General features: G+C 70.0%; 41 protein-coding genes (1 of these 41 running past the window's edge). 27 read left to right on the top strand and 14 right to left on the bottom strand.

Features of this window, described 5'->3' with window-relative positions:
• Window positions 1-166 precede the first annotated feature (166 nt).
• On the bottom strand, window positions 167-928 hold the full coding sequence (locus tag QRN44_RS05170; protein WP_285038455.1) for a winged helix DNA-binding protein: 762 nt from the start codon (window positions 926-928) through the stop codon (window positions 167-169).
• Between the two features lie 53 nt (window positions 929-981).
• Here QRN44_RS05170 and QRN44_RS05165 point away from each other — a divergent pair, with 53 nt between their 5' ends.
• Entirely contained in the window at window positions 982-1,638 is a 657-nt protein-coding gene (locus QRN44_RS05165; protein WP_285038454.1) for a MarR family winged helix-turn-helix transcriptional regulator, read from the top strand.
• 252 nt (window positions 1,639-1,890) lie between these two features.
• Here the strand turns inward: QRN44_RS05165 and QRN44_RS05160 are convergent, their stop codons facing one another.
• Both QRN44_RS05160 and QRN44_RS05155 read right to left on the bottom strand, forming a co-directional pair.
• Window positions 1,891-2,661 carry an SDR family NAD(P)-dependent oxidoreductase gene (locus tag QRN44_RS05160; protein ID WP_121291498.1) on the bottom strand — a complete coding sequence of 257 codons (771 nt, stop codon included), beginning with the start codon at window positions 2,659-2,661 and terminating at the stop codon, window positions 1,891-1,893.
• Window positions 2,658-3,560 carry a fumarylacetoacetate hydrolase family protein gene (locus QRN44_RS05155; RefSeq protein WP_175117095.1) on the bottom strand — a complete coding sequence of 301 codons (903 nt, stop codon included), beginning with the start codon at window positions 3,558-3,560 and terminating at the stop codon, window positions 2,658-2,660. Before QRN44_RS05155 ends, QRN44_RS05160 begins: the two co-directional genes overlap by 4 nt.
• Window positions 3,561-3,740: 180 nt before the next feature.
• Between QRN44_RS05155 and QRN44_RS05150 the strand changes: the two genes are divergently transcribed.
• Genes QRN44_RS05150 through QRN44_RS05135 form a run of 4 tightly spaced genes read left to right on the top strand, consistent with a single transcriptional unit; the run spans window position 3,741 to window position 7,298 of the window.
• A complete protein-coding gene (locus tag QRN44_RS05150) occupies window positions 3,741-5,030 on the top strand; it encodes an L-fuconate dehydratase (protein ID WP_175117096.1) in 1,290 nt (429 codons plus the stop codon).
• Complete coding sequence (locus QRN44_RS05145) at window positions 5,023-5,976, top strand: aldo/keto reductase (protein WP_175117098.1); 954 nt, start codon at window positions 5,023-5,025, stop codon at window positions 5,974-5,976. The genes QRN44_RS05150 and QRN44_RS05145 overlap by 8 nt, the downstream gene beginning before the upstream one ends.
• Window positions 5,976-6,833 (top strand): amidohydrolase family protein, encoded by an 858-nt coding sequence (locus tag QRN44_RS05140; RefSeq protein WP_121291505.1) that lies wholly within the window; start codon window positions 5,976-5,978, stop codon window positions 6,831-6,833. The genes QRN44_RS05145 and QRN44_RS05140 overlap by 1 nt, the downstream gene beginning before the upstream one ends.
• 48 nt (window positions 6,834-6,881) lie before the next feature.
• Entirely contained in the window at window positions 6,882-7,298 is a 417-nt protein-coding gene (locus tag QRN44_RS05135; protein WP_175117101.1) for an RbsD/FucU family protein, read from the top strand.
• Between the two features lie 14 nt (window positions 7,299-7,312).
• Here QRN44_RS05135 and QRN44_RS05130 read toward each other — a convergent pair whose 3' ends face one another.
• The gene (locus QRN44_RS05130; protein WP_121291507.1) at window positions 7,313-8,314 is read right to left on the bottom strand and encodes a LacI family DNA-binding transcriptional regulator; all 1,002 of its coding nucleotides are present in this window, start codon (window positions 8,312-8,314) and stop codon (window positions 7,313-7,315) included.
• Window positions 8,315-8,573: 259 nt separating this feature from the next.
• Between QRN44_RS05130 and QRN44_RS05125 the strand changes: the two genes are divergently transcribed.
• The 4 genes from QRN44_RS05125 to QRN44_RS05110 all read left to right on the top strand — a co-directional run bounded on the left by QRN44_RS05125 (window position 8,574) and on the right by QRN44_RS05110 (window position 13,558).
• Complete coding sequence (locus QRN44_RS05125; RefSeq protein ID WP_199687121.1) at window positions 8,574-9,833, top strand: ABC transporter substrate-binding protein; 1,260 nt, start codon at window positions 8,574-8,576, stop codon at window positions 9,831-9,833.
• Between the two features lie 75 nt (window positions 9,834-9,908).
• Complete coding sequence (locus tag QRN44_RS05120) at window positions 9,909-10,865, top strand: carbohydrate ABC transporter permease (protein ID WP_285038453.1); 957 nt, start codon at window positions 9,909-9,911, stop codon at window positions 10,863-10,865.
• A complete protein-coding gene (locus QRN44_RS05115; protein WP_285038452.1) occupies window positions 10,862-11,767 on the top strand; it encodes a carbohydrate ABC transporter permease in 906 nt (301 codons plus the stop codon). Before QRN44_RS05120 ends, QRN44_RS05115 begins: the two co-directional genes overlap by 4 nt.
• A 3-nt stretch (window positions 11,768-11,770) precedes the next feature.
• Window positions 11,771-13,558, top strand: coding sequence for a DUF5605 domain-containing protein (locus QRN44_RS05110; protein WP_285038451.1), 1,788 nt, complete (start codon window positions 11,771-11,773; stop codon window positions 13,556-13,558).
• 10 nt (window positions 13,559-13,568) lie between these two features.
• Here the strand turns inward: QRN44_RS05110 and QRN44_RS05105 are convergent, their stop codons facing one another.
• From QRN44_RS05105 to QRN44_RS05090, 4 genes are all read right to left on the bottom strand, one after another.
• Complete coding sequence (locus tag QRN44_RS05105; protein ID WP_285038450.1) at window positions 13,569-13,979, bottom strand: hypothetical protein; 411 nt, start codon at window positions 13,977-13,979, stop codon at window positions 13,569-13,571.
• On the bottom strand, window positions 13,976-15,073 hold the full coding sequence (locus tag QRN44_RS05100) for a serine hydrolase domain-containing protein (protein WP_285038449.1): 1,098 nt from the start codon (window positions 15,071-15,073) through the stop codon (window positions 13,976-13,978). Before QRN44_RS05100 ends, QRN44_RS05105 begins: the two co-directional genes overlap by 4 nt.
• Before the next feature lie 25 nt (window positions 15,074-15,098).
• Window positions 15,099-15,680 (bottom strand): helix-turn-helix domain-containing protein, encoded by a 582-nt coding sequence (locus QRN44_RS05095; RefSeq protein WP_285038448.1) that lies wholly within the window; start codon window positions 15,678-15,680, stop codon window positions 15,099-15,101.
• 74 nt (window positions 15,681-15,754) lie between these two features.
• The gene (locus QRN44_RS05090; protein WP_285038447.1) at window positions 15,755-17,221 is read right to left on the bottom strand and encodes an MFS transporter; all 1,467 of its coding nucleotides are present in this window, start codon (window positions 17,219-17,221) and stop codon (window positions 15,755-15,757) included.
• Window positions 17,222-17,381: 160 nt separating this feature from the next.
• Between QRN44_RS05090 and QRN44_RS05085 the strand changes: the two genes are divergently transcribed.
• The 13 genes from QRN44_RS05085 (at window position 17,382) to QRN44_RS05025 (ending at window position 32,888) form a co-directional block, all read left to right on the top strand.
• A complete protein-coding gene (locus QRN44_RS05085) occupies window positions 17,382-19,964 on the top strand; it encodes an ATP-dependent Clp protease ATP-binding subunit (RefSeq protein WP_121291514.1) in 2,583 nt (860 codons plus the stop codon).
• A 342-nt stretch (window positions 19,965-20,306) separates the two neighbouring features.
• Window positions 20,307-22,169: a molecular chaperone DnaK gene (gene dnaK, locus QRN44_RS05080; RefSeq protein ID WP_064297153.1), complete on the top strand. Its 1,863-nt coding sequence runs from the start codon at window positions 20,307-20,309 to the stop codon at window positions 22,167-22,169.
• Between the two features lie 2 nt (window positions 22,170-22,171).
• A complete protein-coding gene (locus QRN44_RS05075) occupies window positions 22,172-22,846 on the top strand; it encodes a nucleotide exchange factor GrpE (protein WP_064297154.1) in 675 nt (224 codons plus the stop codon).
• 2 nt (window positions 22,847-22,848) lie between these two features.
• Window positions 22,849-23,844, top strand: coding sequence for a DnaJ C-terminal domain-containing protein (locus QRN44_RS05070; protein ID WP_071262201.1), 996 nt, complete (start codon window positions 22,849-22,851; stop codon window positions 23,842-23,844).
• A gap of 30 nt (window positions 23,845-23,874) precedes the next feature.
• Window positions 23,875-24,291, top strand: coding sequence for a heat shock protein transcriptional repressor HspR (locus QRN44_RS05065; RefSeq protein WP_064297156.1), 417 nt, complete (start codon window positions 23,875-23,877; stop codon window positions 24,289-24,291).
• 81 nt (window positions 24,292-24,372) lie between these two features.
• Window positions 24,373-25,014, top strand: a complete 642-nt coding sequence (locus QRN44_RS05060; protein ID WP_064297157.1) for a hypothetical protein — start codon at window positions 24,373-24,375, stop codon at window positions 25,012-25,014.
• A 39-nt stretch (window positions 25,015-25,053) separates the two neighbouring features.
• Window positions 25,054-26,253, top strand: a complete 1,200-nt coding sequence (locus tag QRN44_RS05055) for a class I SAM-dependent methyltransferase (RefSeq protein WP_285038446.1) — start codon at window positions 25,054-25,056, stop codon at window positions 26,251-26,253.
• A 193-nt stretch (window positions 26,254-26,446) separates the two neighbouring features.
• Window positions 26,447-27,364, top strand: a complete 918-nt coding sequence (locus QRN44_RS05050; protein ID WP_285038445.1) for a DUF817 domain-containing protein — start codon at window positions 26,447-26,449, stop codon at window positions 27,362-27,364.
• Between the two features lie 168 nt (window positions 27,365-27,532).
• Window positions 27,533-29,254: a sensor histidine kinase gene (locus QRN44_RS05045; protein ID WP_285038444.1), complete on the top strand. Its 1,722-nt coding sequence runs from the start codon at window positions 27,533-27,535 to the stop codon at window positions 29,252-29,254.
• A 52-nt stretch (window positions 29,255-29,306) separates the two neighbouring features.
• Entirely contained in the window at window positions 29,307-29,591 is a 285-nt protein-coding gene (gene clpS / locus QRN44_RS05040) for an ATP-dependent Clp protease adapter ClpS (RefSeq protein WP_056009029.1), read from the top strand.
• Window positions 29,588-30,157, top strand: a complete 570-nt coding sequence (locus QRN44_RS05035) for a DUF2017 family protein (protein WP_285038443.1) — start codon at window positions 29,588-29,590, stop codon at window positions 30,155-30,157. Before clpS ends, QRN44_RS05035 begins: the two co-directional genes overlap by 4 nt.
• A 52-nt stretch (window positions 30,158-30,209) precedes the next feature.
• A complete protein-coding gene (locus QRN44_RS05030) occupies window positions 30,210-31,415 on the top strand; it encodes a glycosyltransferase (RefSeq protein WP_285038442.1) in 1,206 nt (401 codons plus the stop codon).
• A 9-nt stretch (window positions 31,416-31,424) separates the two neighbouring features.
• Complete coding sequence (locus QRN44_RS05025) at window positions 31,425-32,888, top strand: MGDG synthase family glycosyltransferase (protein WP_175117126.1); 1,464 nt, start codon at window positions 31,425-31,427, stop codon at window positions 32,886-32,888.
• Between the two features lie 10 nt (window positions 32,889-32,898).
• Here the strand turns inward: QRN44_RS05025 and QRN44_RS05020 are convergent, their stop codons facing one another.
• Window positions 32,899-35,157 carry a beta-glucosidase family protein gene (locus QRN44_RS05020; RefSeq protein WP_285038441.1) on the bottom strand — a complete coding sequence of 753 codons (2,259 nt, stop codon included), beginning with the start codon at window positions 35,155-35,157 and terminating at the stop codon, window positions 32,899-32,901.
• A 106-nt stretch (window positions 35,158-35,263) separates the two neighbouring features.
• Between QRN44_RS05020 and QRN44_RS05015 the strand changes: the two genes are divergently transcribed.
• Both QRN44_RS05015 and QRN44_RS05010 read left to right on the top strand, forming a co-directional pair.
• Window positions 35,264-35,932, top strand: coding sequence for an ABC transporter ATP-binding protein (locus QRN44_RS05015; protein WP_285038440.1), 669 nt, complete (start codon window positions 35,264-35,266; stop codon window positions 35,930-35,932).
• The gene (locus QRN44_RS05010) at window positions 35,929-37,671 is read left to right on the top strand and encodes a hypothetical protein (protein ID WP_285038439.1); all 1,743 of its coding nucleotides are present in this window, start codon (window positions 35,929-35,931) and stop codon (window positions 37,669-37,671) included. Before QRN44_RS05015 ends, QRN44_RS05010 begins: the two co-directional genes overlap by 4 nt.
• A 110-nt stretch (window positions 37,672-37,781) precedes the next feature.
• Here QRN44_RS05010 and QRN44_RS05005 read toward each other — a convergent pair whose 3' ends face one another.
• Entirely contained in the window at window positions 37,782-38,783 is a 1,002-nt protein-coding gene (locus QRN44_RS05005; RefSeq protein WP_197977379.1) for an ABC transporter substrate-binding protein, read from the bottom strand.
• Window positions 38,784-39,074: 291 nt separating this feature from the next.
• Between QRN44_RS05005 and QRN44_RS05000 the strand changes: the two genes are divergently transcribed.
• Both QRN44_RS05000 and QRN44_RS04995 read left to right on the top strand, forming a co-directional pair.
• Window positions 39,075-39,638 carry a hypothetical protein gene (locus QRN44_RS05000; protein ID WP_285038438.1) on the top strand — a complete coding sequence of 188 codons (564 nt, stop codon included), beginning with the start codon at window positions 39,075-39,077 and terminating at the stop codon, window positions 39,636-39,638.
• Window positions 39,629-40,492: a hypothetical protein gene (locus QRN44_RS04995; protein ID WP_285038437.1), complete on the top strand. Its 864-nt coding sequence runs from the start codon at window positions 39,629-39,631 to the stop codon at window positions 40,490-40,492. Before QRN44_RS05000 ends, QRN44_RS04995 begins: the two co-directional genes overlap by 10 nt.
• A gap of 148 nt (window positions 40,493-40,640) precedes the next feature.
• Here the strand turns inward: QRN44_RS04995 and QRN44_RS04990 are convergent, their stop codons facing one another.
• Genes QRN44_RS04990 through QRN44_RS04975 form a run of 4 tightly spaced genes read right to left on the bottom strand, consistent with a single transcriptional unit; the run spans window position 40,641 to window position 44,511 of the window.
• Window positions 40,641-41,444, bottom strand: a complete 804-nt coding sequence (locus tag QRN44_RS04990; protein ID WP_121291525.1) for an ABC transporter ATP-binding protein — start codon at window positions 41,442-41,444, stop codon at window positions 40,641-40,643.
• Window position 41,445: 1 nt separating this feature from the next.
• Entirely contained in the window at window positions 41,446-42,489 is a 1,044-nt protein-coding gene (locus tag QRN44_RS04985; RefSeq protein WP_285038436.1) for a FecCD family ABC transporter permease, read from the bottom strand.
• Window positions 42,486-43,556: an iron chelate uptake ABC transporter family permease subunit gene (locus QRN44_RS04980; protein WP_285038435.1), complete on the bottom strand. Its 1,071-nt coding sequence runs from the start codon at window positions 43,554-43,556 to the stop codon at window positions 42,486-42,488. The genes QRN44_RS04985 and QRN44_RS04980 overlap by 4 nt, the downstream gene beginning before the upstream one ends.
• A gap of 4 nt (window positions 43,557-43,560) precedes the next feature.
• Window positions 43,561-44,511: a siderophore-interacting protein gene (locus QRN44_RS04975; protein WP_285038434.1), complete on the bottom strand. Its 951-nt coding sequence runs from the start codon at window positions 44,509-44,511 to the stop codon at window positions 43,561-43,563.
• Between the two features lie 122 nt (window positions 44,512-44,633).
• Here QRN44_RS04975 and QRN44_RS04970 point away from each other — a divergent pair, with 122 nt between their 5' ends.
• Window positions 44,634-45,593: the 5' end (the start) of an ATP-dependent Clp protease ATP-binding subunit gene (locus QRN44_RS04970; RefSeq protein ID WP_121291528.1), read on the top strand. Its footprint extends 1,203 nt past the window's final position; 960 of the gene's 2,163 nt are visible here — the first part of the coding sequence; its start codon is at window positions 44,634-44,636; its stop codon lies beyond the right edge, outside the window.

The following is a 45,593-nucleotide window of genomic DNA, read 5'->3' as shown; positions in this document are numbered from 1 at the left end:
AGGAGATGTCCGGTGTGTCGGGGTGGTGTGGGTGGCGACACGCGACGGAGTCCTGAGAACGGGACGGTTGGTCGAACGGAGAGAGCCCCGGGTGGCGATTGCTGCCCGGGGCTCTGTGCATGGTGGTCGGCTGGGGTCCGCATGGGCGGAAGACGCTGGCGACCGGTCAGCGCTCGCTGCGCGCGCCGCGACCGAAGCGACCACGCGGGCCGTGCTCGTGCGCCGTGTGCTCGTCCCGGCCGAAGGCTCGGGCGATGCTCTCGAGGCTGGCGAGCGTCGTCGCGAGGTCCTCGGGCGAGACGGCGTCGGCGACGGTCTGGCGGACCGCGTCGACCTTGGTGCGAAGCGCGTCGTGCGCCTCGCGACCGGTGTCGGTCAGGGTGATGCCGTCCGCGTCGACGATGACCCAGCCGCGTGCGGCGAAGTCCATGACGATGTCCGCGGTCGAGCGACGAGGACCGCGGTGGTGGCCGTGGTCAGGACCGAACGGTGCGCCGCCGGGTCGGTGATCACGACCGAAGCCTCGACCGGACTCGCGGCCGCGCCCGAAGGCCCGATCGTGAGCGTGGTGGCCGTGCTCGTGGCCGCCCGGACGCTCGGCGGGCACGGTGTCCGCGGTCGTCTCGGCGGCGCGCTCGGGGTGACCGAAGCCGCTTCCGGGGCCGAACCCGCCGCGGCGGCCGAACCGTTCGGGGCCGCGCGGTCCGCGGCGGTGTGGCGGGAGCGCGGCGTCGATCTCCTCGACGCTCGAGGCGCCGGAGGCGATGAGCTCGAGGGTGCGCCAGCTGCGGCGGCCGAGGCCGTCCTCAGCGAGCACCTCGTGCATCGAGTGCTTGACCGCGTGGTCGACAGTGCGGAGCCAGAAGCCGAGCGGGCGGTCGGCGGACGGGCTGGTGGACTGCTCTGGGGAAGTCGTGTGGGTGTTCATGGGTGGTCTCCTTATTTGCATGCTCTGTTACATGTAAATGTATAATGACATGTATGTCCGATGATCGTCAAGCGCAGCCCAGCGAACCCACAGCAACCGACCCGGTGGAGATGATCGAGCGGGCCCTCGTCCAGATCCGACGGGACCAGTCAGGCCGTCGCTTCGGCGGACGCGGTGGGCGCGGAGGGCCCGGTCATCACCACCACGATGAGCACGGGGACGGTCATCGGCACGCCGCCGACGGCGGCGCTGAGGACGAACGCGGACGTGGGCGCGGTCCGGGCTTCGGGCCCGGCTTCGGCGGGCCCTGGGGTCCTGGCGGTGGTGCCCGTCACCCGCGCGAGCAGGCGATCGCCCAGGCGGCTCGGTTCCGGATGCTGGACGCGCTCGCTCGTGACGATGCGGCCGGTGGCATGGGGATCAGTGCGCTCGCGGAGTCGATCGGCGTCGACCAGCCGCGGGCGAGTCGGCTCGTGGCCGAAGCGACGAAGCGCGGCGAGGTCGCTCGCGCGGTCGACCCGAACGACGGTCGACGCAGTGTGGTGCAGCTGAGCGCCGCCGGCCGTGCGGTCCTGCAGGAGGCGCGCCGGGGTCGACGCGACGCGGTCACGACCGCGCTCTCTGGGTTCACGCCCGAGGAGGCGGCGCAGTTCGCCGCCTTCCTCGAGCGCTTCGTCGCCGCGTGGCCGCGCCCCGACACCGACCGGTAGTTCGCCCGCCTGATCCTCGACTCCGGGTTCGCAATTCAGGAGCGTCCCGGTGAGTCGAGCTGGATCATCCCCTCGGTGGCCGGACGCGCCGGCGTGCGCCTGAGTTCTGCGCAATCGGACCCGTCCGGTCCATGCGGTTCGCAATTCAGGAGGAGTCAGGCGTGTCGACCTTGGGGACGGCGGTCTCGGGGCAGAACCGCCGGGGCGCTCCTGAGTTGTGAACCGCGAGGCGGCATCGGGACCCCGCCCTCGCTACTCGGGGCGGAGACGGAGCTCCTGCATCCCGCCGTCGACGGCGATCGAGGTGCCGGTCGTCGAGCCTGATCGCGGGCTCGCCAGGTAGGCGACGGCACCGGCGACCTCGGTCGCGGCGACGAGTCGGCCATGCGGCTGGCGTGCCTCGAGTGCGGCACGCTCGGCGGCCGGGTCTGGCGCGCTGTCGAGCAGTCGGCCCACCCACGGGGTGTCGGCCGTGCCCGGGTTCACACAGTTGACCCGGACGCCTTCGCGCAGGTGGTCGGCGGCCATCGCGCGCGTCAATGACAGCACGGCCCCCTTCGTCGCCGTGTAGAGCGCGCGCTGGGGGAGTCCCGCCGTCGCGGCGATCGACGCGGTGTTCACGATCGCCGCCGACGGCGACTCGCGCAGGTGTGGGAGGGCCGCGCGCGTCACGCGAGCCATGCCGACGACGTTAATGTCGAAGACGCGGTGCCACTCGTCGTCGTCGTTCGACTCGACGGTGCCCTGCGCACCGATGCCGGCGTTGTTCACGACGATGTCGAGGCGGCCGAACCGTGCGACGACGGCGTCGATCGCGGCACGGACGGAGGCGTCGTCGGCGACGTTCGCGCGCACCGACAGGCGGGTGGCGGAGTCTTCCTCGGTCGACGGGTTCAGGTCGAGGATCGCGACGCTCGCACCGTCGGCGGCGAGGCGTTCGACGATGGCGGCGCCGATCCCCGAAGCGCCGCCGGTAACGATCGCGACGAGTCCGTCGAACTCGCCGGTCTCTCCGGCGCTCATGCGCGGGCTCCGAGTGCCTCGGCCGGCTTGGCCGACGGCGCGATTCCAGGGACCGGGTCGACGAACCGCTGTCGCTGGCGGCCGAGGCCCTCGATCTCGACCTCGCAGACATCGCCCGGTGCGAGGTAGGGGAACCGGCCGGAGAGCGCGACGCCCTCGGGTGTGCCGGTCAGGACGAGGTCGCCGGCTTCGAGCTGCAGGTATTGGCTCAGGTGCCAGATGACCGTGGCGACGTCGAAGATGAGGTCGGCCGTGCTCGAGTCCTGACGCGGTTCGCCGTTGACCCAGCTGCGGAGTCGCAGGGCACCGGCGTCGACCTCGTCCGGCGTCACGAGCCACGGGCCGGTCGGGTTGAAGCCCGGAGCGCACTTGCCCTTCGACCACTGCCCGCCGCTCGCCGCCATCTGGAAGTCGCGCTCCGACACGTCGTTCGCGGTGACGAAGCCGGCGATGCGGCCGAGAGCGTCCTCGGGGCTGTCGAGGTAGGAGGTGCGCTCGCCGATGACGACGCCCAGCTCGACCTCCCAGTCGGTCTTCGTGCTGCCTCGCGGGATGCGGACGTCGTCGTTCGGGCCGACGACCGTGTTGGGCGTCTTCAGGAACATGATCGGGATCTCGGGCGGAGCGGATCCGGACTCCGCCGCATGCGCCGCGTAGTTCATCCCGATGCAGACGACCGCGCTCGGCCGGGCGATCGGCGCGCCGATCCGGAGCTCGTCGGCGCCGTCGAGGACGGGGAGCGCACCCGACTCGAGGGCGGCGCGAACCTGATCGATGCCGCCGCCGGTGAGGAACGCTCCGTCGATGTCGGGGGTGATCGATCGGAGGTCGTAGGCGGTGTCGCCCATGAACACGACGGGGGTCTCCCCGTCCACGGGGCCGAGTCTGGCGAAGCGCATGCTGGTCCTTCCGGTTCCGCCGGTGCCCGCGTGCGGACCCGGCTCCGTAGCCGATAACGTCTGAACTCTACCGCCCGATCAGGCCGTCGCAACAGGTGATTTCGTCCACGCTGAGCGCATTGACAGCACAGACATCGGATGTCTAAGCTCAGTGGCACCAGCCCGAAGGAGCATGCCGACGTGAGTACCATCATCGGATTCGAGACGCACGACGTCCGGTTCCCGACCTCCACCACCCTCGACGGCTCGGACGCCATGAACCCCGACCCCGACTACTCCGCCGCCTACCTGCGGCTGGTGACGGACGCGGACGACGGCCACGAGGGCCACGGCTTCGTCTTCACCATCGGACGCGGCAACGACGTCGAGGTCGCAGCCATCCACGCCCTCCGAGAGCACCTCCTCGGTCGCGAGGTCGAGCCCGTGCTCGACGCCCTCGGAGCCTTCTGGCGTGAACTCGTCTACGACTCCCAGCTCCGGTGGCTCGGTCCCGAGAAGGGCGTCATGCACATGGCGATCGGCGCCGTCGTCAACGCGCTCTGGGACCTCAAGGCCAAACGTGCCGGCCTGCCGCTCTGGCGGCTGCTCGCCACGATGACGCCGGAGGAGCTCGTCGAGCTCGTCGACTTCCGCTACCTGAGCGACGTCCTCACCCCGGACGACGCCCTCGCGATCCTCCGTCGCGCCGAACCGGGACGGGAGGCCAGGATCGAGGCCCTGCTCGCAGCCGGGTACCCCGCCTACACGACCACGCCCGGGTGGCTCGGCTACTCCGACGAGAAGCTCGACCGTCTGTGTCGCGAGGCGGTCGCGGACGGGTTCGCGCAGGTCAAACTCAAGGTCGGCGGGCACGTGGAAGACGACGTCCGTCGCCTCGCCATCGCCCGGAACGCGGTGGGACCCGACATCCGGATCGCCGTCGACGCCAACCAGCGGTGGGACGTCGCGGAGGCGATCGACTGGATGTCCCGACTCGCCCCCTACGACATCGCCTGGATCGAGGAGCCGACGAGCCCCGACGACATCCTCGGCCACGCGGCGATCGCGCGCGGCGTCGCCCCGATCCCGGTCGCGACCGGCGAGCACATGGCCAACCGCATCATGTTCAAGCAGTTCCTGCAGGCCGACGCCCTCCAGGTGCTCCAGATCGACTCCACGCGGGTCGCCGGCGTGAACGAGAACATCACGATCCTGCTCCTGGCCGCGAAGTTCGGTGTCCCGGTCTGCCCGCACGCCGGTGGCGTCGGGCTGTGCGAAGCGGTGCAGCACCTCTCGATGTTCGACTTCATCGCCGTGTCGGGGAGCGAGGATGGACGCATGATCGAATTCGTCGACCACCTGCACGAGCACTTCGTCGAGCCCGTCGAGATCGTCGCCGGGCGGTACCGCGCGCCGCTCGCCCCCGGCGGCGGTTCGGAGATGCTCGCGACGTCGATCGCCGAGTTCACCTTCCGGGGCGCCGGTGCCTGACCTGCTCGTCCCGCGGCTCGCGTACGGCGCCGCCAATCTCGGCAACCTCTACCGCGAGCTCAGCGATGAGGAGGCCTGGGCGATCCTCGATGCGGCCTGGGAACACGGCGTCCGCTTCTACGACACGGCTCCGCACTACGGCCTCGGTCTCTCCGAGCGTCGGCTCGGCGCCTTCCTGCGGACGAAGCCCCGCGACGAGTACGTCCTGTCCACCAAGGTCGGCCGTCTCCTCGTGCCGAACCCCGCGGGGGAGGGGGCGCTCGACACGGACAACGACTTCGTCGTCCCGGCGACCGTGCGGCGCGAGTGGGATGCGAGCGAGGCCGGCGTGCGGCGCTCGCTCGACGAGTCCCTCGAGCGACTCGGACTCGACCACGTCGACGTGCTCTACCTCCACGACCCCGAACGCAACGATCCGGAGTCCGGGATCTCCGAGGGGATACCGGCGCTCGCCGCACTCCGCGACGAAGGACTCGTCGGGGCGGTCGGGATCGGATCGATGGACGTCGCCGCTCTGCTCGCCGCGGTGCGCACGGGCCTGACCGACCTCATCATGATCGCCGGACGGTACACGCTCGCCGAGCAACCGGCGGCCGACGAGCTGCTGCCCGCCTGTCTGGAACACGGCGTCGGGGTGGTAGCCGCCTCGGTGTTCAACTCGGGCCTGCTGGCCCGCGCCGTGCCGGACGCGGATGGCCGCTACGAGTACGGTGCCGTCCCGCCGGAGGTCTTCGACCGCGCCGTCGACATCGCCGAGATCTGCCGTCGGTTCGGCGTCGAACTGCCTGCAGCCGCACTCCAGTTCCCGCTCCGCCACCCTGCCGTGCGGACGGTCGCGGTGGGCGCCTCGCGGCCGGAGCAGATCATGCAGAACGTGGAGCGCTTCGAGGCACCGATCCCCGAGACCTTCTGGACGGAGCTGCGCACCAGAGGGCTGCTCGGCTGATGCGGACGATCGACGCGCACCTCCATCTGTGGAATCGCGCCGACGGGTATCACTGGCTCGCTTCGGCCGACGAGTCGCTTCGCGAGGACTTCACGCCGGAGCGTGCGGCCGCAGAGCTGCAGGCGGCCGGCGTCGATGCGGCGATCCTCGTCCAGGCCGACGACACGGAGCTCGACACGATGTCCATGCTCAGCGCATCGGACACCTGCAGCTGGGTGGCCGGCGTCGTCGGCTGGGTGCCGATCGACGACACGAAGCGGGCCGAGTCCCTGCTCGACCGTTGGGGCGCGCATCCACGGTTCCGCGGCGTTCGTCAGCTGCTGCACGACGATCCCCGGGACGGCCTGCTCCTGGCCGCCCCCGCCCGCCGGTTGGCGGCGGTCCTCGCGGACCGTGGGCTTCCGCTCGACCTCCCGAACGCCTTCCCGCGCCTGCTCAGCGACGCCACCGGACTCGCGCGGCTGGAGGAGGGGCTGACGCTCGTCGTCGACCACCTCGCGAAGCCGCCGCGCGACGACGAGGCCTTCGAACGCTGGGCGACCGAGCTGGCCGCGGCGGCGGAGTCACCGAACGTGGTCGCGAAGGTGTCCGGCCTCAACCGTGCCGGTCGGCCGTTCGTGGCGGCCGACGTGCGTCGGGCCTGGGACACCGCGCTCGCCTGCTTCGGGCCCGAGCGGTTGATGCTCGGCGGTGACTGGCCGATGACCGTCACGAGCGGCGGGTACGGTGCGGTCTGGCATGAGCTGTCCGGTCTCGTCGACGAGTTGTCGCCGTCGGAACGCGATGCACTCCGTGGCGGGACGGCGACGCGCGTCTACCGGCTCGACCCCCGCGGGCCGTCGGCGACGACGGACTGACATGATCGGGCAGACGGATGGACACGGAATCATGACGAGGAGGTCACCATGCTGACAGGGATCGACCCGGTGCTGAGCGGCGAACTGCTGCTGCACCTGGACGCGATGGGGCATTCGGACACGGTGGTGATCGCCGATGCGCACTTCCCGGCCGCTCGACTCGGCGAACGCGTCGTCGTGCTCCCGACGCTGTCGACGCCAGAGGTCCTCCGGGCGGTGCGCACGGTGATCCCGCTCGACGACGAACCCGTGCTCGACCTCATGACGAGTGCCGACGGCACGGTGCTCGACGTCCAGCGGGAACTCATCGCCGCCGCCGGCACGACCGAGGACGCCGTGCGTTTCGTCGACCGGTTCGCCTACTACGACGAGGCCGCCACAGCCTTCCTGATCATCCGCACGGGCGAGACTCGCAAGTACGGCAATGTCACCCTCCGCAAAGGCCTCGTCCTCCCGGGAGCGTGACGCCGCTGGGGTGATCAGCTGTCCGATGTGACCGGCCCGGTCGACGCACGCACCTGCAGCTCGGCGGTGATGACGCGCCGCTGCTGCCGTTCGCCGCTGTGCACGCGGGCGACGATCATCTCCAGGGCGGTCCTGCCGAGCTCCACGAAGTCGAGACGCATCGTGGTGAGCGGTGGCGAGTAGAAGGCGACCTCGGGCATGTCGTCGACCCCGATGATCGAGAAATCGCGGGGGGCGCTCAAGCCCCGCTCCTCCATGGCGCGCAGGAACCCGAGCGCGAGGAGGTCGTCCGCGGCGAACACCGCCGTGAAGGTCGTCGGATCGGCGAGTCGACCCTGCGCGGCTCCGGCGGCGGCGGTCCACTCTTCGCTGACGAGCGGGGGGAGCGCAGCCAGACCGGCGGCCGCGAGGGCGTCCTGGTACCCCCGGAGACGACCGGCTGACTCGTTCCGGTTAGCCGGTCCCGCCACGTGCAGGATCGCCCGGTGGCCGAGGCCGATGAGATGTTCGGTCGCGCCGAATCCCGCGCCGTAGGAGTCGGCACTGGCCGAGTCGGCGGTGCGGTTCGGCAGGTCGGACAGGGTGACGACCGGTACCGCTTCGCCGATGTAGTCGAGCAGTTTTTCGGTACCGAGGTACGGGGTGCCGACGATGACGCCGTCCACCTGGAACGAAAGGAAGGCGTCGAGCGCGTGACGGATCTCGTCGATCGAACTCGGTTGACTGGTATCGATGTCGAGGTGGGTCGTGATGAGCGAGATGCCGGCGTTTCTCGCCGCGGAGCTGAACCCGGTGAGGATGGACGAGTTGCCGTAGTTCACGGGGCCCATCGAGAGGACGCCGACGGTGTCAGTGCGACTCGCGCGGAGGTTGCGGGCGATGCGGTTGTGGCGGTAGCCGAGGTCGTCGATGGCGCGCTGGATGCGCTGCCTCGTCTCGACGCCGACGTACCCGCCGGTGAAGTAGCGCGAGACCGTCTGCGCGGAGACCTGGGCCGACTTCCCGACGTCGGCCATGCTCGGGCGCGCTCTCGGACCCGCCCCTCGATCCGTCACTGCGTACCTCCATGTGTTACCCCCGAGCCTATCCGGGTGACGGAGGGCCGATGCCGAATCGTTACTTTGGCGAACCGGTTGACCGCTTGACCCTCGAATGTGTTATCGATAACGTATCGTCATCTCAGGTCGCGGACTCGGGATTTCCGGTCGCCCCCGCCTCCGGAGCACAGGACATCGGCGTCGATCCTCGCGCGCCGACCACCGAAAGGACGCAATGATGCGTGCACTGCCCAAGGTCGTCGCTCTCTCGACGGCCGGCCTCCTCGTCGCCACGCTCGGCGGGTGCGCCTCGTCAGGAGACGCCGACGGCAAGACGACGATCACCTGGTTCAAGCTGACCGAGACGGCCGACTCGGCGAACGCCACGATCGACGAGATCGTCGCTGACTTCGAGCAGGCGAACCCCGACATCAGCGTGAAGGTCGAGGAGCGCGCTGTCGACGCCCACAAGGACGCGCTGCGGACGACGCTCGGGACGAGCGGCGCGCCGGACGTCTTCTTCTCCTGGGCGGGACCCGGCCTCGGCGGCGAGTTCATCGACGCGGGAGCGAGCCTCGACCTCGAGAAGTACTACGAGCAGTACGACTGGTCCAAGCGGTTCTCCGAGACCACTATGTCGACCGTCACCCAGTACGGCGGCTACGACGGGGTGCCTTACACCCAGCGCACCGAGGCCGTCTTCTACAACAAGGACCTGTTCGCGCAGGCCGGCATCACTGCTGCGCCCACCTCATACGATGAGCTCGTCGCCGACGCCAAGGCTCTGAAGGCCGCCGGCATCACCCCGATCGAGTTCGGTGGCACGGTCAACTGGCACGTCATGCGGCTCCTCGACAGCCTGCTCGAGACCGAGTGTGGTGCGGACACCTATCAGGACCTCGTGACCAAGGAGGCCAGCTGGGCCGATGAGTCCTGTGTCACGGACACCTACACGGAGTTCGCGACCTGGACCTCCGAATACCTGAACCCCGGGTTCATCTCGATCAACAACGACGAGTCGAGCTCGCTGTTCTACTCGGGTAAGGCGGCCATGGCCATCGAGGGCGACTGGTTCAACCAGGTCGTCCGCGACAACGGGATGGACGAGAGTACCGTCGGCATCTTCGCCTTCCCCACCGGGACCGACCGCATCTACGGCTTCAACGAGAACAACTACATCTCTGCGAACTCGAAGCACCCTGACGCGGCTGCGAAGTTCCTCGACTACCTCACCTCCGACGAGGCCCAGCAGAAGTTCATCGCGACCTTCGGCAGCCGATCGGTCAACGTCGATGTCCTGCCCGAGGGGCAGAGCGATTTCGACGCGCAGTGGAACCCCATCGTCGAAGCGGCGAAGGGCGTCTACATGAACAACGACCAGAACCTCTCGCTCGCCGAGACCACCGAGTACTGGCGGATCCAGAACCTCGTCGCGACCGGGGAACTCGACCCCGCCGACGCTGGGTCCGAGTTCCAGAAGTTCATCGACCAGGAGTAGGCGGGCCGATCGGGGTCGGTGTGCTCGCATCGACCCCGATCATCCGATCACTGACCCCGCCGTCGAAGGAACCCCATGACCTCCACCACAGCGCCCCCGCGGCGTGCATCTCGCCCAGTGGTTGCCGGCCGGCGCACCCGTCGGCTCGCCCGTACCGGCTTCATCGCCGCCCTCCCATTCCTCGCGCCGGCGCTCGCCGCCTACCTCGTCTTCGTCGTCGGCCCCACCGTCGAGTCCATCCGCCTGAGCTTCTTCGAGTGGTCCGGGTTCCAAGGGGCGGCCCAGGAATTCGTCGGCGTCAAGAACTACGTCCGCATCTTCACGCAGGATCCCGTGTTCTGGACGGCGTTCTCGAACACACTCGTCTGGGTCGTGCTGTCGCTGTTCATACCGCTCGGCCTCGGCCTCGTCCTCGCACTCGCGCTCAACCGACCGCTGTTCGGGCGGAACGTGTTCCGCTCGATGTTCTACATCCCGGGCGTCCTGGCGCCGATCGCGATCGCCAACATGTGGCGATGGATGTACAACCCGAACTACGGGGTCGGCGTGACACTCGCCGAGCTGTTCAATCTGCCCTGGCTTGCCGAGATCCAATGGTTGGGCGACAAGAACCTCGCGCTGTACTCCATCTTCGCGGCATTCGTTTGGCAGATCGCCGGTACGAACATGGTGCTCTTCCTGGCCGGCTTGCAGTCCGTGTCTCCGGAGCACGTCGAGGCCGCGCGACTGGACGGTGCCAATGCCTGGCAGGTGTTCTGGAACGTGACGTTCCCGGCACTACGGCCGACCACGGTGGTCGTGCTGGTGCTCACCATCATCAATTCGATCAAGGTGTTCGACCTCATCGTCGGCATGACGGGCGGCGGACCCGCCCAGGGCACCCAGGTGCTCGCGCTCTGGTCGTTCCAGCAATCGTTCACCAACCACGAATACGGCATGGGCAACGCGATCGCGACCGTCCTGCTCGTCATCACCCTGCTCATCGTCGTGCCCTACATGGTCTGGACCGCCAGACAGGAGAAGAACTCGTGAGCCTCTCGACCGTTCCGCCGGCGGCAGCCGTCGCTCTGGAGCCCGGGCGCCCGGGCCTTCGCCGCAGCCGCGGAGGATCCAAGGACTACGTGCGAATCGGCCTCTGGATCGCACTCCTCCTCGCCGTCCTCATCTGGTCGGTGCCGCTCGTGTTCATGATTTTCACCTCGCTCAAGAGCGAGGCGGACATCTTCGGCACGCCCGCCTTCGTCCCGCCGTGGTCGCCTGAGTGGGGCAACTACGTCGAGGCGATCGATCGTGGGAACCTCCTCGGCGCGGGTGCAAACAGCCTGATCATCGCCATGTTCAAGGTGCCCATCGGCCTGTTCATCTCCGCCGCTGCGGCGTTCGCGCTCTCCCGACTGCGGTTCAAGCGGCAGCGCCTGCTCATGGGAGTCATCGCCCTCGGCGCGATGGTGCCGATCCAGGTCGCGATCGCGCCGCTCTTCCAGGTCATCATGGGGTTGAACCTGTTGAGCACCCATCTCGGCATCATCCTGCCGTACATTGCGTTCGGCCTGCCCTATCAGACGTTCATCCTCTACGGGTTCTTCCGGCAGATCCCCGAGGAGATCGATGAGAGCGCCAGGATGGACGGTGCCGGAAACTGGCGACTGTTCTTCCAGATCATCCTGCCGCTGTCGAAACCGGCACTCGCTGCGCTGTTCATCCTCGATTTCGTCTCCACCTGGAACGAGTACTCCATCGCGCTCGCCCTGCTGCAGAGTCAGGAGTCCTGGACGATCCCGCTCGCGCTGCAGGGGTTTCAGTCGCAGTTCACGAGTTCGTACGGGCCCCTCAACGCCTTCACCATCATGTCCGTGTTCCCGGTGCTGATCGTCTACCTGATGTTCCAGCGCTATTTCGTCGAGGGCGCCTTCGCCGGCGCCGTGAAAGGCTGATCCGTGTCGATCACCACCGAGCCGGAGGCGTTCACCGCCGCAACACCACTCATGCACGTCCTTGCGGATCCGCGCGGTCGCGCCGCCGTCGGTCGGGTGCTGCCAGACCTGGTCTCCTCGTCGATCCTGCACACGCTGCACGGGTATCCGATCGGCCTGGTGGTCGACACCGAGCCGGCGTTCGCCGGTGATCCGGCCGCGGGTGCGGCGCTCCTCGCCGAGATCGCCGAGATCGACCGCTCCGCGGAGCCGGAGCGGCCGGCCCCCGAACGATTCGTGGAACCATCGAAGGCATATGAGGACGTGGACGTCCCACCCGGCTCCGCGACGGTCCGGCAGTCGGCAACGGTGACACGATTCGGTCGCTTCGAAGTCGAACTGCACGGCCCTTCGCAGGGCAACCCGTTCATCGACGTCCGTCTCGAGGCCCGGGTCGACGGCCCGGATGGCAGCGTCACGGTCCCAGGCTTCTACGACGGCTCCGGCGTCTACCGCCTCCGGTACCTCCCCGAGCGCGTCGGCGAGTACTCCTACCGCACCTCGAGCAACGCCCGGTCGCTCGACGGTATCGCCGGGGGGTTCACGGTCGCCCCCGCGCGCCCGCATGCGCACGGGCCGGTGCGGGTCGCCGACACCTTCCACTTCGCCCACGCCGACGGCACGAGGCACCGCCCGCTCGGGACCACCGCTTACGTCTGGACGCACCAGGGCGATCTGCTCGAGGAGCAGACGCTCGCTTCGCTCGCCGATGGCCCGTTCACGAAGATGCGCATGTGCGTCTTCCCCAAGTCGTATCTGTTCAACGAGAACGAACCGGAGCGCTACCCGTTCGTCGGCGATCCCGTGCACGGCTTCGACCTGCAGCGGCCCGACCCCGCGTACTGGGCGCACCTCGAACGGCGGATCGACCAGCTCGCGGAACTCGGCGTCCAAGCCGACCTCATCCTGTTCCACGGTTACGACCGGTGGGGCTTCGCGACCATGGATACGGTCGCCGACGATCGCTACGTCCGGTATGCCGTGGCGCGTCTCGCCTCGTTCGCAAACGTCTGGTGGTCGCTCGCGAACGAATACGACCTGCTGTTCTCGAAGACGGAGACCGACTGGGAACGGCTCGCCGGGATCGTCCGGGAGAACGACCCGAGCAGCCACCTCCTGTCCATCCACAACTGCCGCGCCTTCTACGACCACTCCCGTCCGTGGATCACGCACGCGAGCATCCAGCGGCAGGACATCTACAAGACCGCGGAGATGACCTCGGAATGGCGCGAGCGCTGGGGCAAGCCGGTCGTGATCGACGAGTGCGCGTATGAGGGCGATATCGATCAGGGTTGGGGAAACATCACCGGCGAGGAGATGGTGCGGCGGTTCTGGGAGGGTGCGATGCGAGGGGGGTACGTCGGGCACGGCGAGACCTACCGGCACCCCGACGACGTGTTGTGGTGGTCGAAAGGCGGGGTGCTGCGCGGGACGAGCCCTTCGCGCATCCGGTTCCTCGACGAGATCCTAGCCGCTGGCCCGGCCAGAGGGCTCGAACCGATCCCGCTCGACTGGGATGTCCCACGCGCCGGCGTCGAGGGGGAGTACCTCCTGTACTACTTCGGATTCGATCAGCCGGGCTATCGCCGATTCCTGCTCGACCCTGCGGTCACCTGGGAGATCGACATCATCGATACCTGGGAGATGACGATCCAACGCCTCCCAGGCACCTACTCCGGCCGGTTCCGCATCGAGCTTCCCGCCAAGCAGTACATCGCGGTGCGGATGCGGGCGGCCCGCACGGTCGGCTGACGGGAAACGGTCACCAGCAGAGCGCGACGATCGCGACGCCGACCACACCGTAGACAGCGGCCTGGACCTGCCGTCGGCGGTCCTTCGGCGGGACCGCGGTCTCGACCGTCGCCCCGTGCTCGTCGAGTGAGCGCTTCGGTTTGGGCGCGTGCCACGGGAGTGACCGCCAGCGCAGGGCGGCTCCGGCGAGTCCGAAGCCGACGATCGCGACGGCGATGACCCACGCCCAGGACCAGACGCCGACCGGCGCGGCGAGGGCGCGCACGAGGGCGAGGATCACGATGCTGTCGACCGCGTCGGCGACCAGCCGGTAGCGCTCGGTCGCCGACCAGCGTCCCGTACTCCACGCATGCGCGACCTGGAGGGCGAGGAACCAGGCGATGACGAGGGCGACGACGGCGGGGATGAGGATCTCGATCATCGTGCTGCTCCGATCTGCTCGAGGAGGGCGACACCGGCCGCATCGACCGACTCCTGGGTCGCTGAGACGAGGATCACTGTTGTGCCGGTCGCCGGGACGATGCCGACGAAGGACGCGAAGCCGCCCGTGGCACCGTTGTGCCAGACGAGGTCCTCACCGTCGATCGCCTCCCGATCGGTGATCCAGGCCCAGCCGATCTCGCGATCGCCGAACGCCGTCTGTGGGGCGAGCGCCTCGATACCCGGCGCGCTGCCGTCGGCCAGTCGTTCCGCGAAGCGGGCGAGATCCGCCGTGTCCGAGCGAATGCCACCGGCGGGCCCGATCGCCGTGCCGGTCCATGCGGCGGCGGTCCGTCCGCCGGCGGTCTCACCGAGGAGGTCGCGGTCGCCGAGCTCTGCGGCATCGCTCACGGGGCCGGTCGAGTCGAGTCCCATCGGACCGGTGATCCGCTCCTCGAGCAGGTCGGCGTAGCTGGTGCCGGCGGCCGAGCCGAGGGCGGCGCCGAGGAGTTCAAAGGCGAGGTTGGAGTAGGTGCCCTTCGGGGTGTCGAGGGACGCGGACCGCGCCTGTTCGAGCAGCTTCTCGAGGTCCTCTCCGTACGGGTTCGCCGTCGTGAGTGCGAACCACGCTGAGGAGAGGATCGTCGAGAGATCCATCGGCAGGCGTGGCAGACCGGAGGTGTGGGTGGCGAGCTGCTCGAGGGTGACGTCCGCCGCGGGTGCGTCGCCCAGTTCGAGGAGGTCACCGAGCCTGGTGTCCGGGGTGACCTCGCCACGCTCGATCGCGTCGGCGAGCAACAGTCCCGTGAAGGCCTTGCTCACCGACCCGATCTCGAACCGGGTGTCCGGCTGGGCGCCGATCGTCGCGGTGCGGGTCCCGTCCGGGGTGACGACGACGGCCAGCACGGCCTTGCGGTCGGGGCCGGCGAGTTCGCGGACGGTCGCCGCGAGTTCGGCGTCGCCGGCGGCCTCGGCGGGAAGCATCGAGGGTCCTGGTCGGAATACGAGTCCGGCCGCGAGGGCGACAGCGGTGCTGACGGCGGCGATGACCCAGACCCGTCTGGGTCGGGACGTGCTGCGTGGTGTGGCGGTCATGCGGGGTCCTTCCTGGGGTCGGTGGTCATTCCATGGCGGCGACGGCGACGAGCAGCGGGACGAGTCGCATGGGCGGGACCGCGACCCGTCCGCGGCCGGCGGGTTGCAGCCAGCCGGCGGCCGTCAGGACGCGGACGTGGTGGTAGACCTGGCCGGTCGTCCCGATGCCGTCGAGTTCGCCGAGGTCCGCGAGTGCGGAGGTGCCGTTGGCGACGGCCAGGAGCAGCTGCAGCCGGACCGGGGAGCCGATGGCTGCGAGCCGCGATGCCGCGATTGCGAGTGGACCGGAACCTGCTGATTCCACGGCGTCGGGGTCGTCGCCGAGCGCGAGGAGGTCGTCGGTCGCTCTGGCGTACTGCCACTGGACGGGTCCGCCGCCGGCGACGACCGAGCCGGTGAAGAGGACCGCCCCGTGCTCGAGCTCGGCCGTGCGCTGTTCGAGCCCGCGGAGCGCCCAGAAGGTGTCATCGGCATCGCCTGTCGCGGCTGCGGACGGAACGTCATCCGGTCGCTCGGTGGTCGTGTCGTCGTCGGCCGGTCGGGCGAACACGGCGGCTTCGAGGCGCGCGAGACGTGCCTCGAGATCGCCGGGGTCAATGGTCGTCATGACCCAAGTGTACAAATATCGTAATTACGAAATCAAGCTGATGGACCCTTCGGTCGGCTCACCGGAGCCGCGCATCAGGCCCGCGAGTTGAGCCGCCCCTGCTTCGCATGCACCGGGATCAGGAGTCCGAGGCCGATGAGCAGCACGAGCACGATCCCGAGGATCCCCCAGAACTGCGCCCCGCCGAGCGTGACGAACAGTGCGAAGGCCGTCGGTGCGAGGAAGGACACGGCGCGGCCGGTCGTGGCGTAGAGGCCGAAGACCTCACCCTCGCGGCCCTCCGGGATGATGCGCGCCAGGAACGAGCGGCTCGCCGACTGGGCGGGACCGACGAACAGGCACAGCATGAGGCCGAAGATCCAGAAGATCGTCGCGCCGCCCTCGTGGAGGAGGAACACGGCGCTTCCCGCGATGACGAGGCCGATGAGCGACGCGACGATGACGGGTTTCGGGCCCACCTTGTCGTCGAGCAGGCCGATCGTGATCGTCGCGATCCCGGCGACGACGTTGGCGGCGATCGCGAAGATGATCACCTCGCCGGGTGAGAAGCCGAAGGTCCCGGCGGCCAGGACGCCACCGAAGGTGAAGACACCGGCGAGCCCGTCGCGGAACACGGCGCTCGCGAGCAGGAAGTACAGCGTCTGTCGGCTGTCGCGCCAGAGTTCCGCGATGCTCTTGGCGAGCACCCCGTAGGAGGCGAAGAACCCGACGTGCGGCCGGGCGACGGCCTGGGGTGCGTGGTACTCGGGCACGGCGAGCAATACGGGTAGGGCGAAGACCCCGAACCACGCCGCGGACACGAGCATCGCGACGCGGACGTCCATGCCGTCCTCGCCGGTGACGCCGAAGAGTCCGACCTCGGGGGAGATGAAGCCGAAGTACACGATGAGCAGCAGCACGATGCCGCCGATGTACCCCATGCCCCAGCCGAGACCGGAGACCTTGCCGATGGAGGTGGGTGTCGACACCTGGGCGAGCATCGCGTTGTAGTTGACGCCGGCGAACTCGAACACGATGTTGCCGACGGCGAGGAGGACGAGGCCCAGCCAGAGGAAGTTCGGATCGGGCGCGACGAAGAAGAGGAGCGCGGTGACCGCGACGACGACGTAGGTGTTGAAGCCGAGCCAGAACTTCCGTCGCCCGGCGGAGTCCGACCGTTGGCCGACGACCGGCGCGAGGATCGCGATCAGCAGTCCGGCGGCCGCGAGCGCCCACCCGAGGGACGCCGACACCGCGGCCTCCTCGCCGAAGGAGTCGCTCGTCAGGTAGACGGTGAACACGAAGGTGGTGACGACCGCGTTGAACGACGCCGAACCCCAGTCCCACAGGCTCCACGCGAAGATGCGACCCTTGCGACCCGCCTGTGCTTTCACAGCGGCGACCTGCGAGGTGTCGAGGTCGACGGTGGCTGCTGCGGCGTCGGGGGTGACGAGCGGTGGTGGCGGGAAGTTGCGGGGCCGGGATCCGAGACGCGGGGCCTCGTCGCCGGGCCCGCCTGTCCGGCCGGTGTCGTCGGTGCCACCTGGGGGAGTCGTGCTCATGCACTGAGGCTAGTGCCGCGTGGTGAACGGGCGGTAGCGCGCGTCCCGCAGCGCGATGGCTGGGGGTTCGCTGGGACGCGGAACGTTACCGGGAATAGCTTTGGCCACCCCGCGTTGGACTTGAGCGTACAACACTCAAGTTTGAATCCAGGAGGTTCACGTGCCCGAAGACTTCACCCAGGGCGGCGCAGCAGCAGACGGCGGATCGTCGTCGTTCGACGACTTCCTCGCCCGATACCTCGAGGGCGAGCGGGCGCGTTCGGCGCGGACCATCGACCTCAGCCGCTTCCTCACCGCGCGGACGCAGGAGATCCTGCAGCGCGCCGGCCGGTTCGCGCTCGAGCGCGGCCAGAACGAGCTCGACGCGCTGCACATCCTGCGCGTCATCGTGAGCGAGGAGCCCGCGAAGGACGCCGTCGCGCGCCTCGGCGTCGACCCGAAGGTCATCGCCAAGGCCGCCGAGCAGCGGCTGCCGCAGGCGTCCTCGCCGAGCGTCAAGGACCCGGCCATCACGCCGTCGGCCCAGCGCGCGCTGTTCCACGCCTACCAGGTGGCCCGTGCCGCCGGGTCGACGTACGTCGACCCCGAGCACCTCTTCTTCGCGCTCGTCATCAACCAGGACTCGCCCTCCGGTGAGGTCCTCGCCCGTGCCGGCGTCACGGCGGAGGCGCTGACCCAGGGCATGCGCCAGACCGTCGGCGACCCCGGCGTCGCCACCGACGACCAGGACGACCGCGATGGCGACGACCTCGACTCGGACACCCCGATGCTCGACCGCTTCGGCACCGACCTCACGGCGCTCGCCGCCGGCGGGTCGCTCGACCCCGTCATCGGACGTTCCGAGGAGATCGAGCAGACCATCGAGATCCTCTCCCGCCGCACGAAGAACAACCCGGTGCTCGTCGGCGAGGCCGGCGTCGGCAAGACGGCGGTCGTCGAGGGGCTCGCCCAGGCGATCGTCGACGGCGGCGTCCCGGAGCAGTTGCGCGGCAAGCGCGTCGTCTCACTCGACCTGCCGGCCATGGTCGCCGGAACCCGGTACCGCGGTGACTTCGAGGAGCGCCTCACCGGCCTGCTCGACGAGATCGCAGCCAACCGCTCCGAGCTGATCGTCTTCATCGACGAGGTCCACACCGTCGTCGGCGCCGGAGGTTCCGGCGAGGGCGGCATGGACGCCGGGAACATGCTCAAGCCGCGTCTCGCTCGCGGTGAGCTGCACCTCATCGGCGCGACCACGCTCCGCGAGTACCGCGGGATCGAGAAGGACCCGGCACTCGAACGCCGCTTCCAGCCCGTGCGCGTCGGCGAGCCGTCGATCGAGGACGCCGTCCTCATTCTCGGAGGTCTCCGTCCGGCGTACGAGGAGCACCACGACGTCCGCTTCACCGACGACGCCCTCCGCGCAGCCGTCGAGCTCTCGGCCCGCTACCTGCCCGACCGCGTCCTGCCAGACAAGGCCATCGACCTCGTCGACCAGGCCGGAGCCCGGCTGCGGTTGCGGCTCGGGAAGGCGGTCGACGTGAGCGCCCTCGTCGAGGAGCTCGCGACACTCGAGGCGTCGAAGAACGCCGCCGTGTCGGCCGAGCACTACGAGGAGGCCTCGCGCATCCGCGACGAGATCACCGCCGTCCAGGCGAAGCTCGACGCCGCCTCCAACGGACCCGGTGCCCGCACCGACCGTGACGCGATCGTCGACGAGGCCCAGATCGCCGGCGTCGTGTCCCGTGCCACCGGCATCCCGGTCAGTCGGCTCACGGAGGGTGAGCGGGAACGTCTCGCCGGCCTCGAGGACGAACTGCACGCTCGCGTCATCGGCCAGCACGACGCCGTGACCGCGGTGTCGAAGGCCGTCCGTCGCAACCGCACGGGCATGGGGGACGCGAACCGCCCTGTCGGCAGCTTCCTGTTCCTCGGCCCCACCGGCGTCGGCAAGACGGAACTCGCGAAGGCGCTCGCCGGATCCCTCTTCGCGGACGAGCACTCCGTGATCCGCTTCGACATGAGCGAGTTCGGCGAACGCCACACGGTGTCACGACTCGTCGGTGCCCCTCCCGGGTACGTCGGGTTCGACGAGGCGGGCCAGCTCACCGAACGCGTGCGCCGGAACCCCTACTCGATCGTGCTGTTCGACGAGATCGAGAAGGCGCACCCGGACGTCTTCAACCTGCTCCTGCAGGTGCTCGACGACGGTCGCCTGACCGACGGTCAGGGGCGGACGATCGACTTCCGCAACACGGTCGTCGTCATGACCTCGAACCTCGGCTCCGAGTTCCTGGCCTCGCGGTCCGGTGCGATGGGCTTCGTGGCCGGTGGCGCCGACGACCCGACGGGCTTCGGCTCCGAGGAGGCGCTGCGGGCCCGGGTCATGGGCAAGCTGCGCGAGGCCATGCGTCCGGAGTTCCTCAACCGCATCGATGAGATCGTCCTGTTCCGCAAGCTCGACCAGCAGCAGCTGCAGGAGATCGTCGGGCTGATGCTCGGCCGCACGACCGAACGGTTGGCCGCGCGCGGTGCGTCACTCGAGACGACGCCTGAGGCGCTCGCGCTCCTCGCGGAGCTCGGCTACGAGCCGGAGTACGGTGCGCGCCCCCTGCGTCGCCTCATCCAGCGTGAGGTCGACGACCGCATCGCCGAGCTCGTCGTGGGCGGCGGGGTCGGCGACGGCTCGACCGTGCACGTCGACGCGGTCGGCGGGAAGATCGTCGTCACCGAGCGCTCCGTGGTGGTGGCGGAAGCCGCCTGAGCGGGAGATGGATCGACAGGCTCAGGGACCGGACCTCCGGACCCTGGGCCTGTCGTCACTCCCGGACCGTTCCCCGTCTCGGTCCCTGAGCTCGTCGAAGGGCACCTCGGTGCTGGTCACCCTGGCCATCCGCTGGGAGTTGAGCCAGGCGGACTCAACTTTCTTGACGTTGAAACCAGGCCTCGGTAGCATTGAGTCATCGAGGCTCAAGTCTCGACGTCATACCAGCATCACCCCATCAATCAGCTCGGTGCCGAGCTCGTCGAGTCGGCCGGACGCCATCCGCATGCCGCCCGAGTCGACGAGTTCCGAACCGGCAGTCAACACAAGGAGAACCAACACATGGCACGTGCAGTAGGCATCGACCTCGGTACCACCAACTCGGTGGTCGCCGTCCTCGAAGGTGGAGAACCCACCGTCATCGCCAACGCCGAGGGCTTCCGCACCACCCCCTCCGTCGTCGCATTCACCAAGGACGGCGAGGTGCTCGTCGGCGAGACCGCGAAGCGCCAGGCCGTCACCAACGTCGACCGCACCATCGCGAGCGTCAAGCGCCACATGGGCACCGACTGGAAGTTCGACGTCGACGGCAAGAAGTACACGCCGCAGGAGCTCTCCGCCCGCATCCTCGCGAAGCTGAAGCGCGACGCCGAGCAGTACCTGGGCGACACCGTGACCGACGCGGTCATCACCGTCCCCGCCTACTTCAACGACGCCGAGCGTCAGGCCACGAAGGAGGCCGGTGAGGTCGCAGGCCTCAACGTGCTCCGCATCATCAACGAGCCGACCGCCGCAGCCCTCGCCTACGGTCTCGACCGCGGCAAGGAGGACGAGCTCATCCTCGTCTTCGACCTCGGTGGCGGTACCTTCGACGTCTCGCTGCTCGAAGTGGGCAAGGACGACGACTTCTCCACCATCCAGGTCCGCTCCACCTCCGGTGACAACCGCCTCGGTGGAGACGACTGGGACCAGCGCGTCGTCGACTACCTGATCAAGCGCTTCAAGGACTCGACCGGTGTCGACGTCTCGGGCGACAAGATCGCGAAGCAGCGCCTCAAGGAAGCCGCCGAGCAGGCGAAGAAGGAGCTCAGCTCCTCGATGTCGACCTCGATCCAGCTCCCGTACCTCTCCCTCACGGAGAACGGTCCGGCCAACCTCGACGAGACGCTCTCCCGCGCCAAGTTCGAGGAGCTCACGCAGGACCTGCTCGAGCGCACCCGCAAGCCGTTCAACGACGTCATCGCCGAGGCCGGCGTGAAGGTCTCCGACATCGCACACGTCGTGCTCGTCGGTGGATCGACCCGCATGCCCGCCGTCGCGGAGCTCGTCAAGAAGCTCACCGGTGGTCAGGAGCCCAACAAGGGCGTCAACCCTGACGAGGTCGTCGCCGTCGGCGCAGCCCTCCAGGCCGGCGTGCTGAAGGGTGAGCGCAAGGACGTGCTGCTCATCGACGTCACCCCCCTGTCGCTCGGTATCGAGACCAAGGGTGGCATCATGACGAAGCTCATCGAGCGCAACACCGCGATCCCCACGAAGCGGAGCGAGACCTTCACCACGGCCGACGACAACCAGCCGTCCGTCGCGATCCAGGTCTTCCAGGGCGAGCGCGAGTTCACCCGCGACAACAAGAACCTCGGCACCTTCGAGTTGACCGGCATCGCGCCGGCTCCGCGCGGTGTGCCGCAGGTCGAGGTCACCTTCGACATCGACGCCAACGGCATCGTGCACGTGTCCGCCAAGGACAAGGGCACCGGCAAGGAGCAGTCGATGACCATCACCGGTGGCTCGTCCCTCGGCAAGGAGGACATCGAGCGCATGGTCCGCGAGGCCGAGGAGCACGCTGCGGACGACAAGGCCCGCCGCGAGCAGGCCGAGGTCCGCAACAGCGCCGAGCAGCTCGCCTACTCGATCGACAAGCTCATCAAGGAGAACGACGACAAGCTGCCCGAGGACGTCAAGACCGACGTCCAGGCCGATGTCGACGCCCTGAAGAGCGCGCTCGCCGGTGAGGACGAGGACGCGGTGAAGACCGCGTTCGACAAGCTCAACGAGAGCCAGGTCAAGCTCGGCGAGGCGATCTACGCCCAGGCGCAGGCCTCCGAGTCCGCCGCAGGAACCGAGGCCCCGGCTGAGGAGGCGACCTCCGACGAGGACGTCGTCGACGCCGAGGTCGTCGAGGACGAAGACGACAAGGACAAGAAGTAACCATGACTGACGAGAACCAGAACCAGAACCAGGACGATCCCATCATTCGTGACAAGCGACGGATCGACCCGGAGACCGGCGAGGTTCGTCAGCCTGGCACCGAGGGGGTTGACGCCGACGCGTCGGCCCCCTCGGGCGCACCTGCCGAATCCGCCGACGCCGACGCACCGGCCGCCGACGATGAGCTGACCGTCGAGGACATCCTCAACGCGGCTCCCGAGGAGCCCGTTCAGGGCGGCGACCTCTCCCCGGCCGAGCAGCTCGCTGCAGAACGCCTCGGCGACCTGCAGCGCGTCACGGCCGAGTACGCGAACTACCGGAAGCGCACCGAGGCCGGCCGTGAGGTGGAGCGCGAGCGCACCACCGGCGAGGTCGCCAAGGTCCTGCTCCCGGTGCTCGACGACCTCGACCGCGCTGAGAAGCACGGCGACCTCGAGGGCGACGCCCCCTTCACGCAGATCGCGGCCAAGCTCCGCGGTGCTGCCGAGAAGCTCGGGCTGAAGCCGTTCGGAGCGGTCGGCGAGACCTTCGACCCCAACGTGCACGAGGCCATCTTCCAGCAGCCCACGCCGGGCGCCGAGGGCGAGACCGTCCTCGACGTCGTGGAGACCGGGTACCACCTGGGCTCCACCCTGCTGCGCGCCGCGAAGGTGGTCGTCGCGGTCCCGGCGAGCTAGCCATGGCGAGTCAGGACTGGTTCGACAAGGACTTCTACAAGGTCCTCGGCGTCAAGAAGGACGTGACGCCCGCGGAGCTGAAGAAGGTCTACCGGAAGCTGGCCCGGCAGTACCACCCGGACTCCAACCCGGGTGATGCGAAGGCCGAGGCGAAGTTCAAGGAGATCAGCGAGGCCCACTCGGTCCTCGGCGACCCCGAGCAGCGCAAGGAGTACGACGCCGTCCGCGCCATGGGCGGTGGAGCACGTTTCACCGCCCCGGGTGCCGGCGGCGGCCAGGGCGGCTTCGAGGACGTCTTCGGGTCGATGTTCGGTGGTGGTGGCGGTGGTCGCCAGAGCTACAGCTACCAGCAGGCCCCGCAGGGGTACGAGGACATCCTCGGCGGCATGTTCGGCCAGGGTGGCTTCGGCCAGACCACCGGTGGCTTCCGCGGCTACGGCGGACCCACGCCCGGCCGCGACATCACCGCGCACACGACGATCGACTTCATCACGGCCACGCAGGGCGACACCATCTCCCTGCAGACCTCCGAGGGACGCACCATCAAGGTGAAGATCCCGGCGGGTGTGTCGGACGGACAGAAGATCCGCCTGCGCGGCAAGGGGCAGCCGAGTCCGGACGGCGGCGAACCCGGCGATATCGTGGTCACCGTGAGTGTCCGCAAGCATCCCGTGTTCGAACGCGACGGCCTGAACCTCCGCGTCACCGTACCGGTCACCTTCGTGGAGGCCGCGCTCGGTGCCACGATCGAGGTTCCGACGCTCGGCGGCGACCCCGTCAAGCTGCGGGTCGCCCCCGGTACGCCGAGCGGTCGCGTCCTCCGCGTCAAGGGCCGCGGTGTCGCGACGACGAAGGGCACCGGCGACCTCCTGGCCGTCGTGCAGATCGTCGTGCCGGCGCATCTCGGCGGCGAGGCCAAGGAAGCACTCGAACGGTTCCACGAGCTGGAGCCGAAGGACAACCCCCGCGACGAACTCATCGCTCGGGCTCGGGGCTAGTAACCAGCAGCACACGGAAGGGCAGAGAGCATGGACGAGCATTCGCCGGTCTTCGCGATCGCGATGGCTGCCGAGCTCGCCGGCATGCACCCGCAGACCCTCCGGCAGTACGACCGGCTCGGTCTCGTGTCGCCGACGCGGACCGCCGGGAAGTCGCGCAGGTACTCGATGCGCGACATCGCCCAGCTCCGTGAGGTGTCCAGGCTCAGTGCCGAAGGCGTCAGCCTCGAGGGCATCTCCCGCATCCTGACCCTGGAGAACGAGGTCAGCTCGCTCCAGGGTCGGGTGCGGGAGCTCGAGCACGCGCTCGCCAACGCCCTGCTGCGGACCCCGGGCAACCGGGTGTTCGCCGCAGGCATGGAGGGGAGCGTCGTCCCGATGCGGAGCGGTACCCGCACCCGTCGCCGGACCGAGGTCGTCGTCTGGCGGCCGTCGCTCTCCGAGTGACCGACGAAAGCGCACTCGTGGTCGTCATCCCACATGGATGACGACCACGAGTGCGCTTTCGGGTGCGCGTAGGGTTGGGGCATGAGCGCGCAGCCCGTGGTGACGAAGCCGGACCCGGCGCAGACCGCACCCGCGACGGCCCGGAGGCGGCGCGGCGCCCGGCTGACCGGACTGACCGCCTACCCGCTCATGTACTTCGGTGTCGTCGCCGGCGTGCTTCCGCTGCTGACGCTCGTCGTGATCGGCGCCCCGATCCTCGTCGGCGTCCTGCTCGGTGCGGGCGAGGCCGAATGGGTCGACGGCTTCTCGCGCGTGTTCGGGTTCATCCTGCTCTTCCTCACACCGCCGTTCGGTGCCTGGGTGTGGGGGTACGTCGCGCTCGGGGTCGTCGCCTTCCTCGGTGGCATCGCCCTCAGCCTGCGGATCCTGCGGCGTCACGGCGTGCGTCGCGCAGGAGCCGTCACGCACTGGGGCATGTGGGCCACCGTCCCGCTGCAGCTCATCTTCGCGGTCATCAGCCTCGTGATCGTGTTCGGTGCGATCGCGTCCGTCCGCGCCGAGGACGCCAGTGGCCTCGAGACCGTGCGAGCCTTCGGACAAGGCGTCGCCATCGCCACGGTCGTCAACCTCCTCGTCTCCGCCGGGCTCGGTGTCCTCGTCTTCCCGGCCGTCCTCCGAGCCGTGAAGGCGGAGAAGCCGGCTCGACGCGTCCGCCGACGGTGACGCCGTTCCTCGTATCGCGTGGCCGGTTACGCTGAGGGGATGCCCGAGTTCTCATTCGACGCGCTGCGCCGGTTCCCCGATCACGAGGCACCCAACCTCTTCGCCGTCGACGCGACCGATCGGCTCCTGCTCGACGAAGCGGCCGAGGCCCTGGCCGGGCGGGTGCCGACGCCCGCCGAGATCGTCGTCGTCGGCGACGCCTACGGGGCCCTGACCCTCGGCGCCATCGCGCTCCTCGGGGCGACGGACGTCCGGGTCCACCAGGACGCCGCCGTCGGAGAACGTGCCCTCGCGGCCAACGCCGAACGGCTCGGCGTCGACGGCGGCTTCCGCAACCTGCCGCTCGGCGAGGAGCTGTTCTCCGGCGCATCGCTCGTCCTCCTCCAGTTGCCCAAGCACCTCGAGGCACTGCACGAGATCGCCGCCGCCGTGGCCCGCTGGAGCGCTGCGGACGTCCGTCTCCTGGCCGGTGGCCGGGTGAAGCACCTGACGCCCGCGATGAACGAGGTCCTCGGTCGGAGCTTCTCGACCGTCACCGCGAGCCTCGCCCGGCAGAAGTCTCGGGTGCTCCGCGCCAGCGGCCCGGTGACCCCCGCCGTCGAGGGAGAGCGTGACGAGGCCGACACCACGGTCTCGACCACGCCGCGGGCCGAACACCACGCCGACATCTGCCTGACCATCGCCGCCACCGGCGCGGCGTTCGCGGGGACGAAGCTCGACATCGGCACCCGCTTCCTGCTCGAGGCGCTGCCGGAGATCGCGCCCGACGCCCGGACGGCCATCGATCTCGGCTGCGGCACCGGCGTCCTCGCGGTGTCGCTCGCCATCGCCCGACCCGAGCTCGCGGTCATCGCGACCGACCAGTCCGCTGCAGCGGTCGCGTCGACCACCGCGACCATCGCGGCCAACGACGACGCCGACCGCCGACTGGCCGAGCGCATCACGGTGCTCCGCGACGACGGCCTGTCGATGCAGCCGGACGCGTCAGCCGACCTCATCGTCCTGAACCCGCCCTTCCACAGCGGCACCACCGTGCACACGGGCGTCGCGCACGACCTGTTCGCCGAGGCCGCGCGTGTCCTGCAGCCGGGTGGCACCCTCGCCGTCGTGTGGAACTCGCACCTCGGCTACCGGGCGGCGCTCGAGCGGCTCGTCGGCCCGACGACGCAGCTCGCGCGCAACCAGAAGTTCACGGTGACGATCTCGCGCCCCCGGGCCGCCGGCGGGCCGCGTCCGTAACTCCTGCTGCTTGGTCCGCTCGACGAGCACCGGCCGCTCAATCGCCGGCATCGTCGACAGTCCGGACGGGCGTTGCAGGAGTCATGTGCGTCAGGCGGCGTTCCAGAGGCGCTCGATGCGCGACGTCGCAGCCCGCGTCGGGGTGGTCCCGACGTCCCAGGTGCGGCGCCGAGTGTGCCCGTATGCTGGCCCGATGTCCGAGCCGCCCACCCCCGCAGACGGAGCGGGTCGCGACGCACGCCGGGCGGACCAGCACGAACTGACCGCGGTCGAGCGCTGGATCGACGACCGGGCCAACCGGCTCCTGCGCAACGCCCCCGACGGTGGTGCGCGGGCGAAAGCCGTCGAGTTCCTCGTCTTCGGGGCGAAACAGGCGTGGGCGTGCATCTTCGGCGCAGCGATGCTCACCGTGATCGTCGCCGCCCGCCTCTGGTACCCCGACGACGTCTGGCTCGCCCGGAACGACGCGCTCGTCGTCGCTGCGATCGTCATCCAGGTGGTCATGATCGTCACCAGGCTCGAGACCGGTCGCGAACTCTGGGTGATCGTCCTGTTCCACATCGTCGGGACGGGTATGGAGCTGTTCAAGACCGGGATCGGGTCGTGGGAGTACGACGGCGGCGGGGTCCTGCACCTCGGCTCCGTACCGTTGTACACCGGGTTCATGTACGCGGCCGTCGGGTCGTACATGGTCCGCGTGTACCGGCTCTTCGACCTCCGGTTCGACCGCTATCCACGGGTGTGGCTCACGACGATCATCGCCGCCTGCATCTACGTCAACTTCTTCAGCCAGCACTACGTCGTCGATCTGCGATGGGTGCTGCTCGCTGCCGTCCTCCTCGTGTTCGCACGGACGATGATGCACTTCCGCGTGTTCCGTCGGACGCACCGCATGCCCGTGCTGCTGGCGTTCCTGCTCGTGGCCTGCTTCATCTGGATCGCGGAGAACATCGGGACGATCACGGGCGCCTGGCTGTACCCGAATCAGGAGGACGGCTGGCAGCTCGTCCCGCTCACCAAGCTGGTGTCATGGTTCCTCCTCATGATGATCTCGGTGGTGATGGTCACCTGGGTGTACCCGCCCAAGCGGCCCGATCATGTGCCGACCTGAGCCGCCTGCTGTCAACGGTTTCGGAGCGCGGTCCACACACCGGGTAGGGTTCGGGAGTGAGCGGCCCGAGCCCGGTGATCGCTCGTCCCCTTCCGGAGAGCAGCCATGGCCCAGCGTCAGCCCCAGGATCCACGATTCCGTGATCGTGGCGGCGCCCGGCCAGCCCCCATGCAGGCGGGTCACGTTCAAGCCGTCCCGGCCCGGCCCGCCCCGGCTCGACCTGCCGCCGCTCCACGACCCGCGTCACCGGCCGTCGGCATCTCCGTCCCGGCGGCGGCCGCCGCACCCCTCCCGCGGACGAACCACCTCTTCGCCGGTGCGCAGTTCGCGTTCATCGCCTCGATCCTGATGCTCGGGCTGTACATCGGCCTGACCTCGACCTGGACCCTGCTGGAGCCCGACTTCCTCATCGGGCTCTCCCTGACGGCCGCGGCCACGTCCCTGCTCTTCGCCGTGCCACCGTCCGGCGCGCTCCGTGGCCTGCTCGTGCTGGTGCCGACCATCGACATCCTCGCCGTCGGCTTCTTCCGCGACACCCTGCCGAACCTGCCGACGTCGGGTCTCCTCATCGTGATCCCGGTGCTCTGGCTCGCGGGTGGGTTCGGGGTCTCGGCCCTGCCCGTCCCGGTCTTCGGAGCGATCTTCGTCTCCCTCATCCCGGTGGCGCGCGCCGGTGCATGGCCGACGACGCCGGGCGGGTGGGGTGCGATCTGCATCCTGCCGGCCCTCGTCCTCATCATGACCGTCACCGTGCACCTGGCCGCGCGTCAGCTCCGCGCCCATGAGGGACGAGCGCGCATCGCCCTCGCCGCGGCGACGGAGGCGGCGGCCATCGCGACGACGGTCTCGGAATCCGTCGACGCCGCCGTCGCCTTCTTCCGGCCCGACGGCACGGCGGCGCTCCGCAACGCGGCGACGTACGAGCAAGCCGAATTGGCCGGGTTCGACCGGAAGACCCGCGCCGGTGTCCACGTGTACGGACCGGACCGGAAGACTCGGGTGTCGCCCGAGAAGCAGGTCATCAACCGGGCGCTGCGCGGGGAGAGCTTCCGCGGCGAACTGTATTGGATCGGCGAGCCGGGCGACCAGCGCGCCATCATCGGCAACGCGCGACCGGTGCACACCGACGACGGCGCGTTCGTGGGCACCATCACGGTCGGGCACGACGTCACCGATCTCGCCAATGCGGTGGCGCTGCGCGAAGCGTTCCTCATCGACGTCTCGCACGAGCTCCGCACCCCGTTGACGTCGATCATCGGCTACCTCGACCTCCTCACCGAGGGACATGACCTCCGGCAGCTCGGACTGGAACGCGAGGTCTCGACGATCCAGCGCAACGCGGAGCAGCTGTACGCGATCATCGGCGACCTGCTCGCGGCGGGGGACGCCGAGATGCGGGTGCGCATCGCCCTCACCGACGTCGCCGACATCGCCCGGGCGAGCGCGGCCGCGATCCTGCCGCAGGCGTCGGAGGCCGGTGTCGCCGTTCGGGCCGAGATCCCTCCCCACGTGGAACTGGAGGGCGACGGCGGCCGGCTCCGCCAGGTCCTCGACAACCTGCTGTCGAACGCGGTGAAGTACACCCCGCGGGGTGGACGGGTCGCGGTGACCGTCGCGGTGGACGGTGAGACCTGCACCGTCAACGTCGCGGACACCGGCATCGGCATCTCGCCGGACGACCAGCGGCAGCTCTTCGATCGCTTCTTCCGGGCCAGGGAGGTCCGCGACGACGCGCGGCCAGGCGTCGGACTCGGGCTGTCGATCGTGAAGTCCATCACCGAGGCGCATCATGGTTGGATCACCGTGTCCAGCCGCCCGGGCCGCGGCTCCACCTTCACCGTGACCCTGCCGCTCCGCCAGCCGCGCGCCGGCGCACCGTCCGCTTCCTGAGTCGGACCCAGGCAGGGAGGCGCTTCGGCACACATCGTGGGAGGCTTGGAGGATGGCGCAGATCCTCGACCAGCCGATCGTCGACGAGGCGACCCTCACCATGCAGCCGTGGGTCACCATCGTGTGGAACGACCCGGTGAACCTCATGTCCTATGTCTCGCTCGTGTTCCGCAGCTACTTCGGTTACACGCACGAGGAGGCGGAGCGACTCATGCTTGCCGTGCACCACGAGGGCCGCGCGGTCGTCGCGACCGGCAACCGCGAGGAGATGGAGCGCCACGTCGAGGCCATGCACGGGTACGGGCTCTGGGCCTCGCTCGCGAAGGCCGACGCATGAGCGCGTTCGTCCGTCCGCCCGTCGGACCCGTCGTGCTCCGCCTCGACGAGCAGGAGACCTCGATCCTCGAGCAACTGGCGAGCCAGCTCGTCGACATGCTCGAGGACGCGACGCGCGCCGGGCTGGCGACCGCCGTGGAGCTCGACCCCGCCATGGCGCGACTGGTGCCGGAGGGGTACCGCGACGATCCCGAGGCCGCCGCGGAGTTCCGACGCTTCACCGCCGACGACCTCGTCGGCGGCAAGGTGACCGCGGCGCGGACCGTCCTGGCGGCGCTCACCACCGACGCGTCCGATGCGGCTCAGCCGACCGAGGTCCCGGCGGGCCACGAGGACGGTGCAGCCGTGACCCTCGAGGGTGAGACGGCCTGGACCTGGCTGCGGTTCCTCAACGACACCCGGCTCACCATCGCGGCTCGACTCGGCATCGAGGAGGACGACGCGGAGCCGTTCGACCCGTCTCCGACGACGTCGGAGGACGAGCAGGATCCGCAGCTCATGATGGCGATCTACGCCTGGCTCGGGTACCTGCAGGAGTCGATCGTCGCCGTCCTCGACGAAGCCTGAGTCGCATCGCCGGACACCTCGGACCCTGGCGCCACGGGTAGCCTTGGTGACCATGCACATCCTCGTCTTCAGCGACCAGCACCCCGAGTCGTCCGGCGGGGCCCAGGTCTCGATCCGACTGCAGCGGCGCTTCCTGGAGGCCGCGGGGCACACCGTCACGGTGTGCTCACCGCGGATGCACCAGGCGCACGACGACGACCCGCACTACCTCGACACCCCCTCGATCCCCATCACACTCGACCGCGAGTACTCGATGACCGTGCCCGGCCGGCTCACCGACCGCTGGCTCGACGCACGCCTGGCCGAGCTGCCCCCGGTCGACGTCGTGCACGTGCAGGCCGACTTCTGGCAGGCGCTCACGGCCTACCGCTACGCCGAACGGCGCGGGATCCCGGCGCTCCACACCATGCACAACCGCATGGACGTCGGCATCGAGCAGACCATGCCGGCGCCGGGCCTCGTCGTCGGAGCCTTGTCCTGGTGGCAGCGCAGAGTCCTCCGGCCGCGGCTCTCGACCCTGCCCACGGGCGTCTGGTCCTACCTGCAGGAGTTCGCCAAGCGTGCTGCCGTCGTCATCGCGCCGTCGCACCACTTCGCACGCGTCCTCCGCGAGCAGGGCGTGACCGCCCACGCCGAGGTCCTGTCGACGGGCGTCGACGACGCGGTGCTCGACGAGATACTCGACGAACGCGCGACCACGCTCCACGTGCCGCACCGGCTGCCGTCGTTCGTGTGGATCGGCCGCTTCAGCCAGGAGAAGCGGCTCATGGAGTTCCTCGAGGCGGTCCGGCTCGCGGACGTCGACGCGGTGTTCCGCCTCTACGGGGCCGGACTCCTGCTCGCGAAGGCCCAGGCGTTCGTCGCCGAACACGACCTCGCCGACCACGTCGTCTTCGCCGGACGTGTCTCCTACCCCGACTCGCTGCGCGCCATCGCCGACGCCGATGCGCTGGTGCAGACGTCGATCGGGTTCGAGACGCAGGGCATGACCGTGTTCGAGGCGGCCGCACTCGGCACTCCGTCGATCATCAGCGACCCGAACATCGCGGCGGAGCTCCCCGCCGACTCGATGTGGCAGCCGACGGACGGTGGGGTCGAGGCGCTCGCCGAAGCGATCCGCCGCGCCGTCGCCGACGTCGAGGCGGGTACCGCGCCCGTCGTCGCACCGGGCCTCGCCCGCACCCTGCGCCAGTCGACGCAGACCACCCGCCTCATCGCCCTGTACGAGGCAGCCCTGGCGCCGGAGGCCGCGCGCTAGCATCGGCTCATGCGCAGGACATCGAAGCAGCAGCCCGGGCCGGACGGCGTGGAACGCGTCCTGATCCTCTCCGCCGGGGTCGGGTCCGGACACAACAGCGCCGCCGCCGCCGTGGAACAGGCGTGCGCCGGGCGTCCCGACGTCACCGAGGTCGAGGTCCTGGACGTCCTGCAGGCGAGTACCTCCCTGTACCGCGACGTCCTCGGCAAGGGGTACTTCGTGCTCGTCGAGGAGACGCCCTGGCTCGTGGAGTGGGGCTACGACCTCAGCGACGCACCGTTTCGTCGTCGCGGTCCGCTCGACCCCTGGACGCGGGCGAACGCGATGCCGGTGGTGAGCGCGATCAAACGCTTCAGGCCCACGGCGATCATCTGCACCCACTTCCTCCCGGCCCAGTTGCTGGCCTCCCTCATCCTGCGAGGCGCCGTCGACGCCAGGACCGCGGTCGTCACCACGGACTACGACTTCCAGGGGCTGTGGCTGACGAGCGCCTTCCACGCGCTCTTCCTCGCGCGGGAGGAGGGACGGGTCCAGCTGACGGCCCTGGGGCTCCCGCCCGACCGGGTCGTGGCTTCGGGGATCCCCATCGCCGCCCAGCCGAGCCGCCCGGCCGAGCGCGACCCGGCGGCACCCCCCATGTTGCTCATCTCGGCCGGAGCGTCCGGCGGTGACTACGCGCTCGCGGTCGTCCGACAGACACTGCACCTCCGGTCGCCGTTCACCGCGACGATCGTGTGCGGGCGGAACGAGGCGCTGCGGCGGAGCGTCGAGGACCTCATCGCGCCCGGCGACGACCGCTACACCGTGCTCGGCTTCACCGACGAGATGCCGCAGCTCCTGCGCCGAGCCGACCTGTTCATCGGCAAGCCCGGAGGACTGTCGGCGTCGGAGTGCATGGCCGCCGGTCTGCCGATGGTGCTCGTGAACCCGATCCCCGGGCAGGAGGTCCGCAACGGCGACTACCTCATGGAGCAGGGCGCTGCCGTCCGGTGCAACACCGCGACGACGATCGGGTGGAAGATCGACGGGATCCTCGGCGAGCCGGGGCGACTGGAGCGGATGCAGGCCGCAGCCCGACGGGTCGGTCGCCCCGACGCGGCTCGCGACGTCGTCGACCGGCTGCTCGATGGTCCGGCGCGACCGTTCGTCGTGACCCGGGCGGCGCAGAAGACGATCTTCGACGCGAGCGCGCGGCGGGTGGTCGCGAGCGAGCTCGTGGGTGAGTCGGCCCTCGTGCGCCTCGTCGACCCGGCGGCGTCCAGCACGGTGGCGTTGCTCCGGGCCGGTGAGCTGGACGACCTGCAGCAGCGCTACACCGGGCCGGACGGCACCCTCGTGCTGCGACGCGACGACGCCGTGCTCTCCGTCCGGCGCGACACGCAGCGTCTGCTCCGCGCCGTCCTCGGACGGGACGACGAGCTCGCCGTGCGGGTCGAGGGCCTCGCCGACCTCGAACCGGCCGGCCCGAGCTGATCGGATCGGATCAGCCGACGGTGTCCGGCAGTCTGGCTGGGTCGTCGTCGAGGTCGCTGTCGCCGGCCCGCAGCGGGACGGCCGCCGCCCAGGTCGACGGGCTGTGCTGGGCGGCCTGCAGGGCCCAGTCGCCGGCGCGGGCCGACCAGCGGCGGGTGACCGGGTCGCGTTCGAGCGTCGGTGTCGGATCGAGGACGACCCGGACGACGCGTTCCTCGCCCGCCTGCAGGGTCACCTTCCGGAACCCGAGGAGCTGGGCGACCGGTCGATCGAGCGCGGTGTCGGCGGCGTAGAGCTGGACGACGGTCGACCCCTCGCGCGGACCGGTGTTCGTCACGAGGACCTCGGCGGTCCCGCCGGTGTCGTCGAACCGGTGCCCGAGCAGGCGGTGGTCGATCGTCGTGTACCCGAGGCCGAAGCCGAACGGGAAGGCCGGCGTGTGACCCTCCTCGTCCAAGCGTCGCTGGCCCCAGCGGTCGTCGTACACGACGGCCTTCGCCTCGCGGTCGAACGGCGGCAGGTGTGCGGGATCGGTCGGGATCACGAAGGGCAGTCGCCCGCCGGGCTCGACCACACCGGTCAGGACGTCGGCGAGCGCTCGACCGCCCTCCATCCCGCCGTACCAGGCGAGGACGACGGCCGGGACGCGGTCGCGCCAGGCCTCGGTCAGGATGGCGCTCCCGCCGACGAGTACGACGACCGTGCGCGGGTTGGCTGCGGCGACGGCCAGGATGAGGCGTTCGTCCGAGGGTCGGAGGCGGAGCGAGGTGCGGTCGCCGCCGCGCACGAACCGCGACGCCAGGTGCGCGACGCCCGTGATGGCGCTGCGGAGTCGACCCGAGTCCAGGGCCGCTCCGAGGACACCGACGTCGACGCCGCCGGTGACGACCGACTCGCCCTCGTCGTGCTGGTCGAAGCCGACGACGACGACGGCCGTGTCGGCGGCCGCCGCCGCAGTGACCGCGGCCCGCATGTTCCCGGCCGGGGTGCTCGTGATCTGCGTGTCGGGGAGTGCCTCACGGAGCCCCTGCAGCGGCGAGACGGTGGTCGGCGGACGGACGCGCGACGAGCCGTGGTCGCCGAGGTTCGCCCGGTCCGCGAGACGGCCGACCACCGCGATCCGACGGGTCGTCGCCGACAGGGGGAGGAGCGGCGCGCCGTCGTCGACCGGGCGGTTGGCGAGGAGCACGATCGACTCCTCGGCGACGTGCCGGGCGAGCGCGCGGTGGGCCGAGCCGGCGACGACGTCCGCCGAGGGCTGCGGTTCGGCGCGGGTCGCGGCATGCAGGAGGGTCGTCCGCAGGATGCGCCGAGCCGAGCGCAGGACGGTCGCGTGCTCGAGGGTGCCGTCCCGCAGGGCGGCGGGCAACTCGTGCGCTCGTCGCAGGCGGAGCGGCATCTCCACGTCCATCCCGGCCTGCAGGCTGCCGACGGCGTCGTGCGTGCCGAAGACCCAGTCGCTCGTGACGAAGCCGGTGAAGCCCCACTCCTCCCGCAGCACGTCCGTGAGCAGCGGACGGTTGACGTCCATGTACTCGCCTCGCACCCGGTTGTAGGCGCTCATGACCGAGTCCGCGCCGGCGTCGATCACGGCCTTGAAGTGCGGCAGGTAGACCTCGTGCAGTGCGTGGTCGTCCACGGAGACGTCGACCTCGAACCGCTCGTCCTCCATGGAGTTGAGCGCGAAGTGCTTCACGCACGCCATCGTGTGGACGCGGACGCCGCGGGTCATGGCCGACCCCATCCGGCCGGTCAGCACCGGATCCTCGCCGTAGCACTCCTGGGCGCGGCCCCACGCGGGATGGCGGAGGAGGTTGACGCAGACGGACGCCGAGTAGTTCGCCCCGCGGATCCGCGTCTCCGCACCGATCGCCTCACCCACCTGCTCCTCGAGCACCGGGTCCCAGGTGGCCGCCCGCGCCATCGTCACTGGGAACGCGGTGGACTCGCCGATGACGACACCGCGGGCGCCGTCGCTGAACCGGATCCCCGGGATTCCGAGCCGCGGGACGGCTCCGGCCACGAACGGACGCCGGTGGAGCAGCACGGGGATCAGCGGGAGGAGTCGGCGCGGGGAGTCGCCGTCGAGCAGCCCCAGGAGTTCCGCGTCGGTCAGCCGCTCGATCAGTCGCTCGGCGCCTGCGTCGGCGTCGAGGCGTCCGGCGCGGATCTCCCGCACGACCTCGTCGTAGGCGTCGCCCTCGGGTGGTCCGCCTGCGCGGCGCTGCTTCGGCGGACGCGCGTTCCGGCGCCCGGTGACGATTCCCATGCTCTGCATTCTGCACCCTCGGCCGGCATGCTGAGCCCCGACAGCCGACCGCACGATCAGTCGCGCGGCGGAGGACACCTCGGCGGGCGCCTGCGAGGATGGGACGATGTCGGGACACGAGGGGGAGTCGGTTGCCGCGCTGCAGCCGCTGATCGAGGCGGACGGCGTCGGAGCGGTGATCGACGGGGAGACCCTGCTGGCGCCCACGGACATCCGGGTCGAGCCGGGGATGGCGCTCGCCGTCAGGGGGCGGAACGGATCGGGCAAGACGACCCTGTTGCGGATCCTCAGCGGACGGCTGCGTCCGTCGAGCGGGACGGCGACGATCGGCGGCCGGACCATCGACGACCGCGACCGCACGGTGCGTCGCTCCGTCTCAGCCCTCATCGGCACCCCGGCCTACGCGCCGGACCTGACGCTGCGCGAACACCTGCGCTACATCTCGACGACGTGGGGTGTGACCGGGCAGGCGGCGGACGACGCGGCCGACGAGCTGCTCGCGGCCCTGCGCATCGACACGCTCGCGCGCCGCTTCGCCACCGAGCTGTCTTCGGGTCAGTCGCAGCTGTTCGCCCTGGCGACGGCGCTCGTCCGGCCCTTCGACGTCCTCGTGCTCGACGAACCTGAGCAGCGCCTCGACGCCGAGCGGCGTGGCCTCGTCGCCGACCGCATCCTGCTCGCGAAGGGGCGCGGGGCGGCGATCGTCTTCGCGAGCCACGACGCCGGGCTCGTCGAACGGGTCGCGGACGAGGCGATCACGGTCGAAGCCCCGTGAGCACCGGCTCCGGGCGCATCACGCGCGACGACCGTCGGATCCTCCGCGCCGGCCGGGCGGTGCTCGCCGCGCGCGACGGGCGTCCGCGGGTCACCGATGTCGCGTTCGTCGTCTACGCCGGGCTGCTCGTCGCGCTCATCGTGGGCGCTCCGCTCGTGCGGTTCGCGGTCCTCGGACTGATCGAGCCGGATGCCGCGGGTGTCGTGGCTGCCGTCCGGCCCGGGGCGGTCGCGCTGCTCTCGGCGATCGCGACGATCGTGGTCGTGCTCGGAGGTCGGACGAGGGGAGCGGTCGTGCCGAGGCCTGCGGCGGTGCAGTTCCTCGCCGATTCGCCACTGCCGCGTCGGCTCACGCTGCGTCGTCCTTTCGTCGCCTCAGCGCTCGCGCTCTCAGGGCTCTCGGTCCTCGTGGCCGGGGTGGTCGGCTTGTCGCGACTCCTGGTGCCGGGGGAGCGGGCGACCGTCTCGGCCGGAGCGGCCGCCGACACGGCCTCGGTGATCGGCATGACCGGACCGACCGTGCCCGCCGCCGTGGTGGCGTTCGTGATCGGTGCCGTGGGGTTCTCCCTGCTCCTCGCGGTGGCGTGGCTGCTCGGTCAGCACGGTTCGCGACGGACGGTCGCCGCCGTCGTCATCGTCGCCGGTGTGGGCGGAGTGCTCGGTCTCCTCGTCCCCGGCATGCTGCTCGTCTCCCCGTGGGGTTGGCTGGGGCTCCTCTGGTCGCCGGTCGCGGGCGGTGTCGAGAGCATGGTGCTCGGTGGCGCACTCGCGACGGGGGGCTGGGCGGGGCTCTTCACCTGGGGTGGCGGCGGTGGCTGGTTCGCGTCGGTGGGGGTGCCGGTGTCCTGGTGGCCGGCGGTCGCGCTCGTCGTGCTCGGGGCGGTCTCCCTCCTGCTCGTCCCGAGGGCACTGGACGGACTGCGGAGCGGACCCCTCCTCGACCAGGCGCTGCGCTGGCAGCGGGTCGGGATGATGCTGCAGAGCGGTGACGCCTCGGGTGCCGTCGGCGGGCTGCGGGTCTCCCCGACGAGCGGTCGCCGTGTCCCGCTGCGGATGACCGGGCCGTTCTGGCTCGTCGTCCTCCGGCGGTCGATCGTCGGAGCTCGGCGGACACCCGGGCGGGTCGCCCTCGGTTCCCTCATCCTGGCGGTTTCCGGTGCGGCGGTCGGTCTGTCCTTCGGGCTCCCGGACGGTGTGCGGTGGATGCTCGCCGTCCCCGCGGCGTTCCTCGCCTACCTCGCCGTGGGCGTCTGGTGCGACGCCGTGCGGCACGGGGTGGAGAGCGCCGGGACGCCGACGCTCTACGGCCGGAGCCCGCGGTCGCTCGTCTTCGCCGGAGCCGTCGCCCCGCTGCTGGCCGCGGTCGTGATCGGTGGGGTCGGTGCCCTGCTCGGGGTGCTCGCCTCTGCGGCACCGGGCGGGATGACCCTCCTCCAGCCGCTCGGGTGGTGGCTGCTGCTCGCGGTGTGGATCGTCGTGCTCCGCACGTTCGACGCCGCGAAGGGACCACTGCCGATCCTGCTGCTCATGCCCGTCCCGACACCGTTCGGCGATGCGTCGTCGCTGAACGTCCTGCTCTGGCAGTCGGACGCCATCCTGCTGGCGCTCCTCGTCGGCGGTGGGTTGACGGCACTGGCACCGGTGGCGCCGGGTGCGGCGGTCGTCCTGCTGGTGGGAGTGCTCGTCATCGTCGCGGCGCTGGGGTTCGCGCGGTTGCTGAAGTTGTCCCGGCCGGCCTGAGCTGATGCGCTCAGCGTGAGAGCCGGAGAACAGCGCGAGAGCCGGACGGAAGACGCGATTCCGTCCGGCTCTCGCGCGGATCTCCTGCTGTGGTGCCGGTGGGCTGGACCCTACTTCGCGACCTTGGCGGCGGCCTCGGCGAGCTTCGGGACGAGCTGCTCGAGGACGACGGGGATGCTCAGCACTGACGCCGCGCTGTAGGCCTGCGTGAGCTCGTCGGCGGGGTCGAGGACGATCGCGCGACCGTCCTGCACCACGGGGAGGCTCGCGAGGAGCGGGTCGGCGGTGGTGTCCGCTGCGCTGAACCCGATCGGGAGGAGGACGGCGACGTCGGCGTCGAACGCGGACACCTGCTCGGCGGAGACCGCCGCGTAGAAGCCGGAGGCCTCGAGGTCGAGGACGGCCGGGTTCTGCTGGAAGCCGAGGTCGGCGAGGATGTCGAAGCGACCGTCACCCTCGAGGTAAGCGCCGTAGGCGTCGCCGAACTTCGTCGCGGCGACGGTGGTGAGCCCCGCGAACTCCTGGTGGAGGTCGGCGGCCTCGTTGATCGACTGCTTCGTGGCCGAGACGAGGGCGTCGCCCTCCTGGGTCTTCCCGAGCGCGGCGGCGACCTGCTCGAGCTGGACGTCCCACGGGGTCGCGAACGCGGCGGTCCCCTTGGGTGCGAAGACGGTCGGTGCGATCTCCGAGAGCCGCTCGTACTGCTTCTCGTCACCGGCGGAACGGGTGTTGAGGATGAGGTCGGGTTCGAGCGCCTGGATCTGCTCGTAGTTGACGGTGTCACCGCTGTCCTCGATGATCTCGGGGGTGACGTCGCCGAACAGGTCGGTGGCCCACGGGCCGACGGCCTTGTTGTCGGCGCCGAAGGACTGCCAGTCGTACACACCGACGGGCACCACGCCGAGGGAGAGCGCCATCTCCGCGTCGGACCAGCCGAGGGCGACGACGGTGAGGTCGCCGGCGGGCTCCGGCACGGTCACCTCACCGAACATCGTGTCGACGGTGCCGAGCGTGCCGGTGGAGGCGTCGTCGGTGGAGGACCCGGCGGTGCAGCCGGCGAGGGCGAGGCCGGCGACCGCGAGGGCGGCGACGGCGGTGAGGGTGCGGGGCATGCGGCGCATGTTCTGCTTTCCGTTGAAGACATGGGGTATGAGGTAAGCCTAAGCTTCCCAAGTCACGTCCCGGTAACGCTTGTGCTTGGGCCAGCGCGGTGCGCTGACGCGAGCGCGGGTCACTGACGCGAGCGCGCCCCTCCGGAGACCCGCGGTCACGTCCCCAGGGGTGCGCTCACATCAGCGCACCGCGCTGGCACGCGGACCAGTTTGTGCGACATATGTCCGTGTAGGCATATCTGCTCTGTGGATAACCCTGGGCCGGAGTCTGGGCGCGCTTAGCGTCGAGGGATGCCACGGACCTCGCGCTCTCGCTCGCTATCTCTATCCCCGATCGTCCTCACCGCGGGACTGCTCGCCCTCACCGCGTGCACCGGACCTGATCCTGCGCCGCCCCCGAAGAGCTCGCCGCCGGTCTTCGAAAACGAGGAACAGGCGCTGGCGGCCGTAACCGATACGTATCAGCGTTTCCAGGAGCTCTCGTTCCAGATCCTCGCCGAAGGTGGAGCGAACCCGGAACGGATCTCGACGCTGGCATCAGACGACGTCGCTCAGGTCGAGATCGACGGGTACCGCCGATCGGCAGAGCTGGGGTACACCGTCACCGGTACGCCGTCGGTGCAATCGGTCGTCCTCGACCTCTGGCTGCCACACCCGGACTCCCTCCAGATCGTGGCTCGTGCAGACGTCTGTGTCGACATCTCCAGCGTCCAGGTGCTCGATAGCGCCGGGGCGTCTGTCGTGCCAGCCGATCGCGCGACCCAGTCGCTCTGGTCAGTCGACGTCGCGTACCGAGAAGCAGATGGATCGCTCTTCGTGAGTTCCAAGCAGAAGGAGAATGACCAATGCGACTGAACGAATCTCACCGGCCGACGGTGCTCACCGGCTGGGCGATGGTTCTCGGCGTGGTCCTCGCGCTCGGCCCCGGAACGGCTGCGGTCGCTGCGCAGTGCTCGGACTTGGACCATTCCATCGGCGCTTGCATCGGCAACGGTTCGGTCGACATCGTTGGCAGTGTCGAGCAGCCTGGTTCGGGCGGCGGCGGTGGCTCCGGCGGCGGGACGGGCGGAGGGGGCGGCGGCGGTTCGGCCGAGTTGCCACCCGGGGTGACCGACGGGCCCAACGGTGAGCGGACGGTCTGCAGCCTCATGCGGCCGGACGAGTGCTACACCTTCACGCCCGGCGACCTCGGCACCGACCTGGGGGCAGCACCCGCCGCGCAGCCCGTCACGATCCGCGACGTCGCCAGCTTCGCCCCCGCCGCACCGACCGTCGCCACCGAACCCGCCGCCTGGGGTGTCCGCGGGCTCCACACGAACGTCATCGCAGGTGCTTCCGGACACACCCGCACCGGCACCCTCCTCGGTCAGGTCGCGGAGGTGAACTTCATCCCCGTCGGCTTCACCTTCGACTACGGCGACGGCGACACGACCACCACCCGGACCGGTGGATCCTCGTGGGCCGCCCTCGGGCTCGCGGAGTTCTCCAAGACCCCCACCAGCCACCGCTACACAAGCGTTGGAACGAAGACCATCACCGTGGACGTCGAGTACGCCGCCGAGTACCGCAGCGGTGACAGCGGCTGGCTCCCCGTCATCGGGACCCTGTCGATCCCGACCGAAGAACCCCACACGGTCCAGATCGTCCGCAACTCCACCGTCGGCGTCGACAAACCCTGCCGACCCGGCAAACCCGCCATCGGCTGCTGACACCGGCACCCGCCCACCACGGTGAGCGCGCCCCACCGGCGTGAGCGCACCCCTCCGGAGACCCGCGCTCACGTCACCGGGGCGCGCCCACGCCAACAAACCCGCGCTCACGCCAGCGCACCGCGCTGACGCCTCCCAGCACCACGGGTCAGTGCGCGCCCATCAGCGGGATGACGAGCGGCGTGTGCGACTCGGGGTCGTCGATGATCCGGCAGCGGAGCCCGAAGACCTCCTCGACGAGCTCGGCCGTCACGATGTCCGCCGGCGCACCCTGCGCGACCACGTGTCCGTCGCGCATCGCGATCAGGTGCGTCGCGTACCGGGCGGCCTGGTTGAGATCGTGCAGGACCGCGACGAGGGTGCGGCCACCCTCCTGGTTGAGCCGGGTGAAGAGGTCGAGCAGCTCCACCTGATGCGTGATGTCGAGGAAGGTCGTCGGCTCGTCGAGCAGCAGCAACGGCGTCTCCTGAGCAAGGGCCATCGCCACCCACACCCGCTGGCGCTGGCCGCCGGACAGTTCGTCGACGAGGCGACCGGACAGCTCGGTGACGTTCGTCGCCTCCATCGCCGCGAGCACCGCCGCTTCATCGGCCGCCGACCAGCGTCGGAGGATCGACTGGTGCGGATACCGGCCGCGCGACACGAGGTCGATCACCGAGATGCCGTCGGGCGCGATCGACGTCTGCGGCAGCAGCCCGATGCGCTTCGCGACCTCCTTCGACGGGTAGCGCGTGATCTCCTGACCGTCGAGCACGACGTGCCCCTGGGTCGGCTTCAGCAGCCGGGCGAGGGCACGCAGGAGCGTCGATTTGCCACAGGCGTTCGGCCCGACGATGACCGTGAACGAGTCGTCGGGGATCGCGATGTCCAGCTCGTGGATGATGGTCCGCTGGTCGTAGCCGACGCGGAGGCCCGTCCCGGCGAGTCTGGTGGTGGGGCTGTCGGTCTTCATGTCAGCGCTTTCCCGCCTGCGTGATGAGCAGGGCGATGAGGTAGATGCCACCGAGGGTCACGGTCACCGCACCGACCGGCAGGGCGGCCGGGGCGATGATCCGCTGAGCCACGACGTCACTCACGAGGAGCAACGCCGCGCCCATGGCGGCCGAGGGGACGAGGGTGATGCCGGCGGACTTCGTCAGTCGCCGGGCGAGTTGGGGTGCGGCGAGGGCGACGAAGATGATCGGGCCGGCGACCGCGGTGACGGTCGCGGTGAGCGCGACGCCGATCACGAGCAGCAGCAGCCGCGTGCGCTCGACCGGGATGCCGAGGGCGCTCGCGATGTCGTCGCCGAACGCCAGCATGCCGAGTCGGCGGGACAGGAGCGCGAGGAGGGGGACGAGGACAGCGACCGCGATCGTCATGGGCACGACGTCCTGCCAACCGAGGTCGGCGAGCGAACCCATGCCCCAGCTCGCGGCCGCGATGGCGGCGTTGAGGTCCGCCCGCAGCTGCAGGTAGTCGTTGAACGCGTTGAGGACGGCGCTGATCGCGATGCCGATCACGATGAGCCGGAAGCCCTGGACGCCCCGAGACCACGCGAGGAGATAGACGACGAGCGCCGTCGCGAGCCCGCCGATCAACGCACCGGACACCGTGGCCGCATAGTTCCCGCCGACGACGAGGGTGACGATGAGCGCGCCGGTGAACGCGCCGGAGTTGAACCCGATGATGTCGGGACTGCCCAGCGGGTTCCGGGTGATCGACTGGAAGATCGCACCGGAGAGCCCGAGCGCGATCCCGCCGACGACGGCGATCACGACCCGCGGCAGGCGCCACTCCAAGACGATGCGGAGGACGCTCTCCGAGCCCGTGCCGGTGAACGCGGCGAGCAGCTTGTCGAGCGGGATGCGGTACTCGCCCTGGGTGAGCGCGAAGGCGCCGACCCCGACGACGACGGCGACCAGGGCGCCGACGACGACCAGCTCGCGCCGGTGGACCACCCAGCTGACCCGACCGACCCGCACGGTGAGCCGACCCGGTTCGGCGACCGCGGTCACAGCCCCTGCGCCTTCGAACGGCGGATGAGCACGATGAGGAGCGGGGCACCCACGAACGCCGTGACGATCCCGACCGGCATCTCGCCGGGGACGGCGACCCGCCCGACGAGGTCGGACAGCAGGAAGATGATCGGCGCGAACACCATCGTGAACGGGAGCACCCAGCGCTGATCCGGTCCGACGATGGCGCGGGCGAGGTAGGGCGACATGAGTCCGAGGAAGGCGATCGGTCCGGCCGCCGCGGTGGCCGAACCGCACAACAGGGTGATCGCGACGACCGAGAGCACCCGCGTCCGGAGCACCTTCGTGCCGAGGGAGGTCGCGAGGTCGTCTCCGAGGGCGACGGTGTTGAGTGACCGCGAGACGACGAGGGCGAGGACGACCCCGACGATGAGGAACGGCAACACCCCGAGGAACACATCCATCTGGCGGTTCTGCAGTGATCCGGCCTGCCAGAAGCGGATCTTGTCGAAGATGTCGGGGTTGCGGATCGTGATGGCGAAGGTCACCCCCTGCAGTGCTGCGGAGAGCGCGACGCCGGCGAGCACGAGGCGGACCGGGGTCGCCCCGGCGCGGCCCCGGGAGCCGATCACGTACACGATGACGGAGGCGAGGCCCGCGCCGGCGAAGGACCACCACACGTACGAGCTCAGGTCGGCGGTGCCGGCGATGGCGACGGCGAGCACGACCGCGATGTACGCCCCGGCGTTGACGCCGAGGATGCCGGGGTCGGCGAGCGGGTTCCGCGTGACGGCCTGCATCATCGCTCCGGCGAGGCCGAGCGCCGCACCGACGCCGATGGCCAGGAGCATGCGCGGCAGCCGGAACCCGGTGACGAGGATCGCGTTGGTGTCGTCGCCGCCCTGCGAGAGCGCCCGCCAGACCTCTGCGGCACTGATGGTCCCCGAGCCGATGAAGAGACTGCCGACGGCGATGGCGGCGAGCACGACGAGCGCTGCGACGAGGAGGAGCCAGCGTGAGGCGGTCGATCGGGCGATGCCGGTCGACGCCTCTCGTGCGCGGGCGGCCGCGGTTGGGAGCCGCAGGCTGTCGAGGTCGGCGCTCACCGGCTCATCGGTTGTCTTCGGCCTTGCCGTGTCGCCAGTAGCCCATGAACGCGACCGACTTGCGGTCGACGCCGCACCCGGAGACGAGGTGTCGGCGGAGCGTCTTGATGGCCGACGCCTCTCCGGCGAGCCACGCATAGAGCGGTGCGCTCTCGAGGACGGGGCCTCCGGTCGCGTTGACCGGTGCTTCCCAGAGCAGCTCGGTGTCGACGTCGACGTCCTCGAGTGCCGGCTGCGTGGCGATCGTGGCGGTGTCGACGCTCGGCGCGAGGCGACTCGCGATGCGCTCGACCTCGGGGATGAGCAGGGTGCCCACGGGCTGGTCGCCGCGGGGGAGGACGACGACCTCGATCCCGTCGGGCTTCGTGGACAGGGCGGCGATGTCCTCCTCGTGCGGCAGCTCGACGACGGCGATCCCGCGCGCGGTGCTCGGCAGGCGCTCGAGGATCCCGGCGATCCCGGGCAGGGCCGTCTCGTCGCCGGCGAGGAGCACCTGGTCGACGGTGGCCGGCGCATGCCAGTCGATGCCGCCGGCCGGGACGGCCGACCGGGCGTTCGGGACGTTGACGACGAGCTCGTCGCCGACCTTCGCGTCCATCGCCCAGGTGGACGCGGGGCCGACGCGGCCGTGCAGGGCGATGTCGACGTCGAACTCGGCGAGCTCCGGCCGGACCTCGCGGATCGTGTACGTGCGCATCGGGTGACGCTTGTCGTTGGGCAGCAGCCGCCAGGCCTGGTACCAGTCGTCGTGCATCGGCAGCTCGTCGAAACCTGTGTCGGGCAGCGGGAAGAGCAGCTTGATGCGCTGATCGTGGCGGTTGTCCGCGATGTGCTGGACCTCGGGGCCCGTGAACGTGAAGCGCCGATAGCTCGGGCTCACCTGCTCGATGCGCCGGACGACGGCTGCGAGGAGGATGAAGATCGAGTCGGGGGTCTGTTCACTGAGGCGAGGCATCGATAGGTAAGCCTACCCTTCGATGCGCTGAAGGTCACCCGCCGATCGCACCTTGTCGGCGGGGAATGGCGGTGGTAAACTTGAGTCAGATTCACTCAAGTTTTGAACAGGAGATCGTACCCATGCCAGCAGGCCAGACGCCTCAGCAAGAGGATCAGCGCAGCGCGCTCGAGCAGTACGGCGTCAACCTGACCGAGATCGCCGCCTCCGGCAAGCTCGATCCGGTCATCGGCCGCGACGCCGAGATCCGCCGCGTGAGCCAGGTCCTCACGCGGCGCACCAAGAACAACCCCGTCCTCATCGGCGAGCCCGGCGTCGGTAAGACCGCCGTCGTCGAAGGCCTCGCCCAGCGCATCGTCGCGGGCGACGTCGCCGAGAGCCTCAAGGGCAAGCAGCTCATCTCCCTCGACCTCTCCGCGCTCGTGGCCGGCGCCATGTACCGCGGGCAGTTCGAGGAACGCCTCAAGGCCGTGCTCAAGGAGATCGACGAGTCAGACGGACAGATCATCACCTTCATCGACGAGCTCCACGTCCTCATGGGTGCCGGCGGCGGCGAGGGGTCCGTCGCGGCGGCCAACATGCTGAAGCCCATGCTCGCCCGCGGCGAGCTGCGGCTGATCGGCGCGACCACGCTCGACGAGTACCGCGAGTTCATCGAGAAGGACGCCGCCATGGAGCGTCGCTTCCAGCAGGTGTTCGTGGGGGAGCCGAGCGTCGAGGACACGGTGGCCATCCTCCGCGGCCTCAAGGAGCGGTACGAGGCGCACCACAAGGTCGCCATCGCCGACAACGCGCTCGTCGCGGCGGCAGCCCTGTCCAACCGCTACATCACGTCGCGGCAGCTGCCCGACAAGGCGATCGACCTCATCGACGAGGCGGCCAGCCGACTGCGCATGGAGATCGACTCGGCTCCCGTCGAGATCGACGAGCTCCGACGCAGTGTCGACCGCCTGAAGCTCGAGGAGCTCGCCCTCAAGAAGGAGAAGGACGACGCCTCGAAGGAGCGCCTCGCCCGCCTTCGGGAGGACCTCGCGACCCGCCAGGCCGCGCTCGGCGAACTGCAGGCGCGCTGGGAGCGCGAG

Origin of the sequence: Plantibacter sp. lyk4-40-MEA-4 (assembly GCF_030209415.1) — a bacterium.
Lineage (GTDB): Bacteria > Actinomycetota > Actinomycetes > Actinomycetales > Microbacteriaceae > Plantibacter > Plantibacter flavus_A.
Note: the sequence above shows the minus strand (reverse complement) of the source record. Positions and strands in the feature narration are given on the sequence as shown.

What these genes read in the sequence shown, in the direction of transcription:
- QRN44_RS05055 (WP_285038446.1), top strand. Translation starts at nt 25,054, where the DNA reads ATGCCCGAGTTCTCATTCGACGCGCTGCGCCGGTTCCCCGATCACGAG.
- QRN44_RS05000 (WP_285038438.1), top strand. Translation starts at nt 39,075, where the DNA reads ATGCCACGGACCTCGCGCTCTCGCTCGCTATCTCTATCCCCGATCGTC.
- QRN44_RS05140 (WP_121291505.1), top strand. Translation starts at nt 5,976, where the DNA reads ATGCGGACGATCGACGCGCACCTCCATCTGTGGAATCGCGCCGACGGG.
- QRN44_RS05045 (WP_285038444.1), top strand. Translation starts at nt 27,533, where the DNA reads ATGCAGGCGGGTCACGTTCAAGCCGTCCCGGCCCGGCCCGCCCCGGCT.
- QRN44_RS05070 (WP_071262201.1), top strand. Translation starts at nt 22,849, where the DNA reads ATGGCGAGTCAGGACTGGTTCGACAAGGACTTCTACAAGGTCCTCGGC.
- QRN44_RS05160 (WP_121291498.1), bottom strand. Translation starts at nt 2,661, where the DNA reads ATGAGCGCCGGAGAGACCGGCGAGTTCGACGGACTCGTCGCGATCGTT.
- QRN44_RS05065 (WP_064297156.1), top strand. Translation starts at nt 23,875, where the DNA reads ATGGACGAGCATTCGCCGGTCTTCGCGATCGCGATGGCTGCCGAGCTC.
- QRN44_RS05130 (WP_121291507.1), bottom strand. Translation starts at nt 8,314, where the DNA reads ATGGCCGACGTCGGGAAGTCGGCCCAGGTCTCCGCGCAGACGGTCTCG.
- dnaK (WP_064297153.1), top strand. Translation starts at nt 20,307, where the DNA reads ATGGCACGTGCAGTAGGCATCGACCTCGGTACCACCAACTCGGTGGTC.
- QRN44_RS05120 (WP_285038453.1), top strand. Translation starts at nt 9,909, where the DNA reads ATGACCTCCACCACAGCGCCCCCGCGGCGTGCATCTCGCCCAGTGGTT.
- QRN44_RS05030 (WP_285038442.1), top strand. Translation starts at nt 30,210, where the DNA reads ATGCACATCCTCGTCTTCAGCGACCAGCACCCCGAGTCGTCCGGCGGG.
- QRN44_RS05075 (WP_064297154.1), top strand. Translation starts at nt 22,172, where the DNA reads ATGACTGACGAGAACCAGAACCAGAACCAGGACGATCCCATCATTCGT.
- QRN44_RS05165 (WP_285038454.1), top strand. Translation starts at nt 982, where the DNA reads ATGTCCGATGATCGTCAAGCGCAGCCCAGCGAACCCACAGCAACCGAC.
- QRN44_RS05105 (WP_285038450.1), bottom strand. Translation starts at nt 13,979, where the DNA reads ATGATCGAGATCCTCATCCCCGCCGTCGTCGCCCTCGTCATCGCCTGG.
- QRN44_RS05015 (WP_285038440.1), top strand. Translation starts at nt 35,264, where the DNA reads ATGTCGGGACACGAGGGGGAGTCGGTTGCCGCGCTGCAGCCGCTGATC.
- QRN44_RS04995 (WP_285038437.1), top strand. Translation starts at nt 39,629, where the DNA reads ATGCGACTGAACGAATCTCACCGGCCGACGGTGCTCACCGGCTGGGCG.
- QRN44_RS04990 (WP_121291525.1), bottom strand. Translation starts at nt 41,444, where the DNA reads ATGAAGACCGACAGCCCCACCACCAGACTCGCCGGGACGGGCCTCCGC.
- QRN44_RS05020 (WP_285038441.1), bottom strand. Translation starts at nt 35,157, where the DNA reads ATGGGAATCGTCACCGGGCGCCGGAACGCGCGTCCGCCGAAGCAGCGC.
- QRN44_RS05050 (WP_285038445.1), top strand. Translation starts at nt 26,447, where the DNA reads ATGTCCGAGCCGCCCACCCCCGCAGACGGAGCGGGTCGCGACGCACGC.
- QRN44_RS05125 (WP_199687121.1), top strand. Translation starts at nt 8,574, where the DNA reads ATGCGTGCACTGCCCAAGGTCGTCGCTCTCTCGACGGCCGGCCTCCTC.
- QRN44_RS05005 (WP_197977379.1), bottom strand. Translation starts at nt 38,783, where the DNA reads ATGCCCCGCACCCTCACCGCCGTCGCCGCCCTCGCGGTCGCCGGCCTC.
- QRN44_RS05170 (WP_285038455.1), bottom strand. Translation starts at nt 928, where the DNA reads ATGAACACCCACACGACTTCCCCAGAGCAGTCCACCAGCCCGTCCGCC.
- QRN44_RS05060 (WP_064297157.1), top strand. Translation starts at nt 24,373, where the DNA reads ATGAGCGCGCAGCCCGTGGTGACGAAGCCGGACCCGGCGCAGACCGCA.
- QRN44_RS05100 (WP_285038449.1), bottom strand. Translation starts at nt 15,073, where the DNA reads ATGACCGCCACACCACGCAGCACGTCCCGACCCAGACGGGTCTGGGTC.
- QRN44_RS05090 (WP_285038447.1), bottom strand. Translation starts at nt 17,221, where the DNA reads ATGAGCACGACTCCCCCAGGTGGCACCGACGACACCGGCCGGACAGGC.
- QRN44_RS04975 (WP_285038434.1), bottom strand. Translation starts at nt 44,511, where the DNA reads ATGCCTCGCCTCAGTGAACAGACCCCCGACTCGATCTTCATCCTCCTC.
- QRN44_RS05095 (WP_285038448.1), bottom strand. Translation starts at nt 15,680, where the DNA reads ATGACGACCATTGACCCCGGCGATCTCGAGGCACGTCTCGCGCGCCTC.
- clpS (WP_056009029.1), top strand. Translation starts at nt 29,307, where the DNA reads ATGGCGCAGATCCTCGACCAGCCGATCGTCGACGAGGCGACCCTCACC.
- QRN44_RS05135 (WP_175117101.1), top strand. Translation starts at nt 6,882, where the DNA reads ATGCTGACAGGGATCGACCCGGTGCTGAGCGGCGAACTGCTGCTGCAC.
- QRN44_RS05035 (WP_285038443.1), top strand. Translation starts at nt 29,588, where the DNA reads ATGAGCGCGTTCGTCCGTCCGCCCGTCGGACCCGTCGTGCTCCGCCTC.
- QRN44_RS05155 (WP_175117095.1), bottom strand. Translation starts at nt 3,560, where the DNA reads ATGCGCTTCGCCAGACTCGGCCCCGTGGACGGGGAGACCCCCGTCGTG.
- QRN44_RS05025 (WP_175117126.1), top strand. Translation starts at nt 31,425, where the DNA reads ATGCGCAGGACATCGAAGCAGCAGCCCGGGCCGGACGGCGTGGAACGC.